The organism is Pseudomonas alliivorans (assembly GCF_017826695.1).
Taxonomy (GTDB): Bacteria; Pseudomonadota; Gammaproteobacteria; order Pseudomonadales; family Pseudomonadaceae; genus Aquipseudomonas; species Aquipseudomonas alliivorans.
The window spans coordinates 230,198-287,244 of sequence record NZ_JAFFZW010000001.1 but is presented as its reverse complement, the minus strand read 5'-3'; the positions used below and the strand labels follow the sequence as shown (position 1 = coordinate 287,244).

The window sequence follows — 57,047 nt, the reverse complement described above, 5'->3', positions numbered from 1 at the left end:
TCATGGCGCATCAGCAGGCCATCAGTGCCGCTCGTCTGCAGATGAAGATCGGCCGCGAGATCGAAGTGCTGATCGACGAAGTCGATGAGCGTGGCGCGATCGGTCGCTGTTTCTTCGACGCCCCTGAAATCGACGGTAACGTGTTCATCGGCCTGGAGGATGACAGCACCGTCAAGCCGGGTGACAAGATCATGTGCCGCGTGACCGATGCCGATGAATACGACCTGTGGGCCGAAATCATCTGACGCGGGCTCCATTTGCCGGAAAAAAGCCCTGCCCTTCAAAACGGCAGGGCTTTTTCGTTGAGTTTTGCGGTCTATGCACAGACCGGACACTGGGAGCCCTGGCCCGATGGAATTCTACATTCCAGACAAGAACGACTACCCGGCTTTGGTAGACCTGTGGGAGCGCTCGGTACGCGCCACTCACGACTTTCTGCCGGACGCCTATATCACGCTGCTGAAGGATCTGCTGCTCCGGCAGTATCTGGACAGCGTGACGCTGTTTTGTACCCGTGACGCACAACTGAACATCACCGGCTTTGCAGGCGTCAATCGGAGCAAACTCGACATGTTGTTCATCGATCCTGAGCACCGCGCAGAAGGGCTGGGCTCACAGTTGCTGACCCATGCGATCTCACAGTTCCGCATCTACGAGCTGGATGTGAACGAACAGAATCCGCAAGCGCTGGGGTTCTATCTCAAGCACGGCTTTGAGGTGGTCAGCCGCTCCGAAGTCGATGGCCTGGGCAGCCCTTATCCGATGCTCAGAATGCAGTTGAGCCGCCGCAATTGACGTGCCTGAAGGCGCAATTGCAATGTTGCCGCGAATAACCCGGCGCAGGCGGTTACAATGGCGCCTTTCTCATCAGTAAACGGCTTCTTTCATGACAGACCCCATCCGCCTCTCCAAACGCCTCATTGATCTGGTCGGCTGCTCCCGCCGGGAGGCTGAACTGTTCATCGAGGGAGGTTGGGTCACCGTGGATGGCGTGGTGGTCGAAGAGCCACAATTCAAGGTCGATACCCAGAAAGTAGAGCTGAGCCCTGATGCCAAGGCTGACGCGCCGGAGCCGGTCACTATCATCTTCCACACGCCGGCCTCGGCCACTGCCGAAAGTGCGCTGCAGATGATCACGCCCGGCACGCTTTGCGAAGAACACAGCTACGGCAAACGCCCCCTCAAGGGCCATTTTTTGCGGCTTGAGGCGATCTCCAGCCTGCAGGCCAACGCCAGCGGCCTGATGGTCTTCAGCCAGGACTGGAAAATCCTTCGCAAACTCACCGACGACCGCAGCAAGATCGAGCAGGAGTATGTCGTGGAGATCTCCGGCGAGATGGCCCCTCATGGACTGAATCGCTTGAACCACGGCCTGACCTACAAGGGCAAGGAGCTGCCGAAGGTCAAAGCCAGCTGGCAGAACGAGAACCGCCTGCGTTTCGCCATGAAAAATCCGCAGCCCGGCGTCATCGCTCAGCTCTGCGAGGCTGTCGGCCTGAAAATCGTCTCCATTCGCCGTATCCGCATTGGCGGCGTGTCCATGGGCAAGCTGCCCGAGGGGCAATGGCGTTACATGACGACCAAGGAAAAGTTCTAACGCCTCTCTCATTACCGGGCGCACGCGCTTGTTCGTGCGCCGTCAAAAGACTTACAGGACTCACCGCTCATGATGAACAACGATGTATTGCGCAGCGTGCGCTACATGCTCGATATCAGCGACAGCAAAATCGTCGAAATCACCGGACTGACTGGTTTTGAGGTCTCCAGGAGCGACGTCATTGCGTTCATGAAGAAAGAGGAAGAAGAAGGCTACCTGGATTGCAGCGACGAGGTCATGGCGCACTTTCTGGACGGCCTGGTCTACTTCAAGCGCGGCAAGGACGAGAGCCGTCCACCTCAGCCTATCGACCTGCCGATCACCAATAACATCGTGCTGAAAAAGCTGCGCGTGGCCTTCGAACTGAAAGAGGACGACATGCACGCGATCCTAAAGTCCGTCGACTTCCCGGTCTCCAAGCCGGAGCTGAGCGCTCTGTTTCGCAAGGTAGGTCATACCAACTACCGCGAATGCGGCGACCAGTTGCTGCGCAACTTCCTTAAAGGCCTGACCCTGCGCGTTCGCGGCTGAGTTGGCGGGCATGACCCATACCGTTTCACCTGTCGGCTACATGCGCTCCTGCTTCAAGGAGAAGTTTGCCATTCCGCGCCAGCCACAGCTGGCACCGGCGGCGCGCGGCGTGCTGGAACTGGTCGCCCCCTTCGATCAGGGTGATGCGGTGCAGGGTCTTGAGCAGGTCAGCCATGTCTGGTTGCTGTTCCTGTTTCATCTGGCGCTGGAAGACAAGCCACGTCTGAAAGTGCGCCCGCCTCGTCTGGGCGGCAACCAGTCGATGGGCGTATTCGCTACCCGCGCGACTCATCGCCCAAATGGCATCGGTCAGTCAGTGGTCAGGCTGGACAAGGTTGAAGCCGGGCGTCTGTGGCTGTCAGGTATTGACCTGCTGGACGGGACGCCGGTGCTGGACATCAAGCCCTATGTACCCTATGCCGACACTGTCGAAAGCGCGACCAACTCCATGGCCAGTGCTGCACCCGAGCTGATTCCAGTGCTCTGGCAGGAGGCTGCGCTGGTTCAGGCGCACGAGCATGCCTTGAGGCTGGGGGAGCCACTGATGGAACTGATCGAGCAGTGCCTGGCTCAGGATCCACGGCCGGCTTATCAGACGCCCACACCTGAGCGTCGCTATGGTGCGCAGTTCTGGGATCTGGATGTTCGCTGGCATTACCCCCAGGCAGGTGTCATCTGCGTGCTGGAAGTGATCCCGGCACAAGATTCCGGCCAATAAAAAACCGCCTCACCCTGCCCAAGGGTGAGGCGGTTTTTTTCAACCCGGCTTACTTCTCGACGAATGCACGCTCGATCAGGTAGTCGCCAGGCTCACGCATGCGTGGCGAAACGGTCAGGCCGAAGTTGTTGAGCACTTCGCTGGTCTCGTCGAGCATGCTTGGACTACCGCACAGCATGGCACGGTCGTCCTGAGGATTGATCGGCGGCAGACCGATGTCGCTGAACAGCTTGCCGCTGCGCATCAGGTCAGTCAGGCGGCCTTCGTTTTCGAACGGCTCGCGTGTCACGGTCGGGTAGTAGATCAGCTTGTCGCGCAGCGCTTCACCGAAGAACTCGTTCTGCGGCAGGTGCTCAGTGATGAACTCACGATAAGCGACTTCGTTCACGTAACGCACGCCGTGGCACAGGATGACCTTTTCGAAACGCTCATAGGTTTCAGGGTCCTGAATGACGCTCATGAACGGCGCCAGGCCGGTCCCGGTGCTGAGCAGATAAAGATGTTTGCCCGGCTTCAGGTCATCCAGTACCAGCGTGCCCGTAGGCTTTTTGCTGATGATGATCTCGTCGCCTTCCTTGAGGTGTTGCAACTGGGAAGTCAGCGGACCGTCCGGCACCTTGATGCTGAAAAACTCCAGATGCTCTTCCCAGTTGGGGCTGGCAATCGAATACGCACGCATGAGCGGACGACCATTTGGCTGCTGCAGGCCGATCATGACGAACTGACCGTTCTCGAAACGCAAACCAGGGTCGCGGGTGCACTTGAAACTGAAGAGGGTGTCGTTCCAGTGATGGACGCTGAGGACACGCTCGTGGTTCATGTTGCTCATGTACGTGGGAACTCCTGAAAATTTCGTGCGCGCATGGGCATTGCGCTATTGCGCGACATTCTAGTGGCAGACACAATATCTGTTAAATGAATTATCAAGATATAGGTTATCGGTTATATAGATATGCGATTCACTCTTCGTCAACTTCAGGTTTTTGTCGCCGTCGCCCAGCAGGAAAGCGTCTCGCGCGCTGCCGTGCTGCTTTCACTCTCCCAGTCGGCCGCCAGCACGTCCATCACAGAACTGGAGCGCCAGTCCAGTTGCCAGCTGTTCGACCGAGCCGGCAAGCGACTGAGCCTCAATGCGACGGGTCGCCAGTTGCTGCCTCAGGCCGTTGCCTTGCTCGATCAGGCCAAGGAAATCGAAGACCTGCTCAACGGCAAGTCAGGCTTCGGCTCGCTGGCTGTTGGTGCGACGCTGACCATCGGCAACTACCTGGCAACGCTGTTGATCGGTGGCTACATGCAGCGCCACCCGGAAAGCCAGGTAAAACTGCATGTTCAGAACACGGCGCACATCGTGCAACAGGTGGCGCACTACGAGATCGACCTTGGCTTGATCGAGGGCGATTGCAGCCACCCCGACATCGAAGTTCAATCCTGGGTCGAAGATGAGCTGGTGGTGTTCTGTGCACCGCAACATCCGCTGGCCAAGCGTGGCCAGGCCACACTGGACGAACTGACACGCGAGGCATGGATTCTGCGCGAACAGGGTTCAGGCACCCGGCTGACGTTCGATCAGGCCATGCGTCATCACCGCAACGGTCTGAACGTGAAGCTGGAACTGGAGCACACGGAAGCGATAAAGCGGGCAGTGGAGTCCGGGCTGGGCATCGGATGCATTTCCAGACTGGCGCTGCGCGATGCGTTTCGTCGCGGCAACCTGGTCGAACTCACCACCCCGGATCTGGACCTGTCCCGGCAGTTCTACTTCATCTGGCACAAACAGAAGTATCAGACGTCCGCCATGCGCGAATTTCTCGACCTCTGCCGGGCATTCACCGCCGGCGTGCAGCGCAGCGACGAAATCGTGCTGCCCAGTCTGTACTGATAAATCGGTCAGACTCAGCCCAACAGGACGATGCCCCACACCAGACCGATCATGGTCAGGGCAATAAACTGCGCAGCGCTGCCCATATCCTTGGCATTCTTGGACAGCGGATGCAGGTCCAGAGAGATCCGATCGATGGCCGCCTCGACAGCGGAGTTGAGCAGCTCGACGATCAACGCCAACAGGCATACCGCTACCAGCAATGCGTGCTCGCCTTTACTGACCGTCAGAAAAAACGACAGAGGAATCAGCACCACATTGAGCAGCACCAATTGACGAAAAGCGGCTTCGCCCTTGAAAGCGGCGGTCAGGCCGTCCAGGGAATAACCTGCGGCGTTGAGGATTCGTTTCAGACCGGTTTGGCCTTTGAAGGGCGACATAGAGAGGCTGCTGTACAGTAAGGATGAGGAAAGCTAAGGGAACACAGGTCAAAAAAGCGTGAACATTTCTGTGACTGCGGTTTAGCTGGCTGAGATGGATTCAAGTTGTTGCAGCAGCAACGCTGCCTGGGTCCGGGTGCGCACGCCCAGCTTGCGAAAGATCGCCGTCACGTGGGCCTTGATGGTGGCCTCAGAGACACTCAGCTCAAACGCGATCTGCTTGTTCAACAGGCCTTCACAGACCATGGTCAACACTCTGAACTGCTGCGGCGTCAAACTGGCAAGCCCGGCACTGGCGGCTTTGGCCTCGTCTGAAACGCTGATGGTTTCGTTGACCTGCGGCGGCCACCAGACATCGCCCTCCAGAACCGTACGCACCGCATGCTGAATGGCCTCAAGCGAACTGGACTTGGGGATGAAACCACTGGCACCGAATTCTCTGGAGCGAACGACAATGGACGCTTCTTCCTGCGCCGACACCATGACAACAGGGATCTGCGGGTATTGACCCCGTAACAGAACGAGGCCGGAAAAGCCGTAGGCACCGGGCATGTTCAGATCAAGCAACACCAGATCCCAGTCCGTCTTCTGCTCCAGATGCGACTCCAGTTGCGCGATGCTTTCTGCCTCGACCAGCCGTGCATCTGGTCCCAGGCCGATGCTCAACGCCTGCCGCAGCGCGCTGCGAAACAGAGGATGATCGTCGGCGATCAGGATGTCGTAGGTCATGTGTTGATCCTGTTTTCATAGTGAGGGCCAGCAACGCGGGCCGCTCAGCAGGGCATCCGAAAATGCCGGCAAATTCACGTTGCCCGATCAGGCAAGTGCAGCACCGAGCCCAGTGAATCGGCGTCCAAGCGGCGCCAAGCATGCCCAGCAACACCATGACGGTCAAGCATGACACGCCCAGGCCCCCACAACGAGATGGCAATCAGCCAATAGCCAAAGGGGCACACGTCTTGCGCACTATATAAAAGCCTTCAAATGAGTGTGGGCCGGGTCATCCGTATCGACTGGTCGCTGGTACTTGGCGCCCAGATAGTGAGCACTGAACACATCCAGATAAGCGTCCAGCACGCCACTCGCGCTGACATCGCCGGCCAATTCCAGGCACAGCGCAGCCACTTCTGCCGTACAGAAATGATCATCGCGCCTGGAGCGACGCAAGCGGTAGCGTGATATCTGCTCGGGCTCCAGGCTCAACACCGGAAACTTCTCCAGATAGGGACTTTTGCGGAACATCTTGCGCGCCTCAGTCCAAGTGGCGTCCAGCAGAATGAACAAAGGCCGCTTGCCATCTTTTTCACGTGATACCTGAGTCACCACCCGCTCCCTGGCAACGAACTCGCCCGGAAACACGATATAAGGCTGCCATTGCGGATCATCCAGCAAGGCCAGCAACTGCTCATCGACGTCGATCCGCGACCAGCCGAACGCGTGCGTTTCATCGATGACATCGGCAATAAGCCAGCCGGTGTTGGTCGGCTTCAAAGGCTCAGTGTCGTACATCAACAGGCACATACCGGATTCGGCGGCGACCCTGGGCCGCCATGCACATAAACAGTAGCTGAAGATGACCCGGCAATCCGGGCAGCGTGGCGCGCGCGAACCCCGGGCGATAAAGGGCTTGGTACTTCGCGCCAGCCGCTCATCGCGCAGGCGGGAGACAGCGTGGCTCATTGAGGCACACGCGTACTGGGGGAATACATCGACACCACGAGAACTCGACAGGAATAAAGTGCGCGCAGTTTATCAGAGCACCGACCGTTCAACCCTAGGCTGTGCGAAGACTCCTGTCTTATACTGCTTCGCCATCCAGACCCGCAGTCGGCAGGTTATCCCGGAACGCACTTTGAAGTCGCTGGTCCAACGGCCAGCTACTTAATCAGGAGAGTTTAATGCTGCGCCTCATCGCCCCTACCCTTACGCTTTTGCTCGTTGCTCCGCTGTGCGCCCAGGCGGCGTCGAAGCAGGAGTTCGAGCTCAGCAAAATGCTGGAAAAAGTCGCGAAGGAAAGCAGCGTCGGTACGCCTCGAGCGATCAACGAAGATATTCTGGATCAGGGCTATACCGTCAATGGCAAGGAACTGATCAACCACCTGAGCGTACGTGAAGGCCAGGCGCAGCAAATGCGCGCCAATCCGGATGCGACGCGCGACCAACTGGGCAACAGCGTCTGTCACAACTATGGCTTTCGTCAGTTGATGACCAAAGGTGCCGTACTCAAATATCAGTTCACCGAGTACAAGACCAATCGCCCGGTCGCGACCCAGACCTTCCAGGCCTCGGACTGCACGGTAAAACCCAAGAAATAAGCCGCTCTGCCCTTCCCGTGCGCCTGCCCCTCAGGCGCACGCCGTTCTCGTTACGAGACATCCAGCAAGCCTCTTCCCTGAATACGGACCGAGAACCGATGGCCTTTCCGAAGGAGCCGGCACATCATCGATTCGACATTCACGCCAGACTGGCGCTATAACCTTCTGACAGCCAATCTGTACTTTTCAGGCACATGGCCGACAAGCGTGACACGCTCATGTGCGCCCATCGTTTCTTGTGAACCAGAGAAACAGACAGAATTCATACGACCCGGTATCGGTCAACTCACCTTTTTGGCCGATCAAGCTGGAGCGGGTCGACGATTCTGCAGGAGGAGACATCTTGAATGCCGTATGTACCTAACGATCTTCTGTCCAGACACTTTCAAAGCAATGGCCTGGACCTGACTGGCAAGATTGAAGAACATATTCATCAGGTCGCCCCGGGCAGCCCCAATCTGGCGCTGTATCGAGACATGATGCTGACCGTCCTGCGCATGGCTCAGGATGACCGCAATCGCTGGAACGCCAAGATAACCCTGCAGACTTTGCGCGAGCTGGACAACGCCTTCCGAGTGCTGGAGCGATTCAAGGGTCGGCGCAAGGTGACAGTGTTCGGCTCGGCCCGAACGCCAATGGAACATCCTCTTTATGCGCAGGCCACGGAGCTGGGTGCAAAACTGGCTCAGTCCGACATGATGGTGATCACCGGAGCGGGCGGCGGCATCATGGCAGCAGCTCATGCGGGTGCAGGCCTCAAGCACAGCCTGGGCTTCAATATCACCCTGCCCTTCGAGCAACATGCCAACGCAACGGTAGAAGGTACGGAAAACCTGCTGCCCTTCCACTTCTTCTTTACCCGCAAGCTGTTCTTCGTCAAGGAAGCCGACGCACTGGTGCTATGCCCTGGCGGTTTCGGCACGCTGGATGAAGCGCTGGAAGTGCTGACGCTGGTTCAAACCGGTAAAAGTCCGCTGGTGCCCATCGTGCTACTGGATACGCCGGGCGGCAGTTTCTGGCAAAGCGCGCTGGACTTCATCAAGACCCAGCTGGAAGACAATCACTACATCCTTCCGGCGGACATGAAGTTGATGCGACTGGTCTACAGCGCCGACGAGGCGGTGGATGAAATCAACCGTTTCTACACCAACTACCACTCCAGTCGCTGGCTGAAGAGCAAGTTCGTGATCCGCATGCATCATGCACTCAGCAAGCAGGCTCTTGCGCACATGCACGAGGCCTTTGCCGACTTGTGTCTCAGCGAGGGTTTTCACCAGCATGGTTATCAGGGCGAAGAACATGACGAGGCTCAGTTCAGCCACTTGACGCGGCTGGCCTTCACGTTCACCGGGCGTAATCAGGGTCGGCTTCGAGAGCTGCTGGATTACATCAACTTACCGGAGAACTGGTTGAAACCTTCAGGTGAACAACAGTCGGCGCACCAACGTGAGCCTTTGAACGCCTGATCTCAATCATCCATGCCTCGGCCGCTCAGCAGGCGGCCGATCATGTCCAGCGGATAGCCTCGGTAACTGAGAAATCGTCCCTGTTGAGCACGTTCACGCGCGTCAGCAGGCATGCGCCCGGCAAACTTGCGCTGCCAGGTTTCCTGAAGTTTTTCCTGCCAGTCAACGCCGCACTCTCTCAGTGCCTGCTCGATATCAGCTCGCTGCAAGCCGCGCTGGCTCAGCTCTTCACGGATGCGCACAGGTCCATAGCCCGAACGAGATCGATACGAGACAAAACTTTCAAGATAACGGGATTCAGAGAGCAGACCTTCCTCGACCAGACGATCAAGAGCGGCTTCAATGTGCTCAGGGGAGGCGCCGCGCTGACGCAGTTTACGCGTCAGCTCGACTCGACCGTGCTCGCGTCGCGCGAGCAGGTCCATTGCAGTTCGCCTGACGGCGACGGGTGTATCAAGCACGGCAGACATGGATATCAGATATCGGCGTCTGCTTCAGCCATATCGTCAGCCACTGCAGGTTCGCGGGAACCAACGGCCTTGGTATCAACGCCCGGCGTCAGCAGCTTGTCGCGAATCTGCTTCTCGAGGGCATTACCGATTTCCGGGTTATCTGCCAGGAACTTGGCCGAGTTGGCCTTGCCCTGACCGATCTTGCTGCCCTGGTAGCTGTACCAGGCACCGGACTTCTCGAGAAATCCGTGCAGTACGGCCAGATCGATGATTTCGCCGTTGAGGTAGATACCCTTGCCGTAAAGAATCTGGAACTCGGCCTGACGGAACGGCGGAGCTACCTTGTTCTTGACGACCTTGACGCGGGTCTCGCTACCGACCACTTCGTCACCTTCTTTCACGGCGCCGGTGCGACGGATGTCCAGACGAACCGAGGCATAGAATTTCAGTGCGTTACCACCGGTGGTGGTTTCCGGGCTACCGAACATCACACCGATCTTCATGCGGATCTGGTTGATGAAGATCACCAGGCAATTGGCGTTCTTGATGTTACCGGTAATCTTGCGCAGCGCCTGCGACATCAGACGTGCCTGCAGACCCACGTGCATATCACCCATCTCGCCTTCGATCTCGGCCTTCGGAACCAGCGCGGCAACGGAGTCGACCACGATCACGTCGATGGCGTTGGAACGTACGAGCATGTCGGTGATTTCCAGCGCCTGTTCACCGGTGTCCGGCTGCGAGACCAGCAGGTCGTCGACGTTGACGCCCAGCTTGCCTGCGTATTCGGGGTCGAGTGCGTGTTCGGCATCGACGAATGCACAGGTCGCACCCATTTTCTGGGCCTGAGCGATGACAGACAGTGTCAGCGTGGTTTTACCGGAAGACTCCGGACCGTAGATTTCAACGATCCGGCCTTTTGGCAGACCACCAATACCCAGTGCGATATCCAGACCGAGCGAGCCGGTGGAAATGGCAGGAATCGCCTGACGATCATGGTCGCCCATGCGCATCACGGCACCTTTACCGAACTGACGCTCGATCTGACCCAAGGCCGCAGCCAAGGCTTTCTTCTTGTTGTCGTCCATTGAAGTCCTCACGTAATCAAATTCAATTAGGGCCTTGATGGCCACAACACCTGTATAAGTAGACAGTATTATTCCACAGGGATCGACGCTCGCCTACCCCTGTTTTGGCATTTCTCCGGATGCAAGCGCGATGAGCCCCTCCAGCGCGGCTTTTACCGTTTGTCGGCGCACCTGCTCACGGTCACCGGCGAACCACCGGCGCTGCGCGATGAGCCTTTCACCGTCACCCCAGCAGATCCAGACCGTACCGACCGGCTTTTCGACCGAGCCACCACGAGGCCCCGCCACGCCGCTGACCGCGACGCCGAATCTGGCACCGCTGTTGCGCTGAGCGCCGCGGGTCATCGCTTCAACGACAGGCTGACTGACCGCGCCGACACTGTCGAACAGGCTTTGCGGAACATCGAGCTGTCGCGTTTTCTGATGGTTGGAATAAGTGACGTAGCCGGCCTCGAACCAGCCGGAACTGCCGTCGACACGTGTAATCGCTTCGGCGATGCCGCCTCCCGTACAGGACTCGGCGGTCGTCACCTGGGCATCAGTCGCTTTCAGAAGCCTGCCAAGCGAAGCGGCAAGCAGGGTTATGTCATCCACAGTACGTTCCCGTTCCAACCGCTGATCTGAAATCCGATCTTTGAACATCGCGGCTGCATAAGAAGCCGCTTGTCCGCTCATGTTCACTGCTTCTCTTTGGAAACAGGCTTTTTGACCGTTTCGACCGTTGTTTCCCTCGGTCTGCGCTTTGCCTCATCCAGAGGAATGAAGCGTCCAGTGACCGAATCCCTTGCTCGTTTAACTGCCATATAAAAGTCCTTTTTCATAGGCCACCACTCACAGACGGTGGTGGTTCGTGAAGTCTATACAGCAATCAGGAAGCTGTGGGCTTGCGGAAACCCAAGGTCACGATTGAGCGTTCACCAAACCGGGACTGCACCCGCGCAACGTGCGTGATAACCTTGCGCCCATCGCAAACACTCGGCAGACATCCCTCGGTAAACGGAGGGATTAAGCGTCGCACCCCGAGGTTTACCCACTCTTCTCAAGAACTTGCCCAAGCCACTGATGAATAAAGCAATTTCCGACCTCTCTTCGCACACCCCCATGATGCAACAGTACTGGAAGCTGAAGAATCAGCATCTGGATCAGCTGATGTTCTATCGCATGGGTGACTTTTACGAAATCTTCTATGAAGACGCCAAAAAGGCCGCCAAGTTGCTGGATATTACGCTGACGGCACGCGGTCAGTCGGCGGGCCAGAGCATCCCCATGTGCGGCATCCCCTACCACGCAGCAGAAGGCTACCTGGCGAAGCTGGTCAAGCTGGGCGAGTCGGTAGTGATCTGTGAGCAGATCGGCGATCCGGCAACCAGCAAAGGGCCGGTCGATCGTCAGGTCGTGCGTATCATCACGCCGGGCACCATCAGCGATGAAGCGCTGCTCGACGAGCGTCGGGACAACCTGATCGCTGCCGTGCTCGGCGACGAGCGCCTTTTCGGCCTCGCTGTGCTGGACATCACCAGCGGCAATTTCAGCGTGCTGGAGATCAAGGGCTGGGAGAACCTGCTGGCCGAGCTCGAACGCATCAACCCGGTCGAACTGCTGATCCCGGATGACTGGCCTCAGGGTCTGCCTGCTGAAAAACGTCGTGGCTCACGTCGTCGCGCGCCATGGGATTTCGAACGCGATTCGGCGCACAAAAGCCTTTGTCAGCAGTTCGCGACTCAGGACCTCAAGGGCTTTGGCTGTGAAATGCTGACGCTGGCGATCGGCGCGGCAGGCTGCCTGTTGAGCTATGCCAAGGAAACCCAGCGCACCGCCTTGCCGCACCTGCGCAGCCTGCGTCACGAGCGACTGGACGATACCGTGATTCTGGACGGCGCCAGCCGCCGCAACCTTGAACTGGATACCAACCTGTCGGGCGGTCGCGACAACACGCTGCAATCGGTCATGGACCGCTGCCAGACCGCCATGGGCACACGCCTGCTGACGCGATGGTTGAACCGTCCGTTGCGCGATCTGACCATCCTTCAGGCCCGTCAGACGTCGATTACCTGCTTTCTTGAACGCTACCGCTTCGAGAGCCTGCAGCCCCAATTGAAAGAAATCGGCGACATCGAGCGGATTCTGGCGCGTATCGGTCTACGCAACGCTCGCCCCCGCGACCTTGCCCGCCTGCGCGACGCGTTGAGCGCCCTGCCCGAATTACAGCAGGCGATGAGCGAGCTGGAAGCGCCGCACCTTCAACAACTGGCCCGCACCGCCAGCACCTACCCTGAGCTGGCCAACCTGTTGCAACGGGCAATCATCGACAACCCGCCGGCTGTGATTCGCGACGGTGGCGTGCTCAAGACCGGTTACGACGCTGAACTGGACGAGCTGCAATCACTGAGCGAGAACGCAGGCCAGTTCCTGATCGATCTGGAAGCGCGCGAAAAGTCTCGAACCGGCCTGGCCAACCTGAAAGTAGGCTACAACCGCGTCCATGGCTACTTCATCGAGCTGCCCAGCAAACAGGCTGAACAGGCGCCCGCCGATTACATCCGCCGACAGACCCTGAAGGGTGCCGAGCGCTTCATCACGCCGGAACTCAAAGCGTTCGAAGACAAGGCGCTGTCGGCCAAAAGTCGCGCGCTGGCTCGAGAGAAAATGCTTTACGAAGCCTTGCTCGAGGACCTGATCGGCCATCTCGCGCCGCTGCAGGACACCGCGGCAGCGTTGGCCGAGCTGGATGTGCTGAGCAACCTCGCCGAACGCGCACTGAACCTCGACCTCAATTGCCCGAGATTTGTGGCCGAGCCCTGCATGCGCATCGAACAAGGTCGTCACCCGGTGGTCGAGCAGGTGTTGTCGACACCCTTCGTGGCCAATGACCTGGCACTGGACGACAGCACACGCATGCTGGTCATCACCGGTCCGAACATGGGCGGTAAATCGACCTACATGCGCCAGACGGCCTTGATTGTCTTGCTCGCCCATATCGGCAGTTTCGTACCTGCAGCTCAATGCGAGCTGTCACTGGTGGACCGGATATTCACGCGGATCGGCTCCAGCGACGACTTGGCGGGCGGGCGCTCGACGTTCATGGTGGAAATGAGCGAGACAGCCAACATCCTGCACAACGCGACCGACCGCAGCCTGGTGCTGATGGACGAAGTCGGCCGCGGGACCAGCACCTTCGATGGCCTCTCCCTCGCTTGGGCTGCGGCAGAATGCCTCGCCCAGTTGCGCGCCTACACCCTGTTCGCCACTCACTATTTCGAGTTGACCGTTCTGCCGGAAAGCGAACCACTGGTCAGCAACGTGCATCTGAATGCTACCGAACACAACGAGCGGATCGTATTCCTGCACCGGGTTCTGCCAGGACCTGCCAGTCAAAGCTACGGCCTGGCAGTCGCACAGTTGGCCGGGGTTCCAGGCAAAGTCATCACCCGCGCCAAAGAGCATTTGAAACGCCTTGAGACTACCAGCCTGCCCCACGAGCAGCCGCGCGCCAAACCGGGAAAACAGGCAGCGCCGATGCAGAGCGATCTGTTCGCCAGTCTGCCGCATCCGGTGCTCGATGAACTGTCGAAGGTCAAGGTTGACGATCTCACACCGCGTCAGGCGCTGGATTTGCTATACACATTGCAAACTCGACTGTGACGTGACCCGTTACATGCTGTTAGAATCCCGCGCGGTCTGGGATGCGCTCAGCTTTTAGCCTGGCTGAGCAGCCGTTCGAGCCGCGTGAAGACGCAGCGAACCAAAGGTGAATGGCAGGCGATGCAGTCAAACTGCTTCAAGGCCTTCATCAACAGCACGTGTTTTCATAGGGTCGGGAACCGTCCCGAACCTGGCAACCCTGTCTGGAAGGGCTCTGCCGCAGCCGCCTGAGGAGAGAATTAGAAATGACCTTCGTCGTCACCGACAACTGCATCAAGTGCAAGTACACCGACTGTGTGGAAGTCTGTCCGGTGGACTGCTTCTACGAGGGCCCGAACTTCCTGGTGATTCACCCGGACGAGTGCATCGACTGCGCGCTGTGTGAGCCTGAATGCCCTGCTCAGGCCATTTTCTCCGAAGACGAGATTCCGGCCGGCATGGAAAACTTCATCGAGCTCAATGCCGAGCTTGCCGAGGTATGGCCGAATATCACAGAGAAGAAAGATGCACTGCCGGATGCAGCAGAGTGGGACGGCAAGAAAGACAAGATTGCAGATCTGGAACGCTAGAGTCCGGACTCCAAAAAAAGGCCCTTTTGAGGGCCTTTTTTTCATCTTGAATTCAATGAAACAACCAAGCTGACTGAACATGAAAAAGGGGCGGTATAACCCGCCCACATTTCTCCCTGATCCCTGTAATCCCTTTTCATCGTCCTGATGAATCGCGTCATGCGAAGTCCTTGACCCTCATCCTTGAGCGTCTGTACCGATCCGTTGGTACGGCTCCGATAGTAAAGATTTGGCGCAGCAGGGCAACCCACCAAGCACGCCAAAATATTTCCGCTCTTGCCTTGAAGACTTTATAAAACCTTAGGGATCAATGGGTTAAAAGATAGAAAACCCGAATATCCGGTAAATCTCACTTACAACCCCTTGATGACTTACAGATCACGTACGCAATGACGTACATGGCGCGTGTCTTGGGAGGCTGTGTCTGGCGATCCGGCTCCAGAGCATCAGGACTTCTTTGGATGATGAAAGCCATATAAAAAGCCGACATGAACAGTCTGCTCAGGTCGGCTCTTGTAACGCGGTTGAAGTTTTTACTGAAAGAGCGACTCGCTCGAAAGACCATTTTTCTCGAGTATTTCACGAAGACGCTTTAGGCCCTCGACCTGAATCTGTCGCACACGCTCACGCGTGAGCCCGATTTCCAGGCCTACATCTTCAAGCGTACTGCTTTCGTGCCCCCGCAGCCCGAAACGGCGTATGACCACTTCACGCTGCTTTTCGGTCAGTTCGCACAGCCACTGATCGATACTCTGCGAAAGATCATCATCCTGCAGAAGCTCGCAAGGGTCTGTAGGACGGTCGTCGGTAAGCGTATCGAGCAACGTCTTGTCCGAATCCGGCCCAAGCGATACGTCAACCGAAGACACCCGCTCATTGAGCCCAAGCATGCGCTTGACCTCGCCTACCGGTTTTTCCAACAGATTGGCGATTTCTTCAGGGGATGGTTCGTGATCGAGCTTTTGAGTCAGCTCCCTTGCCGCACGCAGGTAGACGTTCAGTTCCTTGACGACATGAATCGGCAACCGGATGGTCCGGGTCTGATTCATGATGGCTCGTTCAATCGTCTGACGAATCCACCACGTGGCATAGGTAGAAAAACGAAAACCGCGTTCAGGATCGAATTTTTCGACAGCCCGGATCAAGCCAAGGTTGCCTTCTTCGATCAGATCAAGCAATGACAGTCCACGATTGACATAACGCCTGGCAATTTTCACCACCAGCCGCAGATTGCTTTCAATCATGCGTTTGCGCCCAGCCGGATCTCCACTTTGCGACAATCGCGCAAAGTGTACTTCTTCTTCCGGAGACAACAGCGGAGAGAACCCTATTTCATTGAGATACAACTGGGTAGCGTCGAGCGCCCGAGTGTAATCAATATATTTGTGTTGTTTGAGCGATGACGACGGCTTGGCCTTCGCGCGACCCGAGGCGGCAGTAGACGGCTGCTTCTCGCTCGGCGATTGCTCCAGGACAATGCCGGCTTCCATGAGGAGCACGTCATCATCGATGTCAAACTCCGGCGCTTCGTTGCTAAGAGCCATTGTTATAGTCCTTTGGTGAGTTCGACCTCAAGCTCCAGCGGCGCCTATATCCATGGCAACGCTTGAGCCTGTTCCTTCTGCGTCAGGAACAGGCGGCAACAATCAACGACGTGGCAAGAATTCCAGTGGGTCTACAGGTTTACCTTGTCGGCGAATCTCAAAATGCAGTTTCACCCGGTCAGTTCCTGTTGACCCCATTTCGGCAATCGTCTGCCCAGCCTTGACCTGCTGTCCTTCCCGTACCAAAAGCCTTCGGTTATGACCGTAGGCACTGACGTAGGTATCGCTGTGTTTGATGATGATCAATTCGCCGTAGCCCCGTAATCCACTTCCGGCGTAAACAACTGAACCATCAGACGCTGCCAAAACAGGCTGTCCCAAATCACCGGCGATATCAATTCCTTTATTCAAACTACCGTTTGAAGAAAATTTTCCTATCAATATGCCACTCGAAGGCCAGGTCCAACCGCTGGGAGACTTGCCTGCAGGGCCCGTCGCGGTGGTCGCGGAAGGCGGTATGACCACAGGTACAACCGCAACGGGTTTGGACATTACAGTCGTTTTTACCGATCCCGAATTGCTGGTGGTAGTCGACGTACTGGTGACCGGACGACCTGCTGAAGGTGCCGATGCCACGCTCTGTGTTGAAGAAGAGCGCCCGTCAAAGCGAATCGTCTGACCCGGTTTGATGGTAAATGGCTCGGGTATCTGATTGCGGGCGGCCAGAGCTTTCCAGTCCCAGCCGTAGCGGAATGCAATGGAAAACAGCGTATCGCCGCGTTTGACGACGTACTGACCGGTGGTGACGGTAGGACGCTGGGCAACGGCGTTGCCGTTTCGGTCGACCACACGAACACCACCCGAAGGTGAACTTGAACAGCCGACCAAGAGGACACTGAGCGCAATGCCAATCAACAGACGCTGATAACTTCTCGAAGACCTGAGCTGCTGAATGACTGTGTGACTCACCCGCCACTCCCTTTACTGGTGACTGAATTCAAAGATGCCTATTGTGCCGCAAGAACGGCGGGCAGCCAGTGCTTAAAACGCATCAAAAACGGTGTAATGGAAGATCCGCCCCATGATTCGATGCAATTTTGCCATCGTTCTCATGAACAGACGGTTGTAGACCGATGACAGGCGCCAGAATTCATTCGTGACCTCTGGCGTTTTTCAGGCAAGAGGACCGTTCAACAGCGGCACGAACCGCACGGCTCCCAATACATGTCGGGAAAAACCGTTTTCCTCTCGAATGATCAGCATCAATTGCTGGACTTCACCTGCGCCGACCGGAATGACCAGCCGTCCACCGGGTGCCAGTTGATCAAGCAGCGCCTGCGGTACATCGGTAGCCACTGCCGTGACGATGATGCCGTTGTAAGGCGCCAGGGCTGGCCATCCCTCCCAGCCATCGCCCCAGCGAAAAACCACATTGCGCAGGTTCAGTTCAACCAGACGCTCCTTGGCCCTGTCCTGCAGAACCTTGATGCGCTCAACCGAGAACACCCGTTCCACCAACTGCGCCAGCACTGCGGTCTGATAGCCCGAACCGGTGCCGATCTCCATCACCTTGTCCAGCGGCCCCGCCGCCAGCAGAAGCTCGCTCATGCGGGCAACCATGTAAGGCTGGGAAATGGTCTGGTTATGCCCGATGGGCAATGCGGTGTCTTCATAGGCCCGATGCGCCAGCGCCTCGTCAACGAACAGATGACGTGGCGTCTTGCGAATGACATCCAGCACATGATTGTTCGACACACCTTCTTCGTACAGGCGTTGAATCAACCGCTCGCGAGTACGTTGCGAAGTCATCCCGATCCCGCGACGTAACAGATCATCTTGCTCGCGTGACATCAGTGCAGTCCCTCCAGCCAGGTGTTCAGGCTGCTGAAACCATCCTGATAGGTACGGTCCAGTCGCAGCGGCGTAATGGATACATAGCCCTGCATGACCGCATGAAAGTCGGTTCCGGCACCGCCGTCCTCGGCATCTCCCGCAGCCGCTATCCAGTAGCCGGCACGTCCGCGGGGGTCGACGACCCTGATCGGCGCTGCGGCTCTGGCGCGATGACCAAGCCGGGTCAATTGAATGCCGCGGATGTGCTCCAGAGGCAGGTTCGGTATGTTCACGTTCAATACGGTACGCGGTGGAAGATCGAGTTGCTCGTGTGCCTCGACCAGCAGACGTGCGTAATGCGCAGCCGTGGCGAGGTTGTCAGGCTGGCGCGACAGAAACGAAAACGCGAACGACGGTCGTTGCAGAAAACGGCCTTCCAGCGCTGCGGCGACTGTACCTGAGTACAGCACATCATCGCCCAGGTTGGCGCCTAGATTGATCCCTGAAACCACCATGTCCGGTTCACGCTCCAGCAGACCGTTAAGCCCCAGATGCACGCAATCTGTCGGCGTACCGTTCAGACTGATAAAACCATTGGCCAGCGTCTGCGGATGCAGGGGCCGGTCGAGCGTCAGCGAACTGCTGGCGCCACTCTTGTCTTGATCGGGGGCAATCACCACGCATTCAGTGTAGTCCGCCAGTGCCGCATAGAGCGCCGCAAGACCGGGCGCGCTGACCCCGTCATCGTTTGAAATCAGAATACGCATGGGCTGTCCGTCTGCCCAACCGGCACCAGATCGACAAGCTCGCGCACCAAAACGGTGGCGAAGCATCCAGGCGGAAGGACGAATTCCAGTTGCAGAATGTCAGGCTCGGGATAATGCCACGTCAGCCGCCCAATGGGCAGCCGCAGGATGCGACGTTCGTGTTCCATTCCCGCCCTGATCAGCCAGTCACGCAAGGCCGGATGCTCCGCGGCGACAGCGTTTTCAAGCTCTGCGGTTCTGCCCTGCGCCGGAGAAGGGCCTGCACCCCACTGCGGACCGGTCGGGTGCACGTCCAGAATGGCCAGCCGCGGATCGCTGCATTCCTCGACACCCGCCGGGAAAAAGCTCCGGCTGTCGGTGAACGCCAGAAGATCACCGACCTGAGCATGCTGCCAGCTGCCGTCTGCAACACGTGCGGCGAGCACCTGATTGAACAGGTAGCTGCGCGCCGTTGACAGCAGGCGCGAGCGGACCGCGCGCTGCTCGGGCAAGGCCTGACGGGACGCGTAATCGCGAGCCTCGCCCAGGTTACCGCCCTGATAGCCGAAGCGTTGAGCGCCGAAGTAATTGGGAATCCCGAGTCGGGCAATCGACTCAAGCCGCTGAGTCAACGCGTCCTTGTCAGCCGCCAATTGCGTCAGGCGCAAGGTAAAGCCATTGGCTGCGTGCGCGCCACGCTGAAGTTTGCGTTTGTGGCGGCTCACGGTGAGGATCTTCAGCGTCTCGTCCTGCGCCGCGGACAGATCGGGGTCGGCCTTGCCGGGCAATTGAATACTGAACCATTGTCGAGTGAGTGCCTGACGGTCCTTCAGACCGGCATAGCTGACTGTACGCAACTGAACGCCGGCAGCCCGGGCCAGACGTCGGGCGGCTTCTTCGGTGTTGAGGCCACGCTTCTCGACCCACAGCCACAAATGCTCGCCATCGCCCGAGAGCGGAATATCAAGCACTTCATCGACCTGGAAATCTTCCGCTGTCGCTTTGAGAACCGCACGTCCCAGCGACTCGCCCCAGGCCGTCGGGCCCAGCAGTTCAAGTTCGGTCATGCGCGCAGCAACAACGCGACGGCATGCACAGCGATGCCTTCTTCGCGGCCGGTAAAGCCGAGTTTTTCAGTGGTGGTGGCTTTGACGTTGACCTGATCCAGTTCGACCTGAAGGTCTTCGGCAATCAGCGCGCGCATGGCATCGATGTGGGGTGCCATTTTGGGCGCCTGAGCGACGATGGTGGCATCGACGTTACCGACCTTCCAGCCCTTGCTCTGCACCTGCTTTAGAACGTGACGCAGCAGTACGCGACTGTCCGCGCCCTTGAATTGCGGATCTGTGTCCGGAAAATGCTTGCCGATGTCGCCCAGCGCCGCAGCGCCCAGCAGCGCATCGCTCAGAGCGTGCAGCAAAACGTCGCCATCGGAGTGGGCCAGAAGACCGAAACCGTGCGCAATCCGCACGCCGCCCAAGGTGATGAAGTCGCCTTCAGCGAAACGGTGCACATCATAGCCGTGGCCAATACGCATAAAAAAACGCCCTGAAAAATGTCAGGGCGTGATTCTACCTGCTTTGGCACGGCTTGGGTTTGTCAGCGAAGCTGCACATCCACCTCACCGTGCGTTCAACCCGATCAGTTGTCGAACAACGCGCTGGCGTGATGGCGCAGGTGATCTTCAATGAAGCTGGCGATGAAGAAATAGCTGTGGTCATAACCGGGCTGCATCCGCAGTGTCAGAGGCTGCTGTGCCGCTTTGGCAGCCTGGACCAGCGTCTCGGGCTTGAGCTGATTGACCAGAAAATCATCCCGATCACCCTGATCCACCAGAATCGGCAATTTTTCCGTTGCATCGGCCATCAATACACTGGCGTCCCACTCGCGCCAGCGCGAGCGGTCTTCGCCCAGATAACGGGAAAAGGCCTTCTGCCCCCACGGACAGTCCATCGGATTACTGATCGGTGAAAACGCCGAGATCGACTTGTAGCGACCCGGATTGCGCAGGGCACACACCAGTGCGCCGTGCCCACCCATCGAATGACCGCTGATACTGCGCACCTGCGAAGCCGGAAAATGCGCTTCGATCAGGGCAGGCAGCTCCGTGACCACGTAATCATGCATCTGGTAATGACGGGCGTAGGGCTGTTCGGTTGCGTTGAGATAGAAGCCTGCGCCCAGACCGAAGTCCCAGGCGCCATCCGGATCGCCAGGCACATCAGGGCCGCGTGGACTGGTGTCCGGCGCCACGATGATGATCCCCAGCTCGGCCGCTACCCGCTGGGCCGCTGCTTTCTGCATGAAGTTTTCGTCAGTGCAGGTCAGGCCCGACAACCAGTACAGCACCGGCAGCTTGCCACCCTGCTCGGCCTGAGGCGGAAGGTAGACCGCAAACACCATGTCGCAGCCCAGCACCTGAGAGTGGTGCCTGTATCGCTTGTGCCAGCCGCCGAAGCTTTTCTGACAGGAGATGTTTTCCAGGGTCATGGTCGACTCCCAACGATGGGCAGCAGCGTGATGATCGCCTGCTGCCCATCATCGCTGTTTTAGAAGTGGATGACAGTACGAATGCTTTTGCCTTCGTGCATCAGGTCAAACGCTTTGTTGATATCTTCCAGGCCCATGGTGTGGGTAATGAAAGTATCCAGCGGAATCTCACCGGTTTGTGCCATGTCGACATAGCTTGGCAACTCAGTACGACCTCGCACGCCGCCGAACGCCGAACCGCGCCAGACGCGCCCGGTCACCAACTGGAAAGGACGGGTGGAGATTTCCTGACCGGCACCGGCCACGCCGATGACGACCGACTCGCCCCAGCCCTTGTGGCAGCACTCGAGGGCTGCACGCATCAACTGCACATTGCCGATGCACTCGAAAGAGAAATCCACGCCGCCGTCAGTCATGTCGACGATGACTTCCTGAATCGGGCGATCAAAGTCCTTCGGGTTGACACATTCAGTCGCGCCCAACTGTTTGGCAATCTCGAACTTGGCCGGATTGATGTCGATGGCGATGATTCGCGAAGCCTTGGCTTTCACTGCACCGATCACAGCCGACAGACCGATGCCGCCCAGACCGAAAATGGCCACGGTGTCACCCGGCTTGACCTTGGCAGTGTTGAGTACGGCACCGATACCGGTGGTCACGCCACAACCCAGCAGGCAAACCTTTTCCAGCGGCGCCTGTTTGTCGATTTTGGCGACCGAAATTTCCGGCAATACGGTGTATTCCGAGAAGGTCGAGGTGCCCATGTAATGAAAAATCGGCTCACCCTTGTAGGAGAAGCGCGACGTGCCATCCGGCATCAAACCCTTGCCCTGAGTGGAACGGATCGCCTGGCACAGGTTGGTTTTGCCCGAGCGACAGAATTTGCACTGACGGCATTCAGGCGTGTAAAGCGGGATGACGTGATCACCGACCACAACAGAGGTAACGCCCTCACCCACCGCTTCAACGATAGCCCCGCCTTCATGACCCAGAATCGAAGGGAAAATCCCTTCAGGATCGGCACCGGAAAGCGTGTAGGCATCGGTATGACAAACGCCGGACGCCACGACCCGCAGCAGCACCTCGCCCGCCTTGGGCATGGCGACATCGACTTCCACGATTTCCAGTGGCTTCTTGGCCTCAAAGGCGACAGCAGCACGTGACTTGATCATCAATCTTCTCCGGCGAACTAAAACAAGGTGTGCAGTGTAGTACAGTGCCAATTGGCGAGTAATAGAGCCAAAAGCAAAACATTAATGCTGTGCAGGGATAATCGATGTACACCAATCGCTGGGAAGGCCTCGACGAGTTCGTAGCGGTGGCAGAATGCGGCCAGTTCACTGCCGCTGCGCAACGTCTGGGGGTCTCGTCTTCTCATGTCAGCCGTCAGATCGTCCGGCTTGAAGAACGGCTGCAGACCCGCCTGCTGTACCGCAGCACACGCAAGGTGGCGTTGACCGAAGCCGGTCAGACGTTCCTGCACCATTGCCAGCGCCTGCAGGATGGACGCGAAGAAGCGTTGCGCGCGGTAGGCGACCTGACCAGTGAACCCAAAGGGTTGTTGCGCATGACCTGCGCAGTGGCGTACGGCGAGCGTTTCATCACGCCGCTGGTGACCCGCTTCATGGACGTTTACCCGCATCTACGGGTCGACATCGAACTGAGCAACGAAACACTCGACCTGGTTCACGAAGGCATGGATCTGGCGATCCGGCTGGGGCGTCTGCAGGATTCACGTATGGTCGCCACGCGTCTGGCACCGCGCCAGATGTATCTGTGCGCAGCACCTTCCTACATCGCACGCTATGGCCGCCCTCATAGCCTGTCGGAACTGAGTCGCCATAACTGCCTGATAGGCGGCAGCGATACCTGGTTGCTGCAACAGAACGGACGGGAATTCTCTCAGCGTGTGCAGGGCAACTGGCGCTGCAACAGCGGTCAGGCCGTACTCGACGCTGCATTGCACGGCGTCGGTCTGTGCCAGCTACCCGATTATTACGTGCAGAAACACCTCAAGAGCGGCGCGCTGATTTCGTTGCTGGACATGCATCAGCCGCCCAACACAGCTGTCTGGGCGCTGTACCCACAGCAACGGCACCTTTCGCCGAAGGTGCGCAAACTGGTGGACTATCTGAAGGAAGGTCTGTTGATGCGGGACGAATACCGGCAGTAGCTGGCGAACCTTTCAGCGGCCGAAATCGCTTCGACGCAAACGCAGCCATTCGAGGTCTTCGGGTCGAGTCACCTTGATGTTGTCGGATCGACCTTCGATCAGACGTGGCGCCTGTCCGGCCCACTCGATGGCCGAAGCCTCATCCGTGATGCTGACATCAGATACCAGGCTGTCCGCCAATGCTCGATGGAGCGCTCCAAGGCGGAACATCTGTGGCGTATAGGCTTGCCATATCATACTGCGATCAACCGTTTCAGCCACGCGACCCGTGCTATCGGCACGCTTGAGCGTGTCGCGCGCGGGAACAGCCAGCAGGCCACCGACCGGGTCGTCCGCCAGCTCGCTGAGCAGGTTGTCCAGATCGCTACGGGCCAGGTTCGGACGTGCGGCGTCATGAACCAGCACCCAGTCATCGTCGCTGGCGCCCTGCGCGTGCAGATGCAGCAAGGCGTTAAGTACCGAAGCTGAACGCTCTTTGCCACCATCCACCCGCTGGATTCGGGAATCCAGCGCACAGGGCAATGCGGGCCAGTAAGGGTCGTCCACGGCAAGGCTAATCACCAGACCCTTGAGACGGGGGTGATCCAGAAAACTCAACAGGCTGTGTTCGAGAATGGTCAGGCTGCCCAGCTGCAGGTATTGCTTGGGCCGGTCTGCTGCCATGCGGGCACCAATGCCCGCTGCAGGAATCACTGCCCAGAAGGCAGGAAGGAAATCTTTCATGACGCCTACTTTTATTATTGTGCCAACTGATAGAGGGTTTCGCCGTCCTTGACCATGCCCAACTCATGACGGGCACGCTCCTCGACGGTCTCGAGTCCCTTTTTCAATTCCATGACTTCGGCATCGAGCACACGATTGCGCTCCAGCAAGACCTGGTTTTCGGCATGCTGATCCGCGATCTGCTGGTTCAGGCTGGCCACTTGCGCCAGGCTGCCATTACCCACCCAGAGGCGATATTGCAAACCGGCAAGCAACAGCAGCAGGATGAGGAACAACCAGTTAGGACTGCGCATTGAAATATCAGGTACCCAGTAGAAAAGACGGCAGAGCCACACAACTAACAAATGACTGAGGGCATTGAGCCTGACATAAGCCAGGCTCAATCACTCCAGGTTACAGAGGAGCGTCAGCATCGGCAGCACGGGCGAAACCGGATGAACCGTTTTTCCCGTAGCGCCCTGCGTCTTTTACCATCTATGGATCAACCGCGAAACTCGGCGCGGCCGTTATAAACGGCTTTGCTGCCCAGTTGCTCTTCGATACGCAGCAGCTGGTTGTACTTGGATACGCGATCGGAACGGCACAGCGAACCCGTCTTGATCTGGCCGGCTGACGTGCCCACAGCCAGATCGGCAATGGTCGAATCTTCGGTTTCACCGGAACGGTGCGAGATCACAGCGGTGTAACCGGCAGCCTTGGCCATCTGAATGGCTTCCAGCGTTTCGGTCAGTGTACCGATCTGGTTGAACTTGATCAGGATCGAGTTGGCGATCTTCTTGTCGATGCCTTCTTTCAGGATCTTGGTGTTGGTCACGAACAGGTCGTCGCCCACCAGCTGGATCTTGTCGCCGATCTTGTCGGTGAGGATTTTCCAGCCAGCCCAGTCGGACTCGTCCAGACCGTCTTCGATGGAGATGATCGGGTGCTTGCTGACCAGATCAGCCAGATAGTCGGCGAAACCGGCGGAGTCGTATTCGCCTTCTTCGCTGAGCTTGTACTTGCCGTCCTTGTAGAACTCGCTCGCCGCGCAGTCCAGCGCCAGGGTCACATCGGTGCCCAGCGTATAGCCAGCGTTGGAAACGGCTTCGGCGATGGCGCTGAGCGCTTCTTCATTGGACGCCAGGTTAGGCGCGAAACCACCTTCATCACCGACGGCAGTATTCAGGCCGCGAGCCTTGAGAACAGCCTTGAGGTGATGAAAAATTTCGGTGCCCCAGCGCAGACCTTCAGCGAACGTCTTGGCGCCAACCGGCTGAACCATGAATTCCTGAATGTCGATGTTGTTATCGGCGTGCTCGCCACCGTTGATGATGTTCATCATTGGCACCGGCATCGAGTAGACGCCCGGCGTGCCGTTCAGGTTGGCGATGTGCGCGTACAGCGGCAGATCCTGATCCTGGGCAGCGGCCTTTGCGGCAGCCAGGGATACAGCGAGGATTGCGTTGGCACCCAGGCTTGCCTTGTTCTCGGTCGCGTCCAGCGCAATCATTGCGTGGTCCAGCGCCTTCTGATCTACCGGATCCTTACCCAGCAGCAGGTCGCGGATCGGGCCGTTGATGTTGGCGACAGCTTTCAGAACGCCCTTGCCCATGTAACGGCTCTTGTCGCCATCACGCAGCTCCAGCGCTTCGCGCGAGCCGGTTGAAGCACCGGACGGCGCACAGGCGCTGCCAATGATGCCGTTATCGAGGAGCACATCTGCTTCCACGGTGGGATTGCCACGGGAGTCGAGAACTTCACGACCTTTGATGTCGACGATTTTTGCCATTGTTGTAAACACTCCAAGATTGACGAAAACGACGCAGCTGGAAAACGATATTCGCGATCAGACGCAGAAAACGGCAGGCCTGAATGCGACAACCCCGTCACGAATGACGGGGAACGGCACTTTACCGGAGAACCCTGCTCAAGCGGTCTCTACGATCGGAAAACTTTTCACAAGTTCATCCAGCGACTTGAGTTGCGTCAGGAAAGGCTCCAGCTTGTCCAGGCGCAACGCACAAGGGCCATCGCATTTGGCGTTATCAGGATCAGGGTGAGCTTCCAGGAAGAGACCGGCCAGATTCTGACTGATACCGGCCTTGGCCAGTTCCAGCACCTGAGCCCGGCGTCCGCCAGCGGAATCGGAGCGACCACCCGGCATTTGCAGGGCGTGGGTCACGTCGAAAAGAATCGGGTACTCGAACTGCTTCATGATGCCGAAGCCGAGCATGTCCACCACCAGGTTGTTGTAACCGAAGCTGGAACCGCGCTCGCACAGGATCAACTGATCGTTACCGGCCTCTTCGCACTTGGTCAGGATGTGTTTCATTTCCTGAGGCGCAAGAAACTGGGCTTTCTTGATGTTGATGACTGCACCTGTCTTCGCCATTGCCACCACCAGGTCGGTCTGGCGAGACAGAAAAGCCGGCAACTGGATGATATCGCACACTTCGGCAACGACAGCCGCCTGCTCAGGCTCATGCACATCCGTGATCAACGGCACGTTGAAGGTGCGCTTTATCTCTTCGAATATGCGCATGCCTTCTTCCAGGCCCGGACCACGATAGGATGTGATCGAGGAACGGTTGGCCTTGTCGAAGCTGGCCTTGAACACGTAAGGGATACCGAGCTTTTCGGTAACACGCACATATTCTTCGCAAATCTGCATGGCCATGTCACGAGACTCGAGCACGTTCATGCCACCAAACAGAACCATTGGTTTGTCGTTGGCAATCTCGATGGAGCCTACGCGGATGATTTTCTGAGCCATCTACTGATATTCCTTTCAGACGTTCTTTTGACGTTGAGTCAGTGCGGCCTTGACGAAACCGCTGAACAACGGGTGACCGTCGCGCGGTGTCGAGGTGAACTCCGGGTGGAACTGGCAAGCCACGAACCACGGATGATCAGGCGCCTCGACCACTTCGACCAGCGCACCGTCACCGGAACGACCGGAAATCTTCAGGCCGGCTTCCATCAGTTGCGGCAGCAGGTTGTTGTTCACTTCATAGCGATGGCGATGACGCTCGACAATCACATCGTTCTTGTAGCAGTCGTGAACCAGAGAGCCCGACTCAAGCTGGCATTCCTGGGCACCCAAGCGCATGGTGCCGCCCAGGTCGGAGCTTTCGGTGCGGGTTTCCACAGCGCCGGTGGCATCTTCCCACTCGGTGATCAGACCCACGACAGCGTGTGCGCTGGTGCGGTCGAACTCGGTGGAGTTGGCGTCTTTCCAGCCCAGCACGTTACGGGCGAACTCGATGACCGCCACTTGCATGCCCAGGCAGATACCCAGATACGGAACCTTGTTTTCGCGAGCGAACTGAACAGCTGTGATCTTGCCTTCGACGCCACGCAGACCAAAACCGCCCGGAACCAGGATCGCGTCCACACCTTCGAGCAGACCGGTGCCCTGATTCTCGATGTCTTCGGAATCGATGTAGCGCAGGTTGACCTTGGTGCGGTTGGTGATGCCGGCGTGGCTCATGGCTTCGATCAACGACTTGTAGGCGTCGAGCAGTTCCATGTATTTGCCGACCATCGCAATGGTGACTTCATGTTCGGGGTTGAGTTTGGCATCGACAACCTTGTCCCACTCGGACAGGTCGGCACCGCCACACTGAAGACCGAAACGCTCGACGACGAAATCGTCCAGACCCTGCGAATGCAGGATGCCAGGGATTTTGTAGATGGTGTCGGCGTCTTCCAGCGCAATGACCGCACGCTCTTCAACGTTGGTGAACTGGGCAATCTTGCGACGCGACGACGTGTCGATCGGATGATCGGAGCGGCAGACCAGAACGTCAGGCTGCAGGCCGATGGAACGCAATTCCTTGACGGAGTGCTGGGTCGGCTTCGTCTTGGTTTCACCAGCGGTGGCGATATACGGCACCAGCGTCAGGTGCATCAGCATCGCGCGGCGTGCGCCGACTTCGAAACGCAGCTGGCGAATGGCTTCGAGGAACGGCTGCGACTCGATGTCGCCGACCGTGCCGCCGATTTCGACCAATGCCACGTCGGCATCGCCTGCGCCCTTGATGATGCGGCGCTTGATCTCGTCGGTAATGTGCGGAATGACCTGGATGGTCGCGCCCAGATAATCACCACGGCGCTCTTTGCGCAGGACGTGTTCGTACACACGGCCAGTGGTGAAGTTGTTGTTCTGGGTCATGGTGGTGCGGATGAACCGCTCGTAGTGACCAAGGTCCAGGTCGGTTTCAGCGCCGTCATGAGTGACGAACACCTCACCGTGCTGGAACGGGCTCATGGTGCCTGGGTCCACGTTGATGTAGGGGTCCAGTTTGAGCATGGTGACCTTAAGCCCCCTCGCCTCCAGGATGGCCGCCAATGAAGCCGAGGCAATGCCTTTCCCCAATGAAGAAACAACACCGCCCGTGACGAAGATGTAGCGCGTCATGAAAAACCCTAGAAGTCTGCGTTAAAGCGGTCAGAGCCGCCGGGGAAAGCGAAGGAAGGCCGAAGCCCCCGATTACCGACAAAATTCACGGTGCACTCCCGAAACTGCTGCGTTGAAACCGACCGGCCGAAAGCCTGCCTATTGCGCGCCACATTTAAGAAATCGCCCAGTAAATACTGGTTGGTAACCGGCAACTTGTGTTGTTTCAAAAGAACCAACAGAAGCTGTATCAAGAAGGGAGCGTAGTCTACCTGAAAGGCCCTTTCAGCTCAAACTTTGGTCGCTGGTCGGTGCTTCCCAGCGCAACTGCCAGCTTCCATTGGGCGAAGCGTCCAGTCCAGCCAGTCCTGCCACTGCCAGCAACTGGTCATTGCAGTACAGCAGCGGCAATCTGCCGCGGACGAATCCGGGCACACCGTACTCATTGAACAGACGCTTGAGATCACGATGACCACGCCCTGTCACCTGCACGACTTCGGAGCCTTGACGATAACGCACCTCAAGCGGCCCTTGCGGCGCGTCGCCCTGTATCCAGATTCGCCCGTTGCCGGGAAGGGTCAATGGCTGACGAGGGTCAGGCCAGGCGAGTTCGCCTTTGACGGTGCAAAGCCAGAGCCCAGCCAGCCACCAGACATGCCCCTGGGTGCGATGCAACTCTCCATCGGCCAATCGCCACAGCGGCTGCGCGCCCTGCCCCGCATCTCGCAAGGTGTCCCAGCCCGCCCAATGATCGGTATCAGGCAAACGAGTCAGTGGCGCGAGCCAGTGACGCAGCGCGTTACGTTGCCGAGTCGTGGACAACCCCGTGAGTGGCTGGACAGCCAGTACTGGCAGGCCGAGCCAGGCAAATGGCGTGGTAGCCTGAGCGTCGGCCAGATCCTGCTCGGCAAGCTCCCCCAGAAGCACTTGGGCTTCGCCGAGATGACGGGCCGTACGCGCCATCGCGGAAACCGCCTGCGGCCATCTTGAGGTCAGCAACGGCATGACCTGAGCGCGCAGGAAGTTACGTGAAAACCGGACGTCGTTATTGCTGGGGTCTTCGATCCAGTTCAGGCAGTGTTCGCGGGCATACTCCTCAAGCTCCATTCGTGCACAGTCAAACAGCGGCCTGACCAGATGCCCCTTTCCCAGAACCCGAGACTCAGGCATCGCCGCAAGCCCTCGAACGCCGGCCCCACGCATCAGACGGAACAGCATCGTTTCAGCCTGATCGTCGCGATGCTGCCCCGTCAGCAAAACCTCATCCACCCCCAACTGCCCGGAAAAGGCCGCATAACGGGCCTCGCGGGCTGCCTGCTCGATGCTGGCACCTGGCTCCACGCTCACGTTGATCATCTGCAATGGCACATCGAGCGCCTGACAGACCTGCCGACAATGCTCGGGCCATTCCTCGGCAACTGCCTGCAAGCCGTGATGAACATGAATCGCTTTCAGATCGGGCAGGCGTTCGCGTCTGGCCAGTTCAGCCAGAAGATGCAACAGAACCGTGGAATCGAGACCGCCGGAGAAGCCGACATGCCAGACAGGCGCATTGCGCCAGGGTGCCAGGGCTCCAAGAAGCCTGATGGGGAGATCATGACCGCCAGGGCTTGACCGGGTCATTGATAAGGCCATTCGGCAAGTGCCGTCATAGGCAGCAGACAGCCAGCGCTCGCAGAGCTTACGCAACCCCACTGAAGCGCCAAATCCTGTGGGAGGCGGCTTGCCGTCGATGGCGAAGGATCATTCATTGACACATCGCCTGAACAACCGCATCGCGGGCAAGCCCCTCTATCAAACAACCTGTAAGCCACTGAAGAAACACGATGGTGTGGGCGTTTGATGTGCGACAGCGCTACGTCGAAAACGTGAGCGAGCCTTCCACAGTTTTGTGTTGGCCCTGAGAGGTGCCGCGTCAGGAAACACCGCGACACCTCCCACATCATCTTACAAGCCGTAGCTCATCAGACGATCATAACGGCGGGCCAGCAGCGCGTCGTTGTCGAACTTCTTGAGCATTGCCAACTGGCTGCTCAGCTCCTCACGGATCAAAGCCGAGGCGGCAACCGGATCACGGTGAGCGCCGCCCAATGGCTCGGTGATGACCTTGTCGACGATGCCCAGGCCCTTCAGGCGCTCGGCAGTGATGCCCATGGCTTCGGCAGCGTCCGGCGCTTTCTCGGCCGTCTTCCACAGAATCGATGCGCAGCCTTCCGGCGAAATAACCGCGTAAGTCGAATATTGCAGCATGTTCAATTGGTCGCACACGCCGATGGCCAATGCACCACCCGAACCGCCTTCGCCGATGACCGTGGCGATGATCGGGGTTTTCAGACGCGCCATGACGCGCAGGTTCCAGGCGATCGCTTCGCTCTGGTTACGCTCTTCAGCGTCAATACCAGGGTAAGCGCCTGGTGTGTCGATGAACGTCAGGATCGGCATCTTGAAACGCTCGGCCATTTCCATCAGACGGCAGGCCTTGCGATAGCCTTCAGGCCGCGGCATGCCGAAATTGCGACGCACCTTTTCGCGAACTTCACGGCCTTTCTGATGACCGATAACCATCACAGGCTGACCTTCCAGACGCGCAACGCCGCCCACAATGGCCGCGTCGTCGGAGAAGTGACGATCACCGTGCAGCTCATCGAATTCGGTGAAAATATTCTGGATGTAATCCAGCGTGTAAGGGCGACGGGGATGACGCGCCATGCGTGCAATCTGCCAACTGGTCAGGTTGCCGAAGATACTTTCGGTCAGAGTCCTGCTCTTGTCCTGCAACCGGGAGATCTCGTCGCCGATGTTCAGCGAGTTATCGTTACCCACCAGGCGCAGTTCTTCGATCTTGGCTTGCAAGTCAGCGATAGGCTGTTCGAAATCCAGAAAATTCGGGTTCATAGGCATCCGTCTTGGGTCGACGGCCAAGAGGCCGGCCGGTTGATCCGTCTGCGCCTTTCCCTCGAGGGAACAGACGCGGTCAGGTCGAAATTAAAATTCAGGGCTGGGCGCAGATATAGCCTGCGGCCTTCAGCGATACTGGAGAAAGACGTTCTCACGTCCGAACTGGTCACGCAGAGCCTGAATCAAGCTGTCTGCAGGATCGATTCGCCATGCTTCTCCAAACTGCAGCAACGCTTTGGCATCCTTACCGGTGTAATCCACCGTGATCGGACAGGCACCACGATGGCGCTTGCAAAGATCACCGAGCCAGCGCAGCCGGTCGCCCTTGAGTGCGTCGGCATGCACCGTCACTCGCAGGCTTTCGGCCAGATTGGTCCGTGCATCCTCGATACTCATGACGCGCTTGGCACGTAGCCTCAAGCCGCCGGAGAAGTCATCATTACTTACTTCGCCCTCAACCACCACCATAGCATCGGTCTGCAACAGTGACTGAGCCGAATGGAAGGCTTCGGCAAACAGCGATGCTTCGATACGCGCCGAGCGGTCGTCCAGGGTGATGAACCCCATCTTGTCGCCCTTCTTGTTCTTCATCACTCGCAAGGCAATGATCAGGCCCGCCACGGTCTGCGTATCTCTCGCCGGTTTCAGGTCGATGATGCGCTGGCGGGCGAAGCGACGAATCTCGCCTTCATATTCATCGATCGGGTGCCCGGTCAGATAGAGACCAAGGGTTTCCTTCTCGCCACGCAAGCGATCCTTCAGGCTCAGCTCACGGGTCTTGCGGTGATTGGCGTAGACGTCCGCATCTTCTTCGACGAACAGGCCACCAAACAGGTCCGAGTGACCGCTGTCACGGCTTCGGGCAGTCTGCTCGGCGGCCTGAATGGCTTCTTCGAGAGCCGCGAGCAACACCGAGCGGTTACGGTCGATATTGGCCTGATAGGCCTTGGGTTCCAGCTCGAAATAAGGACCGAGACGATCCAGTGCGCCACTGCGGATCAGGCCATCCAGGGTACGTTTGTTCACGCGTTTGAGATCGACACGGGCGCAGAAATCGAACAGATCCTTGAACGGCCCTTGCAGACGGGCTTCGGTAATCGCCTCGACCGGCCCCTCGCCCACCCCTTTGATCGCGCCCAGACCATACAGAATCCGGCCATCGTCACTGACGGTGAACTTGAACTCGGAAGTGTTCACGTCCGGCGCATCGAGGCGCAGTTTCATGGTGCGCACTTCTTCGATCAAGGTCACGACCTTGTCGGTGTTGTGCATGTCCGCCGACAACACGGCGGCCATGAACGGCGCCGGGTAGTGGGTCTTCAGCCAGGCGGTCTGATACGACACCAGGCCGTACGCGGCTGAGTGGGACTTGTTGAAACCGTAACCGGCGAATTTTTCCACCAGATCGAAAATGTTACCCGCCAGGTCCGGGTCGATATTGTTGGTCTTGCAGCCTTCGATGAAACCGCCGCGCTGCTTGGCCATTTCCTCGGGCTTTTTCTTACCCATCGCACGACGCAGCATGTCTGCACCGCCGAGGGTATAGCCCGCCATGACCTGCGCAATCTGCATCACCTGCTCCTGATACAGGATGATGCCGTAGGTCGGCGCCAATACAGGTTTCAGGCCTTCGTACTGATAGTCGACGTGTGGGTAGGACAGCTCGGCGCGACCGTGTTTACGGTTGATGAAGTCGTCCACCATGCCCGACTGCAGCGGCCCCGGACGGAACAGGGCCACCAGTGCGATGAGGTCTTCCAGACAGTCGGGCTTGAGCTTTTTGATCAGCTCTTTCATGCCCCGCGACTCGAGCTGGAACACGGCCGTTGTCTCGGCGCGTTGCAACAACTGATAGGTCGGCATGTCATCCAGCGGGATGAACGCGATGTCCAGCGGCGCTTCGTTGACCTTGGCGCGGTCGCGGTTGATGGTCTTCAGCGCCCAGTCGATGATGGTCAGGGTCCGCAGACCGAGGAAGTCGAACTTCACCAGACCGGCCGCCTCGACGTCATCCTTGTCGAACTGGGTTACCAGACCGTCGCCGGCTTCGTCGCAATAGATCGGCGAGAAATCCGTCAGTTTGGTGGGCGCGATCACCACGCCCCCGGCGTGCTTGCCCACGTTACGCACGACACCCTCGAGCTTGAGGGCCATTTCCCAGATTTCAGCCGCCTCTTCATCGACCTTGAGAAAGTCACGCAGGATCTCTTCCTGCTCATAGGCCTTCTCAAGGGTCATGCCGACTTCGAACGGGATCATTTTCGACAGGCGATCAGCCAGCCCGTAGGACTTGCCCTGCACCCGCGCCACGTCACGCACCACAGCCTTGGCGGCCATGGAACCGAAGGTGATGATCTGGCTCACGGCATTGCGGCCGTATTTCTCGGCCACATAGTCAATAACCCGGTCGCGACCGTCCATGCAGAAGTCGACGTCGAAGTCGGGCATCGACACCCGTTCCGGGTTCAGGAAGCGTTCGAACAGCAGGTCGTATTCCAGCGGATCGAGGTCAGTAATTTTCTGTACGTAAGCCACCAGCGAACCGGCACCCGATCCACGGCCAGGACCTACCGGCACGCCATTGCTCTTGGCCCACTGAATGAAGTCCATCACGATCAGAAAGTAACCGGGGAACCCCATCTGGATAATGATATCCAGCTCGAAATTCAGCCGGTCGACATAGACCTGGCGCTTGGCTTCGTAATCTTCAGTGGTGTCCTTGGGCAGCAGGACCGCGAGGCGCTCCTCCAAACCGTCGAACGACACTTTGCGGAAATATTCATCGATGGTCATGCCATCGGGAATCGGGAAGTTGGGCAGAAAGTGCGTACCCAGCTTCACGTCGATATTGCAGCGCTTGGCGATTTCGACACTGTTGGTCAGCGCCTCGGGCAGGTCGCTGAACAGCTCGGCCATTTCTTCCGAGCTTTTCAGGTATTGCTGATCACTGTAATTGTGCGAACGCCGAGGGTCATCCAGTGCGCGACCTTCGCCGATGCACACACGGGTTTCATGAGCCTCGAAATCGGTCTGTTTGATGAAACGCACGTCGTTGGTGGCGACCAATGGAGCGCCGTGGCGGTCAGCCAGGGCAACGGCGGCGTGCAGGTGTTCTTCATCGTTGGCGCGGTTGGTGCGCTGCACTTCAATGTAGAAGCGATCCGGAAAGACCGACATCCATTCACGCAACAGTTCGTCTGCCTCGCCCGGATTACCGCCGAGCAATGCCATGCCAATCTCGCCTTCCTTCGCCGCCGACAATGCGATCAGACCATCACTGGCCTGAGCGACCCACTCACGCTGAATCACGATCTGGCCGTTGCGCTGCCCTTCGATGAACCCGCGCGAGATCAGCTCTGTCAGGTTGCGATAGCCCTGGGCGTTCATGACCAGCAGACTGATACGGCTGAGCGCTGCGTCCTGATCACGGCCGGCGAGCCACAGATCGGCACCGCAGATCGGCTTGATGCCAGCGCCCTGGGCTGCTTTATAGAACTTGACCAGCGAGCACATGTTGTTCTGATCGGTCACCGCGACGGCAGGCATGTTCATGCCGGTCAGCGCCTTGATCAGCGGTTTGACCCGGACCAGACCGTCGACCAGAGAGTATTCGGTGTGCAGGCGTAGATGAACGAAAGAAGCCGGCATGGTGATCCTATAGCGCGAAAACTGAAAACGAGGGCGCGATTGTAGCGAGACCTGACTGAAACGTCAGTCCTGCAACAACCCGATCGACGATGAAACCTGCGCCATCATCATGGCCGCTCGCGCCTCATGGGCGGCGCGGACCGGCGCGAAGGAGCGCCTATGAATGGGGGTCGGCCCCAGACGAGCCAAGGCTTCCAGGTGTACCGGCGTCGGGTAGCCCTTGTGGCCGCCCATGCCATAACCCGGATAAATGAGCTCGAACGCGGCCATTTCCCGGTCACGACTGACCTTGGCGAGAATCGAGGCCGCAGCAATGGCAGGCACCTTGGCATCGCCTTGCACCACGGGAGCCGAGGGCACAGACAACTGCGGGCAACGATTGCCGTCAATCAAGGCAAGCCTGGGGGTGATGCTCAAGCCTTCGACTGCACGCTTCATGGCCAGCATCGTGGCATGCAGGATGTTCAGTTCGTCGATTTCTTCGACTTCAGCCCGGGCGATGAACCAGCACAGGGCTTTTTCCTGAATCTCGTCGAACAGCTTTTCCCGGCGGGCCTCGGTCAGTTTTTTGGAGTCATTGAGCCCCAGGATAGGCCTCGTCGGGTCCAGAATCACGGCAGCGGTGACGACTGCGCCGCACAGCGGGCCGCGCCCCACTTCATCGACGCCCGCGACAAGGTCCTCGACCAGCGTGAAATCCAGACCTGTCTGTATCATTGGCTTACTCACAGTGAAGACGTTTGCCCAAGCAGACCCAGCACCGCATCGGCAGCCTGATTGGAGGCATCGCGGCGCAACGTCTGGTGAATCTCGTCGAAGCCCTGAGTCTGTGCCTGACCTTCATCGATCAGCGGCATCAGCGTCTCTGCCAACGCTTCGGGCGTGGCTGCGTCCTGCAGCAGTTCCGGCACCAGAAGGCGCTGAGCCAGCAGGTTGGGCAGCGACACATAGGGGCTTTTGACCAGTCGCTTCAGAACCCAGAAAGTAACCGGCGCCATACGATAGGCAACCACCATCGGTCGCTTGTAAAGCAGCGCCTCAAGCGTCGCCGTACCGGAAGCGATCAAGACCGCATCGCAGGCGGCGAGCGCGACATGCGACCGGCCGTCGAGCAAGGTGATCGGCAGGTCGCGCCCTTGCAGCAGCTCTTCGATCTGAGTCCGCCGCTGGGGACTGGCACAGGGAAGCACGAAACGCATTGTCGGACGCTGGGTCAGAAGGCGCTCGGCGGCATCGAAAAACAACGCGCCCAGACGACCCACTTCACCACCGCGACTGCCCGGCATCAAGGCGACGACAGGCCCGTCACCCATCAGCCCCAGCTCGGTACGAGCGGCTGCACGGTCGGACTCCAGCGGTATGGTGTCGGCAAGCGGATGCCCGACAAACCGGACCGGGACGCCCTTCTCTTCATAGAACCGGGCTTCGAACGGCAGAAGGGTCAGCATCAGATCGCAGCCTTCGCGGATCTTGAGCACACGCTTCTGACGCCATGCCCACACCGAAGGACTGACGTAATGGACAGTCTTGATGCCTGCACGACGCAGCTGAAGTTCGATATTGAGGGTGAAGTCCGGGGCGTCGATACCGATGAATACATCGGGCTTTTCATCAATGAGGGTCTGGACCAGCAGCTTGCGTCTGGCAAGCAGCTCGCGCAATCGACCCAGCACTTCGACGAGCCCCATGACCGACAGGCGTTCCATGGGAAAGTAGGACTGCATGCCCTGTGCTTCCATGAGCGGACCACCGACACCGATGAACTCGGCATCGGGATGTCGCGCCTTGATGGCACGCATCAGACCGGAGCCGAGGATATCGCCGGAAGCCTCACCAGCCACCAGCGCGATACGCAATGGGCGAGCCATGGTTAGCGGGTAATGCCGCGGGTCGAAGCCTGGATCGACTCGAGGAACACCGCCACCTCGGGGAATAACGCGGCAGGCTCGGCAAGATCAGCGACAGCCTGATCAATGGTCAGGCCCTGGCGGTAGACAGTCTTGTAGGCCCTGCGCAAGGCGTGAATCGCCTCTTCGGAGAAACCCCGACGGCGCATGCCTTCGAAGTTCATGCTCCGTGCTTCGGCAGGGTTGCCAAACACCGTCACGAACGCCGGAACGTCCTTGCCGATGGCGGTGCCCATGCCGGAGAAACTGTGCGCGCCGATGTGGCAGAACTGATGCACGAGGGTGAACCCCGAAAGGATCGCCCAGTCATCAACGTGCACATGACCTGCCAGCGCCGTGTTGTTGACCAGAATCACATGATTGCCAATCACACTGTCGTGACCGATGTGCGCGTAAGCCATGATCAGGTTGTGATCACCCAGCGTGGTCTCGGCGCGATCCTGGACAGTACCGCGATGAATGGTGACGCCTTCACGGATCACGTTGTGATCACCGATCACAAGGCGAGTCTCCTCGCCCTTGTACTTGAGGTCGGGTGTATCTTCGCCTACCGATGAGAACTGGTAGATGCGATTGTGCTTGCCGATTCGGGTCGGTCCCTTGAGGACGACATGAGGACCGACCACTGTACCCTCGCCAATTTCCACACCGGGTCCGATGATCGACCAGGGGCCGACCTCCACATTGTCGGCCAGAACGGCCGTCGGATCGATGATTGCGCGAGGGTCAATCAAACTCATAGCTTGCGTTCCGCACAGATGATTTCAGCGGAGCATACCGCTTTACCGTCGACGGTGGCCTTGCATTCGAACTTCCAGATCTGGCGCTTGGAGCTCAGGAAATTGGCTTCCAGAACCAGCTTGTCACCCGGCAGAACCGGCTGACGGAAGCGCAGCTTGTCCGAACCCACAAAATAATAGAGGGTGCCGTCGGAAGGCTTCGCGTTCAACATTTTGAACGCCAGAATCCCCGCCGCCTGTGCCATCGCCTCAATGATCAGTACGCCCGGCATGATCGGATGCTGGGGGAAGTGGCCATTGAAAAAAGGCTCGTTGACGCTGACATTCTTGTAAGCGCGAATAGTCTTGTTCTCGATATCCAGGTCCGTGACGCGATCCACCAACAGGAACGGATAACGATGAGGCAGGTATTCGCGAATTTCTTTGATGTCCATCATTTCGAGGGGAAGCCTGTAGTAAAGATTAGGGGTGCTTCGCGATGGCGCAGCACCCCTCTACATCAAGGAGGCAGTTTATCGACTGTGCACGCTTGATATTAAAAAGGTATCAGCCATCAGATGGAGGATTACCGGCGCTGGTCACGGTCTCGACCATCTTTTCCAGTTTTTGCAGACGCCGGGCCATATCATCGATCTTGCGCAGGCGAGCCGCGCTCTTTCGCCATTCAGCGGCCGGCTGCATTGCAGTGCCCGAAGAATAGGAGCCTGGTTCGGTGATGGAATGGGTCACCATGGTCATGCCCGTGATGAAAACACCATCACATATCTCGATATGGCCCACCAGTCCAACGCCACCGGCCAGCATGCAATGCTTGCCGATCTTCGTGCTTCCGGAGATCCCGACGCAGGCCGCCATGGCCGTGTGATCACCGATCTGAACGTTGTGAGCGATCTGAATCTGGTTATCCAGCTTGACCCCATTACCGATCCGGGTATCCGCCAGCGCACCACGGTCGATGGCGGTATTCACACCAATCTCCACGTCGTCGCCAATGGAAACACCGCCGATCTGGGCGATCTTCTGCCAGACACCTTTTTCATTGGCAAAACCGAAACCTTCTCCGCCCAGCACAGCCCCGGACTGGATCACCACGCGCTTGCCAATGCGAACGTCGTGGTAAAGCGTCACACGAGGAGCCAGCCAGCCGCCCTCACCGATCTCGCAACGCTCACCGATGAAGCAGTGCGCGCCAATCGTGACCTGCGCTGCGATCCGTGCGCCGCTTTCGACAATCGCGAAAGCACCGATACTGGCCGCAGGGTCGACGACAGCGTCGTCGGAGATCACTGCTGTCGGATGAATACCGGCAGCGGCCTTGGGCTTGGGATCGAACAGATGGGAGATCCGGGCATAGGCCAGATAAGGATCAGGCACCAATAGCGCGTTCCCGGCGAAACTTTCGGCATCAGCGGGCTTGAGCAGCACAGCAGCGGCGTGGGTATCGGTCAGGAATTTACGGTATTGGGGATTTGCCAGGAAGCTGATCTGATCAGGGCCGGCCTCTTGTAAAGTGGCCAGCCCATTGATGTCCTTGTCCTTGTCGCCACGTAGCGTGGCGCCCAGGAACTCGGCCAACTGGCCGAGCTTGATGGTCGCGCTCATATTACTTCAGCTGATTCATGCGCTCGATGACCTGGCGAGTAACGTCATACTGAGGTTTGACGTCAATCACCGCACCGCGCTCGAACACCAGGTCGAAGCCACCTTTCTTGATGACTTCTTCAACAGCCTGATCCAGCTTCGGCTTGAGCTGCTTGAGCATTTCACGGTCAGCAACGGCCTTGGCTTCGTTCAGCTCCTTGGACTGGAACTGGAAATCGCGGGCTTTTTGCTTGAACTCGAGCTCAAGACGCTCGCGCTCAGGCTGAGCCATCTTGTCGCCACCGCTTACCAGACGGTCCTGAATACCCTTGGCGCTGCTTTCCAGGCTTTTCAGCTTGGTCAGTTGCGGACCGAATTTCTTCTCGGCATCAACGGCATATTTCTTGGCAGCGTCAGATTCCAGCAGAGCCATCTGATAGTTCAGCACAGCAATTTTCATGTCGGCAAAAGCAGGGCTTGCAACCAGAACGGTGGCCAGCAGTACCAATTGAGTCAACTTACGCACAATACAACTCCTACAGAATTCGTTGCGTTATCAAAGATCAGACGCTTAAAAGGTCTGACCCAGGGAGAATTGGAAAACCTGTGTTTCGGAATCGTCGTCCGGTTTCTTGATCGGCATTGCCAATGCGAAGCTCAGAGGACCCAGCGCTGTGATCCAGGTCACGCCGACACCGACAGAACTGGCCATGCCGGACAGGTCGACATTGTTGCACTCTACACGCTGACCGTTGCGCGTCCTGCTGGAGTCGCAATTGCTGTCGAAGACGTTACCCACATCCCAGAAAACGGAGGTGCGCAGCGAGCGCTGATCCTTGATGAACGGCAGAGGGAACATGACTTCAACGCCGCCCTGAACCAGTACGTTACCGCCGAATGGCAGTGGATCCTGATCCGGGTCAGGTTGCGTGCCAGGGTTGCGACCCGAACTCGGCGTGCTGCGAGGACCCAGGGTGCTGTCCTTGAAACCACGGACCGAGTTGAAGCCACCGGCATAGTAGTTTTCATAGAACGGCAGACCCGACGTCGAACCGTAGCCGTCGCCATAACCCAGCTCGGTGTGCAGGCGCAGCGTGTAGTTGTCGGTGATCGGGTGGAAGTACTGGGCACGGTAGTCAAGCTTGTAGAACGACAGGTCACTGCCCGGCAGTGTGGTTTCGAAGACCAGGCTCTGGGAATGGCCGCGGGTGGGCAGTACACCCTTGTTCAGGGTCGATTCGGACCAGCCGGCAGACGCCTTGAAGTTCAGGAACTTGTCGCCTTCGCGGTTGGTGAAATCGAAGATTTCATCAACGGTGTACGTGCCGGTCTTGATCTCGTCCTGCTGTACGGTCAGGCCATAGGTCAGGCGGGACGTCTCGCTGATCGGATAACCCAGGCTCACACCGGCGCCAAGGCTGTCGACCGCATAGCTAGCCACATCCACGTCGAGATCGTCGTAGTCGGTGGTGCGATAGAAGGCGTTGTAACCCAGGCTGACGCCGTCCGGGGTGTAGTACGGGTCAACATAACTGAAGTTGTAACGGCTCTGGTACTCGGAACGGGTCAGACCGATGCTGACCTTGTTACCTGTACCCAGGAAGTTGTTCTGGCTGATCGAACCACCCAGAATCAGACCGGCACTCTGTGCAAAGCCGACGCTGGCAGTAATCGAACCGGAAGCCTGCTCCTCGACCGCGTAGTTCACGTCCACCTGATCATCGGTGCCCGGTACGGCCGGCGTCTCGACGTTGACTTCCTTGAAGAAGCCCAGCCGATCCAGACGGGTCTTGGACTGGTCGATCAGGTAGGTGGAAGCCCAACCGCCTTCCATCTGACGCATTTCACGGCGCAGCACTTCGTCCGCAGACTTGGTGTTGCCACGGAAGTTGATACGGTTCACATAGGCACGCTTGCCTGGGTCGACCACGAAGGTGATATCGACCGTGTGATCTTCGTTGTTCGGCGTCGGAACACCGTTCACGTTGGCGAAGGTATAGCCTTCGTTACCCAGACGACGGGTGATCAGCTCGGAGGTCGTGGTCATGACCTTGCGCGAGAAGACCTGACCAGGCTGAACCAGCATCAGGGATTTGACCTGATCTTCAGGCACTTTCAGATCACCGCTGAGCTTGACCGACTTGACGCTGTACTTCTCGCCTTCGTTGACGTTCACAGTTATGTAGACGTTTTTCTTGTCAGGCGTGATCGAGACCTGAGTCGAGGCGATATCCATGTTGATATAGCCGCGGTCGAGGTAGTAGGAACGCAGACGTTCCAGGTCGCCGGACAGCTTTTCGCGAGCGTACTTGTCGTCGTTCTTGAAGAAGGACAGCCAGTTGGACGTTTTCAGTTCGAACAGGTCGATCAGGTCCTCGTCGGGGAACACAGTGTTGCCCACAACGTTGATGTGCTGAATGGAGGCAACGGTGCCTTCATTGATATTGATCTTGAGGCCGACGCGGTTGCGCGGCTGCGGCACGACTTCGGCGGCAACCTCGGCAGAGTAGCGACCCTGGGCCACATATTGACGCTGCAGTTCGTTACGCACGCCCTCGAGCGTTGCACGCTGGAAAATTTCGCCTTCAGCCAGACCCGATTGTTTGAGGCCTTTCATGAGGTCTTCGGTGGAGATCGCCTTGTTGCCTTCGATCTCGATGCTTGCAACAGAAGGACGCTCGACAACGGAGATGACGAGCACGTTGCCATCGCGACCCAGCTGGATATCTTGAAAGAAGCCGGTCTTGAACAACGCACGAGTGGCATCGACCAGACGACCGTCATCCGCCTGCTCGCCCACGTTGAGCGGCAGTGCGCCAAAGACACTGCCGGCGGAAACCCGCTGCAGGCCGTTGACACGGATATCGGAGATGGTGAAGGACTCGGCGTGAACTTCAGCGATCATCAGTGCGGCAAGAACCGCAGTTAGCAGCAGACGTTTCATGAAGTCCTTTCTTATTCCAACTGGCAATAAACAAACTGCCGCAAAATGCGGCAGATTCGCAACTCGGCAACGCTTTACAGTCGACCCAGATCGTTGACCAGCGCGAGCAACATTACGCCCACAACCAGACTGATACCGATCTGCGCCCCCCAACCTTGAACCTTTTCCGAAAGGGGACGACCACGCGCCCACTCGATCAGATAAAACAGCAAATGCCCTCCGTCCAGGACGGGAATGGGCAGCAAATTCAGAACCCCGAGGCTTATGCTCAGATAAGCGAGGAAGTTCAGAAAGTCTCCGATACCCGACTGGGCCGAAGCGCCCGCCACTTTAGCAATGGTTATCGGTCCACTCAAGTTTTTTACCGAGAGCTCACCGAACAACATTTTCTTGAGTGAATCCAGCGTCAGCACGCTCATGGTCCAGGTACGCTTCACGCCCTCCCCCATGGCGGCGAACGGACCGTAGCTGACCTCGCGGACCATTTCGGCTGGCCAGTCTACACCTTTGACGCCTGCACCCAGGTAACCCGCTGCAGCCTGACCTTCGCCACGCGCTGCCAGGGTGACAGGAACATCGAGCTGCGCACCATCACGCTCGATACGCAACGAAACCTTTGCACCCGGACGCTCACGCACCCAGTCGACAACCTGCTGCCACTCATTGAGCGGCTGCCCGTCCACCGAAACCAGCCGATCGCCCATTCTCAGACCTGCTGCCTGAGCAGGCCCCTTCGGATCAAGCTCTTCCAGCACAGGCGGCAACGCAGGTCGCCACGGACGAATACCAAGGGATTTGATTGGATCGGGTTCCTCTGCGCCTTTCAGCCAGTTGTTCAGAACCAGTTCGCGTGGAGTATCGGCCGTGGAACCGGGCTCGCGAAGCATGACAGCAACCGTGCCACTTTCACCCAGACGACGGACCAGCTGCAGATTGACGGCTGACCAGCCCGACACAGGCTCACCGTCAATGGAAGTGATTTCCTGCCCCGCTGCCAGGCCTGCGCGCTGAGCGATACTCCCGGCCTCCACCGCACCGATGACAGGACGAACCTGCTGTGTACCCAGCATGGCCAGAACCCAGAAAAAGGCGATGGCCAGAAGGAAGTTGGCAGTCGGACCTGCCGCGACGATGGCGAAACGTTGGTACACCGTCTTGCGATTGAATGACTGATCGGCAAGCTCGGGCGGTACATTGCCTTCGCGCTCGTCGAGCATCTTCACATAGCCGCCCAGAGGAATGGCCGCGACGACATATTCGGTGCCCTGACGGTCATGCCAGCGCACCAGCGGCGTGCCGAAACCTACGGAAAACCGCAGGACTTTGACGCCACAGCGCCGAGCCACCCAGAAGTGACCAAACTCGTGAAAAGTGACCAGCACACCCAGCGCAACCAGGGTGCCGACAATCATGTATAACGCACTCATCGACTTTCTCCGGGTACCGACTCAGCGGCAAGTGTGTTTATCATCGCAGACCTTCGGACCTGCACGTGACGCACCACATCAATCCCTTCACTGATTTTTGGCAGCATCAGCGACCGTGTCGTTCCAGCCACTGGGTGGCAAGCATTCGAGCCCGGCCATCTGCTGCGAATACCGCTTCGAGGTCTTCGACCTGAATGGCCGGCTCGAGATTCAGCACATCCTCGATGATAGCGGCGATCTCCAGGTAACGAATACACCCGTCCAGAAACGCAGCCACCGCCACTTCATTCGCCGCATTGAGCATCGCGGGAGCACTGCCGCCAGCCTCCGCAGCCTGACGAGCCAGTCGCAGGCACGGAAAACGTTCTTCATCGGGCGCCTGAAAGTCCAGCTGGCCGATGCGAAACAGATCCAGCGGTGCTACGCCCGATTCTACACGCGCAGGCCAGGCCAGCGCATTGGCGATTGGCGTGCGCATATCCGGATTGCCAAGCTGGGCGAGCACCGAGCCATCCACATAGTCCACCAGTGAGTGGATCACGCTCTGAGGATGAATCACCACCTCCACCTGGGAAGGACGAGCATCGAACAGCCAGCAGGCCTCTATGAGTTCAAGGCCTTTGTTCATCATGGTGGCGGAGTCGACGGAAATCTTGCGCCCCATGGACCATACCGGGTGGGCACAGGCCTGATCAGGTGTGACATGGTGCAGTTGTTCGAGGGGCGTCTGACGGAATGGGCCGCCCGAGGCCGTCAGCATGATGCGTCTGACGCCGACCGCACCCAGACCACGGGCAAAGTCCGCAGGCAGGCACTGAAAGATCGCATTGTGTTCGCTGTCTATGGGCAGCAGGACCGCTCCGCTGTGACGAACCGCCTGCATGAACAGCGCGCCGGACATGACCAGCGCTTCCTTGTTGGCCAGCAGTACCTTCTTGCCAGCCTCGACGGCCGCCAGTGTCGGGCGAAGACCTGCTGCACCGACGATGGCTGCCATGACCGCATCGACCTGAGGATGAGCCGAAACCTGACAAAGCCCTTCCTCACCGACAAGCACACGGGTATCGAGCCCGGCAGCGGCGAGATCATCCTGCAGCTTGCGTGCAACTGCCTGCTCGGGCACCACGGCAAACTGCGGCGTGTGCCTGACGCACAACGCCAGCAGTTCGCTGATACGAGTGAAACCTGTCAGCGCAAACACCTGGTAGAGCAACGGATGACGCGCTATCACATCCAGCGTGCTCAAACCGATTGAACCGGTCGCTCCCAGAACGGTGATCTGTTGCACACGACTCACATGACACCCCAGTCGGCAGCCCAGAGCAGCACTGCAAACACTGGGATGGCCGCGGTCAGACTGTCGATACGGTCCAGCACGCCGCCGTGACCTGGAAGCAGGTTGCTGCTGTCCTTGACGCCCGACTGACGCTTGAACATGCTCTCGGTCAGGTCACCGATCACCGAAATGAACACCACGACAGCAGCGCCCAGCAGACCGCCAACGAACTGGGCGGCAGTCCAGTCGCGGGAAATACCCACTGCTGCCGTGATACCCAGACTGACCGCCAGACCACCGTAAACGCCCTCCCAGCTTTTACCCGGGCTCACCTTGGGTGCCAGCTTGCGCTTGCCGAATGCCTTGCCCGAGAAATAGGCGCCAATATCGGCCGCCCATACCAGAACCATTACCGCAAGGATCAACCAGTTGCCCAGTGGCCACTGCTTGATCAGCACCAGCCCTTGCCAGGCAGGCAGCAGGATGAGAAGACCGATCACCAGCTTGCAGGCGGCACTGGCCCAATGCTCACTGGAGTCTGGGTAAGTCAGTACCAGAAAGGTGGCTACCGCCCACCAGATGACGGCTGCCACCAGAACCCAGGGCTCAAGCCCGGGCAGCAGGTACATGAGGAAGAGCAGCACAGCCACCACAGCGGCGTAGCCGATGCGCATCGACTGCGCGGCAAAGCCTGCAAGTCGAGCCCACTCCCATGCGCCCAGCACAACCACGAAACCGATGAACAGCGCGAAATACGCACCGGTCAGCAGAAAGAAGCCGCAAAGGGCGATCGGCAACAGAATGAGTGCCGTGATGATCCGTTGTTTCAGCATTAAGCCCGGGCTCCAGCTTCTACCTGCTCGCTCGTTTTACCGAAGCGACGTTGGCGGGAAGCGAAATCAGCCAGCGCAGCGCGCATGGCATCGTGTTTGAAGTCCGGCCAGAACAGGTCGGAGAAGTACAGCTCGGCATACGCCAGCTGCCAAAGCAGAAAGTTGCTGATACGGTGCTCGCCGCCCGTGCGAATGCACAGATCCGGCAGTGGCAGATCGCCCGTCGCCAGGCAGGTCTGCAACAATTCCGGCGTGATGTCTTCCGGCTGCAGATGACCGGCCTGAACTTCACGCGCCAGGCGCTGGGCGGCCTGGGCGATATCCCACTGACCACCATAGTTGGCAGCGATCTGAAGAACAAAGCGGTTATTACCGGCCGTGCGCTGCTCGGCCTCACGCATCGCGGCCTGAAGTTCGGGATGAAAGCGTGAGCGATCGCCGATGATTCGCAGGCTGATGTCGTTTTCGTTCAGGCGCTTGGTCTCACGGCGCAGCGCTGTGAAGAACAGTTCCATCAGGGCACCGACCTCATCGGCCGGGCGCTGCCAGTTTTCACTGGAGAACGCGAACAGTGTCAGCACTTCGACCTTGGCTTCCGCGCAAACCTCGATAACAGCACGCACGGCGTCAACGCCCGCCTTGTGACCGGCGACACCTGGCAACAAGCGTTTCCTTGCCCAGCGATTGTTGCCATCCATGATGATCGCAACGTGGCGCGGCACCGAGGGCGATGCAGCCGGTTTTATCTTTTCCATGAAAGCGTCCGAAACCTTATACAGCCATCAGATCTGCTTCTTTTGCCTTGGTCGCGGCATCGATATCCGCTTCAGCCTTGTCAGTCAGCTTCTGGATATCGGCAGCGGCACGACGCTCTTCGTCTTCGCTGATTTCCTTATCCTTGACCAGTTTTTTCAGGTCACCCAACGCATCGCGGCGAATGTTACGTACGGCAACGCGAGCATCTTCAGCAGCACTGCGCGCCTGTTTGGTGAAGCCCTTGCGGGTCTCCTCGGTCAGGGCCGGCATGGAAATCAGCAGCATCTCACCGAGGTTGGTCGGATTGAGGTTCAGACCCGCGCTCTGGATCGCCTTGTCGACGGCGGCCAGCATGTTGCGCTCGAACGCCACGACCTGCAGGGTACGAGAGTCTTTCACCGTGACGTTGGCGACACCGCTCAACGGAGTGTCAGCACCGTAGTAAGGCACCATCACACTACCCAGAATACTTGGGTGGGCCTTGCCGGTACGAATCTGGCCGAACGCATGGCTCAGGGATTCGAGCGATTTCTGCATGCGCGCCTGAGCATCTTTCTTGATTTCGTTGATCATTGTTGAACTTCCTCGATCAGGGTTCCTTCGGCGCCACCGTGGACAATATTCAGGAGGGCGCCGGGTTTGTTCATGTTGAAGACACGCAACGGCATCTTGTGGTCGCGGCACAGGCAGATTGCGGTGAGATCCATGACGCCCAGCTTGCGATCCAGCACTTCATCATAAGAGAGATGATCGAACTTCTCGGCATTGGGGTCTTTGAACGGATCTGCGGTATAAACCCCATCGACCTTGGTCGCCTTGAGCACCACGTCAGCGTCGATTTCGATAGCACGCAGACAAGCAGCCGAATCTGTCGTGAAGAACGGATTACCCGTACCGGCAGCGAAGATCACCACTTCCTTGGAGCTCAGGTGACGCATGGCCTTGCGGCGATCGTAATGATCCGTCACACCTACCATCGAGATCGCGGACATCACGATAGCGGTAATGTTAGCCCGCTCCAGCGCGTCGCGCATGGCCAGCGCATTCATCACAGTGGCCAGCATGCCCATGTGATCACCGGTGACCCGGTCCATGCCTGCCGCACTCAGTGCGGCACCACGGAACAGGTTACCCCCGCCAATGACCAGCCCGACCTGAACACCAATGCCGACCAGCTGGCCGACCTCCAGCGCCATGCGGTCCAGCACCTTGGGGTCGATGCCGAACTCTTCCGAGCCCATCAGGGCCTCGCCGCTGAGCTTGAGTAGAATGCGTTTATAGCGAGCCTGATAACCACTGCCCTGCTGAGCCATTGCGAATCTCTCCTGCGGCGTTTTCTGAAAAAAAATCTGTGCGGGCTATATGGAGCCTGCGCTTACTCTAGCTTGACGCTCCGTGAGCGTCCGGAGAATGCAGCCTTGTGAGCCGATTCTCAAAGGAAATTATTCCTTTTCTCTTTCGACAAAGAGGCCGCACGCGTGAGCGGGCAGCCTCTTTGGGGCGACGTATGGAAAACCGTCTTACTTCTTGCTTGCAGCTACCTGGGCAGCTACTTCTTCAGCAAAGTTGTCGACTGGCTTCTCGATGCCTTCGCCTACTTTGTAGTAGGTGAACGAAACGATTTCAGCACCGGCTTTCTTGGCCAGTTCGCCGACCTTGATTTCCGGGTTCTTGACGAACGCTTGCTCAACCAGGCTGGCTTCGGCCAGGAACTTGCTGATACGGCCGCTTACCATCTTCTCGGCGATGTCGGCAGGCTTGCCTTTCAGCTTGTCTTCGTTCAGTTGCAGGAAGACGTTCTTCTCGCGCTCGATCGCTTCTGGCGAAACGTCGGAAGGCAGCAGGAACTCAGGGTTGCTGGCAGCAACGTGCATCGCGATGTCTTTGGCCAGTTCAGCGTCGCCGCCTTTCAGGACAACCACAACACCGATCTTGTTACCGTGCAGGTAAGCATTGACCACGTCGCCTTCGATACGAGCCAGACGGCGGATGTTGACGTTCTCACCAACCTTTGCAACCAGAGCGGTACGCTCGACTTCCTGAGCTTCGATCAGCGGAGCTGCGTCGGTCAGTTTGTCAGCGAAAGCTTTTTCGATGCTGCTGGTGACGAAGTTCTTGAAGTCGTCCTGCAGAGCGAGGAAGTCGGTCTGCGAGTTCACTTCGATGATGACAGCGGACTTGTTGTCTTCAGCAACCTTGACAGCAATGGCGCCTTCAGCAGCAACGTTGCCTGCTTTCTTGGCGGCCTTGATCGCGCCGGAAGCACGCATGTCGTCGATTGCCTTTTCGATGTCGCCGCCAGCCTTGGTCAAGGCCTTTTTGCAATCCATCATGCCTTCGCCGGTACGCTCGCGCAGTTCTTTGACCAACGCTGCAGTAATCTCTGCCATTTCAAAATCCTCTTGGATAGGTCTTCAACCATTCCACCCGACTGAACGGGCGTGCAATTCTTGAAAATTCAGGGTGGCAGCGGCGCATGACACTAAATCCATGCTCGCCCACCAACAAATCATTTCCTAGGTGGCAAAAAGGGGGCTAAGCCCCCTTTTCGCGTACTGAGTAAACGCCAGGCGTTTTTACTCAGCCTTCTACAGCTGCTGCAGCTGGAGCTTCTTCGACGAATACGTCGGTGCCGCCAGCAACATTGTTACGACCACGGATTACAGCGTCAGCCATCGAACCCATGTACAGCTGAATGGCGCGGATTGCGTCATCGTTGCCCGGGATGATGTAGTCAACGCCTTCCGGGCTGCTGTTGGTATCGACAACGCCGATGACCGGGATGCCCAGCTTGTTGGCTTCGGTGATCGCGATGCGCTCGTGATCAACGTCGATAACGAACAGAGCGTCTGGCAGACCGCCCATGTCCTTGATACCACCCAGGCTGCGATCCAGTTTTTCCAGATCACGGGTGCGCATCAGGGCTTCTTTCTTGGTCAGCTTGGCGAAAGTACCGTCTTCTGCCTGTACTTCCAGCTCACGCAGACGCTTGATCGACTGACGAATGGTCTTGAAGTTGGTCAGCATGCCGCCCAACCAGCGATGGTCGACGTACGGCGAACCGCAACGTGCTGCTTCTTCGGCAACGATCTTGCCAGCGGAACGCTTGGTGCCGACGAACAGAATCTTGTTTTTGCCCGAAGCCAGGCGCTCAACGAAAGTCAGAGCTTCGTTGAACATCGGCAGGGTTTTTTCAAGGTTGATGATGTGAATCTTGTTACGCGCGCCGAAAATGTATTTACCCATTTTCGGGTTCCAGTAACGGGTTTGGTGACCGAAGTGGACGCCGCACTTCAGCATATCGCGCATGGTGACTTGGGACATGATAGTTCCTTGATAAGTCGGGTTAGGCCTCCACGTATCCCAATGACCAACCAGTGGCATGAGCCAAAGGCACCCAGGTCATCGTGTCGACACGTGTGTGGGTTTAAGCTTTCAGGACGGACCTTGGAAAGCGGCGCATTTTATATCACAAAAGGAAAGAGAACGGAACTCCAATCAAGTGCTTGTTTCGCCAAGGCTTTGCCGCTGTCTCGCGTGCATATAAAGGAAGCGATGATCACTCGCTGCGCGGCGGTCTGGTAGAATCGCGCCTTTGCGCACAGAACGCGCACACGACATGCCGAGAGACCCTGTATGACTATCACCCTGAAAACCCCGGAAGACATCGAAAAGATGCGCATTGCGGGCCGTCTGGCAGCCGAAGTCCTGGAAATGATCGCCCCTCACGTCAAGCCCGGTGTGACCACTGAAGAGCTGGACCGCATCTGCCATGACTACATTGTCAACGAGCAGCAGGCCATCCCCGCGCCACTCAACTACAAAGGCTTTCCCAAGTCGATCTGCACCTCCATCAATCAGGTCGTCTGCCACGGCATTCCAGGCGAAAAGCAGCTCAAGAACGGCGACACACTGAACATCGACGTCACGGTCATCAAGGACGGCTACCACGGTGACACCAGCAGAATGTTTCACGTGGGCACCGTACCGGTATGGGCCGAACGCCTGTCGCAGGTCACCCAGGAGTGCCTGTACAAGGCCATCGAGATTGTTCGCCCGGGCACCAGACTGGGCGACATTGGCGCAGTCATTCAGAAACACGCGGAAAAGAACGGTTTTTCGGTGGTTCGCGAGTTCTGCGGTCACGGTATCGGCAAAGTGTTTCATGAAGAGCCGCAGGTCATGCACTTCGGCGAGGCGGGCACCGGCATCGAACTGCTCGAAGGCATGACCTTCACCATCGAGCCGATGATCAATCAGGGCAAGGCCGACACAAAAATTCTCGGCGACGGCTGGACGGCAATCACCAAGGACCGCAAGCTCTCTGCCCAGTGGGAGCACACGATTCTGGTGACTGCCGATGGATACGAGATTTTCACCCTGCGCAGCGACGACACCATCGCGCACAAATCGCCATGAATGATCGATAGCGCCTTCCAACCGTCCGACACGAGGAAAACCGCTCAATGCCGCAGGTAGATCCTGATTTGTTCGACCGCGGCCAGTTCCAGGCCGAACTGGCACTGAAGGCCAGCCCTATCGCTGCCTTCAAGAAAGCCATCCGCAACGCGCGCGATGTGCTGGACGCACGCTTCCGGTCGGGACGGGACATTCGTCGCCTGATCGAGGATCGCGCCTGGTTCGTGGATAACATCCTGTGTCAGGCATGGGATCAGTTCGACTGGAGCGAGGACGCCGACATCGCGCTTCTGGCGGTCGGTGGCTATGGGCGGGGCGAACTGCACCCCTATTCCGACATCGACCTGCTGATCCTGCTGGACAGTGCAGACCACGAAATCTTTCGCGAGCCCATAGAGCGGTTTCTGACCCTGCTGTGGGACATAGGCCTGGAAGTCGGACAAAGCGTTCGGTCGGTTGACGAATGCGCACAGGAAGGCCTGGCCGACCTGACCGTCATCACCAACCTCATGGAAAGCCGGACCATCGCTGGTCCCGAGCGCCTGCGTCAGCGCATGCTGGAAGTCACCAGCCCGCGTCACATGTGGCCCAGCAAGGACTTCTTCCTGGCCAAACGGGCAGAACAGAAGAGCCGTCATCACAAGTACAACGATACCGAGTACAACCTGGAGCCGAATGTGAAAGGCTCGCCCGGAGGCCTGCGCGATATCCAGACCATCCTCTGGGTGGCGCGGCGCCAATACGGCACCCTGAACCTGCATGCCCTGGCCGGTGAAGGCTTCCTGCTGGAAAGCGAGAACAACCTGCTGGCGTCTTCTCAGGAATTCCTGTGGAAGGTCCGCTATGCGCTGCATATGCTGGCCGGACGTTCCGAAGACCGTCTGCTGTTCGACTATCAGCGCAGTATTGCCAGTCTTCTGGGTTATGAAGACAGCGATGCCAAGCTTGCCATCGAACGCTTCATGCAGAAGTACTACCGTGTGGTCATGAGCATCGCCGAGCTGAGCGATCTGATCATTCAGCACTTCGAAGAAGTCATTCTGTCGGACGACGACAGCGGTACGCCGCAGCCACTCAATTCCCGCTTCCAGCTGCATGACGGCTATATAGAAGCGACACACCCGAACGTGTTCAAGCGCACCCCGTTCGCCATGATCGAAATTTTCGTGCTGATGGCCCAGCATCCGGAAATCAAAGGCGTGCGTGCCGACACCATTCGCCTGCTGCGCGAACATCGACACCTGATCAACGACGATTTCCGTAACGATATTCGCAACACCAGCCTGTTCATCGAGCTGTTCAAGTGCGAAATCGGTATCCACCGCAACCTGCGCCGGATGAACCGATACGGCATTCTCGGTCTGTACCTGCCGGAATTCGGCCACATCGTTGGTCAGATGCAGCACGACCTGTTCCACATCTATACCGTCGATGCGCACACACTGAACCTGATCAAGCACCTGCGCAAACTGCAGTACACCGAGGTGTCGGAGAAATTTCCGCTGGCCAGCAAGATCATGGGCAGGCTGCCAAAGCCGGAACTGATCTATCTGGCAGGGCTGTATCATGACATCGGCAAGGGCCGTGGCGGTGATCACTCCGAACTGGGTGCGGTGGATGCCGAAGCCTTTGGCGTGCGTCACCACCTGCCGAGCTGGGACACCCGCCTGATCGTCTGGCTGGTGAGCCATCACCTGGTGATGTCGACCACCGCGCAGCGCAAGGACCTGTCCGACCCGCAGGTCATCCACGATTTCGCCCAGTTCGTGGGCGATGAGGTTCACCTGGATTACCTGTACGTGCTGACCGTCGCCGACATCAATGCGACCAATCCCACGCTCTGGAACTCGTGGCGCGCCAGCCTGCTGCGCCAGCTGTACACCGAGACCAAGCGTGCGTTGCGCCGTGGCCTTGAAAACCCGGTTGATCGCGAAGAGCAAATCCGCCGCACTCAGATCGCGGCACTGGACATTCTGGTGCGCAACGGCACTGACCCCGATGATGTGGAACAGCTCTGGTCGGCTCTGGGCGATGACTACTTCCTGCGCCACACGGCCGGCGATGTGGCCTGGCACAGCGATGCCATCCTGCAACAGCCTGCCGATGGCGGCCCGCTGGTACTAATCAAGGAAACCACGCAGCGGGAGTTCGAGGGCGGCACGCAGATCTTCATCTATGCGCCGGACCAGCATGACTTCTTCGCCGTGACCGTGGCAGCGATGGATCAGCTAAACCTGAACATTCATGACGCACGCATCATTACCTCCAGCAGCAAGTTCACACTCGACACCTACATCGTGCTGGACAACGAAGGCGGTTCGATCGGCGACAATCCGGTACGCATTCAGGAAATCCGTGAGGGCCTGACCGAAGCTCTGCGCAACCCGGACGACTACCCGACCATCATCAAACGGCGTGTACCAAGGCAGCTCAAGCATTTCGCCTTTGCACCGCAGGTCACGATTCACAACGATGCACAGCGCCCGGTCACGGTGCTCGAACTGCTGGCACCGGATCGCCCGGGCCTGCTGGCGCGCATCGGCAAGATTTTTCTGGAGTTCGACCTGTCGCTGCAGAATGCCAAGATTGCGACACTGGGGGAGCGAGTGGAGGACGTGTTCTTTATCACCGATGCCGATAATCACCCACTGTCCGATCCGCAACTCTGCAGCCGATTGCAGGAGGCGATCATCAAGCAACTGAGTGTCAACGCGCAGCCAAGCGGCGAGATGCGACTCAGTATTTAACCTTCGACGCAGTCCTTGAGAGCCTTTACCTCATGAACAACGCCATGCAACTGCTTCAGCCCTATCCGTTCGAGAAGCTCCGTGCCCTGCTCGGCGGCGTGACGCCCAACCCGGAAAAACGTCCAGTTGCGCTGTCCATTGGTGAGCCCAAGCATCGCTCTCCCGACTTTGTCGCCAAGGCCCTGGCCGACAACCTGGACCAGATGGCGGTCTATCCGACCACACTGGGCATCGCGGCACTGCGCGAAGCGATTGCAGGCTGGTGCACACGCAGGTTCGACCTGCCAGAAGGCTGGATGGACCCGGCGCGCAACGTTCTGCCGGTCAACGGCACCCGCGAGGCGCTGTTTGCCTTCACTCAGACCGTGGTCAACCGGAGCGATGACGGACTGGTCATCAGCCCCAACCCGTTCTATCAGATCTACGAGGGCGCAGCCTTTCTTGCAGGTGCACAGCCCTACTACCTGCCGTGCCTGAGCGAAAACGGCTTCAACCCGGATTTCGATGCGGTAACGCCGGACATCTGGAAACGCTGCCAGATCCTGTTCCTGTGCTCGCCGGGCAACCCGACCGGCGCACTGATTCCGGTAGACACCCTGAAGAAGCTGATCGCCCTGGCCGACGAACACGACTTTGTGATCGCCGCCGACGAGTGCTACAGCGAGCTGTACTTTGACGAGCAGACGCCACCGCCGGGCCTGCTCAGTGCCTGCGCGGAACTGGGCCGCAAGGATTTCAAACGCTGCGTGGTCTTCCACAGCCTGTCCAAGCGCTCCAACCTGCCCGGCCTGCGCTCGGGCTTTGTGGCAGGAGATGCGGACATTCTCAAAGCGTTCCTGCTGTACCGCACCTACCACGGCTGCGCCATGCCGGTTCAAACTCAACTGGCCAGCATTGCAGCCTGGAACGACGAAGAGCACGTTCGTGCGAACCGCGATCTGTACCGTGAGAAGTTCGATGCCGTGCTGGACATCCTATCGCCTGTGCTGGACGTGCAGCGCCCGGACGGCGGCTTCTATCTGTGGCCGAATGTCGGCACCGACGACGCTGCCTTCTGCCGCGATCTGTTCATCGACCAGCATGTGACCGTCGTTCCCGGCTCGTACCTGTCGCGCGAAGTCGATGGCGTCAATCCGGGCGCCGGCAGGGTTCGCCTCGCGCTGGTTGCGCCGCTGGCAGAATGCATCGAGGCTGCCGAACGCATTCGTGATTTTGTGCGCAAATAAGTCCGCCACTGCGCCGCACGCAATGTGCGGCGCAGTATTTAGTTAACACCTGCCCACTCTTTCAACGGCTTATCTTCGCGGTCCATTTATCGCGCATTCCGACAAGGAAGCGCCCCACACGAAGATGACCCTCATGCCCGAATCACAACCCCGAGAAAATCTGCCGCTGCTCTGTTCGATGCGAGACGCGCAGGACTATCAGGCGTCCTACGAGACCGCCATTCGTGAAAACCCGGCCAACGCAGCCATTACACCGACCTACGAATCGGACCCAGGCTATGCCTCGGAAACCAGCGGGCGCGAGCCCCGCATTCTGGTGGCTTTCAACAAGTACTGGGCTCGTGGCCGGACCTTGAAAATCGAATTCCTCAAGAACCCGCCCGCCCCGCTCACTCAGCCGATCATCGACGCCGCCCGCAAGTGGCTGCCGCACGTGAACCTGAAGTTCGAATTCGTGACCAGCGGCCCCAGCGACATTCGTATCGGCCTCAATACCCACTTGAACTGGAGCGAGCTGGGTACTGACGCTCTGCTGGTGGCGCAGGACAAGGCCACCATGGAATTCAATTTCGGGGAGATATTCGAGGCCGATCTGCGGCCCAAGGCCGAACTTGAACGCATTGTCCTGCACGAATTCGGACATGCACTGGGCGCCGTCCATGAGCATCAACATCCGGATGCAAAAATTCCGTGGAACGAGCCGGTCTTGCGTCGCCTGCTGGCCCTGGCAGGCTACAGCGATGAACTGGTGGCCAGGAACTTCCTCGACCAATACGAAGCGGCCGACTTTCACTACTCAGCTTATGACCGGGATTCGATCATGCACTTCGATATTCCGAATGCCCTGACGCTGGGCGATTTCGAAATCATCAATACCGGAAAGACACTGAGTGCCAAAGACATCGAACTCATGCAGTCGATCTACCCTGACCGCAGCAACTCGAAATTTGAAGAGCCGTAACGCAGTTTGAACGTGTATGACTGGCGCGCCACGGGTTGCCCCAAGGCTTACGTGACGCGCCTGTCAAAGAACGCCTAATCCCGAACCCTCAACGTTTCAGCAATCCACCCGACAGCCCAACTGACAGGATCATGGGATCGCATGGGCAACAGCGGTTTTCCTTCCCGCGCCGCCATCCGCCCTTCTATCTCAGCCTGGCTGTGAATCCAGATTGTGTTCTGCTTGAAGCCTTCCGCGCGTTGACGTTCCCTGTAATAACGTTGTCGGATCAGCGCCGCTTCCCTCTTCTTTTCCTGTTCAGACATAACGCACCCGATCTTACATGTGGTACATCATCATTGCTCTTCACCGCTCATCGCTCAAGAGTAAGACGGGTGAAATGTTCTTCACCTAAAGTGGTCGGGCACAGGTTCCAGACAGCCAAAGCGCTCAGTGCGTTGACGTGGCATAATCACCGGCCACATTTCACGGGAGGCAACAGGGAACATCCGGCAACGCCCGTCTCCCTGCACAATTCAATGACTTACACCCTGTTCGGCATCAAAGCCTGCGACACCATGAAAAAAGCACGGACCTGGCTCGACGAGCATTCCGTCAGCTACGATTTTCATGACTACAAGACGCAAGGTATCGACCGCGAGCACCTGACCCAGTGGTGCAACGAGCACGGCTGGCAAGTGGTGCTGAACCGGGCGGGCACGACCTTTCGCAAGCTCGACGATGCGCAGAAAGCCGATATCGATCAGCCCAAGGCCATTGAGTTGATGCTCGCGCAGCCGTCCATGATCAAGCGCCCTGTGCTTGATCTGGGCGACAAGACCCTGATTGGTTTCAAACCCGATTTGTATGCAGCGGCCGTTCAGTAAGCCGGGACGCTACTGACAGCCCTTAGATAAGTTACGAGGTATTCGCATGTCCACTACCCTGTTCAGCCTGGCCTTCGGCGTTGGCACTCAAAACCGTGAAGGCGCGTGGCTGGAAGTGTTCTACGCACAGCCTGTGATCAACCCTTCGGCCGAACTGATTGCAGCCATCGCGCCAGCGCTGGGCTATACCGGCGGCAACCAGGCGATCACGTTCAATGTTGATCAGTCCTACAAGCTGGCCGATGCCGTCAAATCGATCGACGCGACGCAGGCCGCATTGCTCAACCGTCTGGC

Annotated in this window: 56 protein-coding genes (2 of these 56 running past the window's edge); 17 read left to right on the top strand and 39 right to left on the bottom strand. The window is 58.2% G+C overall.

The window, feature by feature from the left end; all coding sequences use genetic code 11:
- The 5 genes from rimO to tsaA all read left to right on the top strand — a co-directional run.
- A protein-coding gene (gene rimO / locus JTJ32_RS01360) for a 30S ribosomal protein S12 methylthiotransferase RimO (protein WP_210040495.1) crosses the window boundary here: on the top strand, window positions 1-245 show its final stretch. 1,099 nt of this gene lie to the left of the window's left edge; 245 of the gene's 1,344 nt are visible here — the last part of the coding sequence; the start codon falls outside the window, past its left edge; it ends in the stop codon at window positions 243-245.
- Between the two features lie 106 nt (window positions 246-351).
- Window positions 352-795, top strand: coding sequence for a GNAT family N-acetyltransferase (locus JTJ32_RS01355; RefSeq protein WP_210040493.1), 444 nt, complete (start codon window positions 352-354; stop codon window positions 793-795).
- Between the two features lie 91 nt (window positions 796-886).
- On the top strand, window positions 887-1,597 hold the full coding sequence (locus JTJ32_RS01350; protein ID WP_210040491.1) for an rRNA pseudouridine synthase: 711 nt from the start codon (window positions 887-889) through the stop codon (window positions 1,595-1,597).
- A 69-nt stretch (window positions 1,598-1,666) separates the two neighbouring features.
- On the top strand, window positions 1,667-2,128 hold the full coding sequence (locus JTJ32_RS01345) for a YehS family protein (RefSeq protein WP_210040489.1): 462 nt from the start codon (window positions 1,667-1,669) through the stop codon (window positions 2,126-2,128).
- A 10-nt stretch (window positions 2,129-2,138) separates the two neighbouring features.
- Window positions 2,139-2,846: a tRNA (N6-threonylcarbamoyladenosine(37)-N6)-methyltransferase TrmO gene (tsaA, locus tag JTJ32_RS01340; RefSeq protein ID WP_210040487.1), complete on the top strand. Its 708-nt coding sequence runs from the start codon at window positions 2,139-2,141 to the stop codon at window positions 2,844-2,846.
- A gap of 49 nt (window positions 2,847-2,895) precedes the next feature.
- Here tsaA and JTJ32_RS01335 read toward each other — a convergent pair whose 3' ends face one another.
- Window positions 2,896-3,675 carry a ferredoxin--NADP reductase gene (locus tag JTJ32_RS01335; protein WP_210040485.1) on the bottom strand — a complete coding sequence of 260 codons (780 nt, stop codon included), beginning with the start codon at window positions 3,673-3,675 and terminating at the stop codon, window positions 2,896-2,898.
- A 123-nt stretch (window positions 3,676-3,798) separates the two neighbouring features.
- On the opposite strand from JTJ32_RS01335, the gene JTJ32_RS01330 reads away from it, so the two are divergent.
- Window positions 3,799-4,725, top strand: coding sequence for a LysR family transcriptional regulator (locus JTJ32_RS01330; RefSeq protein ID WP_210040484.1), 927 nt, complete (start codon window positions 3,799-3,801; stop codon window positions 4,723-4,725).
- Window positions 4,726-4,739: 14 nt separating this feature from the next.
- On the opposite strand, the gene JTJ32_RS01325 is transcribed toward JTJ32_RS01330, so the two are convergent.
- From JTJ32_RS01325 to JTJ32_RS01315, 3 genes are all read right to left on the bottom strand, one after another.
- Complete coding sequence (locus JTJ32_RS01325) at window positions 4,740-5,105, bottom strand: diacylglycerol kinase (protein WP_004879098.1); 366 nt, start codon at window positions 5,103-5,105, stop codon at window positions 4,740-4,742.
- 81 nt (window positions 5,106-5,186) lie between these two features.
- The gene (erdR, locus tag JTJ32_RS01320; RefSeq protein WP_004879097.1) at window positions 5,187-5,834 is read right to left on the bottom strand and encodes a response regulator transcription factor ErdR; all 648 of its coding nucleotides are present in this window, start codon (window positions 5,832-5,834) and stop codon (window positions 5,187-5,189) included.
- Between the two features lie 237 nt (window positions 5,835-6,071).
- The gene (locus tag JTJ32_RS01315; protein ID WP_210040482.1) at window positions 6,072-6,785 is read right to left on the bottom strand and encodes a tRNA-uridine aminocarboxypropyltransferase; all 714 of its coding nucleotides are present in this window, start codon (window positions 6,783-6,785) and stop codon (window positions 6,072-6,074) included.
- A 218-nt stretch (window positions 6,786-7,003) separates the two neighbouring features.
- On the opposite strand from JTJ32_RS01315, the gene JTJ32_RS01310 reads away from it, so the two are divergent.
- Both JTJ32_RS01310 and JTJ32_RS01305 read left to right on the top strand, forming a co-directional pair.
- Window positions 7,004-7,420 (top strand): quorum-sensing-regulated virulence factor family protein, encoded by a 417-nt coding sequence (locus JTJ32_RS01310; protein WP_210040479.1) that lies wholly within the window; start codon window positions 7,004-7,006, stop codon window positions 7,418-7,420.
- Between the two features lie 347 nt (window positions 7,421-7,767).
- Window positions 7,768-8,886, top strand: a complete 1,119-nt coding sequence (locus tag JTJ32_RS01305; RefSeq protein WP_099229737.1) for an LOG family protein — start codon at window positions 7,768-7,770, stop codon at window positions 8,884-8,886.
- Window positions 8,887-8,888: 2 nt separating this feature from the next.
- Here JTJ32_RS01305 and recX read toward each other — a convergent pair whose 3' ends face one another.
- The 3 genes from recX to JTJ32_RS01290 all read right to left on the bottom strand — a co-directional run bounded on the left by recX (window position 8,889) and on the right by JTJ32_RS01290 (window position 11,020).
- The gene (gene recX, locus JTJ32_RS01300) at window positions 8,889-9,356 is read right to left on the bottom strand and encodes a recombination regulator RecX (RefSeq protein ID WP_043305401.1); all 468 of its coding nucleotides are present in this window, start codon (window positions 9,354-9,356) and stop codon (window positions 8,889-8,891) included.
- 5 nt (window positions 9,357-9,361) lie between these two features.
- Entirely contained in the window at window positions 9,362-10,426 is a 1,065-nt protein-coding gene (gene recA, locus JTJ32_RS01295; protein WP_043305400.1) for a recombinase RecA, read from the bottom strand.
- A 93-nt stretch (window positions 10,427-10,519) separates the two neighbouring features.
- On the bottom strand, window positions 10,520-11,020 hold the full coding sequence (locus JTJ32_RS01290) for a CinA family protein (protein WP_456239180.1): 501 nt from the start codon (window positions 11,018-11,020) through the stop codon (window positions 10,520-10,522).
- A 480-nt stretch (window positions 11,021-11,500) separates the two neighbouring features.
- On the opposite strand from JTJ32_RS01290, the gene mutS reads away from it, so the two are divergent.
- A complete protein-coding gene (gene mutS / locus JTJ32_RS01285; RefSeq protein ID WP_210041098.1) occupies window positions 11,501-14,068 on the top strand; it encodes a DNA mismatch repair protein MutS in 2,568 nt (855 codons plus the stop codon).
- 245 nt (window positions 14,069-14,313) lie between these two features.
- Window positions 14,314-14,637 carry a ferredoxin FdxA gene (gene fdxA, locus JTJ32_RS01280; protein WP_043305397.1) on the top strand — a complete coding sequence of 108 codons (324 nt, stop codon included), beginning with the start codon at window positions 14,314-14,316 and terminating at the stop codon, window positions 14,635-14,637.
- A gap of 533 nt (window positions 14,638-15,170) precedes the next feature.
- Here the strand turns inward: fdxA and rpoS are convergent.
- The 8 genes from rpoS to JTJ32_RS01240 all read right to left on the bottom strand — a co-directional run bounded on the left by rpoS (window position 15,171) and on the right by JTJ32_RS01240 (window position 22,422).
- Window positions 15,171-16,181: an RNA polymerase sigma factor RpoS gene (gene rpoS, locus JTJ32_RS01275; protein ID WP_099229733.1), complete on the bottom strand. Its 1,011-nt coding sequence runs from the start codon at window positions 16,179-16,181 to the stop codon at window positions 15,171-15,173.
- A 102-nt stretch (window positions 16,182-16,283) separates the two neighbouring features.
- Window positions 16,284-17,150, bottom strand: coding sequence for a peptidoglycan DD-metalloendopeptidase family protein (locus JTJ32_RS01270; RefSeq protein ID WP_099229731.1), 867 nt, complete (start codon window positions 17,148-17,150; stop codon window positions 16,284-16,286).
- Between the two features lie 204 nt (window positions 17,151-17,354).
- A complete protein-coding gene (locus JTJ32_RS01265; protein ID WP_004879071.1) occupies window positions 17,355-17,990 on the bottom strand; it encodes a protein-L-isoaspartate(D-aspartate) O-methyltransferase in 636 nt (211 codons plus the stop codon).
- Between the two features lie 41 nt (window positions 17,991-18,031).
- Window positions 18,032-18,781 (bottom strand): 5'/3'-nucleotidase SurE, encoded by a 750-nt coding sequence (gene surE / locus JTJ32_RS01260; RefSeq protein WP_210040477.1) that lies wholly within the window; start codon window positions 18,779-18,781, stop codon window positions 18,032-18,034.
- Entirely contained in the window at window positions 18,769-19,827 is a 1,059-nt protein-coding gene (gene truD / locus JTJ32_RS01255; protein WP_099229727.1) for a tRNA pseudouridine(13) synthase TruD, read from the bottom strand. Before truD ends, surE begins: the two co-directional genes overlap by 13 nt.
- On the bottom strand, window positions 19,824-20,297 hold the full coding sequence (gene ispF / locus JTJ32_RS01250; RefSeq protein ID WP_210040475.1) for a 2-C-methyl-D-erythritol 2,4-cyclodiphosphate synthase: 474 nt from the start codon (window positions 20,295-20,297) through the stop codon (window positions 19,824-19,826). The genes truD and ispF overlap by 4 nt, the downstream gene beginning before the upstream one ends.
- Before the next feature lie 104 nt (window positions 20,298-20,401).
- Window positions 20,402-21,250 (bottom strand): S-formylglutathione hydrolase, encoded by an 849-nt coding sequence (gene fghA, locus JTJ32_RS01245; protein WP_210040474.1) that lies wholly within the window; start codon window positions 21,248-21,250, stop codon window positions 20,402-20,404.
- 59 nt (window positions 21,251-21,309) lie between these two features.
- On the bottom strand, window positions 21,310-22,422 hold the full coding sequence (locus JTJ32_RS01240) for an S-(hydroxymethyl)glutathione dehydrogenase/class III alcohol dehydrogenase (RefSeq protein WP_099229721.1): 1,113 nt from the start codon (window positions 22,420-22,422) through the stop codon (window positions 21,310-21,312).
- Window positions 22,423-22,526: 104 nt separating this feature from the next.
- Here JTJ32_RS01240 and JTJ32_RS01235 point away from each other — a divergent pair, with 104 nt between their 5' ends.
- Window positions 22,527-23,423 carry a LysR family transcriptional regulator gene (locus JTJ32_RS01235; RefSeq protein WP_099229719.1) on the top strand — a complete coding sequence of 299 codons (897 nt, stop codon included), beginning with the start codon at window positions 22,527-22,529 and terminating at the stop codon, window positions 23,421-23,423.
- Window positions 23,424-23,435: 12 nt separating this feature from the next.
- Here the strand turns inward: JTJ32_RS01235 and ispD are convergent, their stop codons facing one another.
- From ispD to rpsB, 23 genes are all read right to left on the bottom strand, one after another.
- Window positions 23,436-24,146 carry a 2-C-methyl-D-erythritol 4-phosphate cytidylyltransferase gene (gene ispD / locus JTJ32_RS01230; protein ID WP_210040472.1) on the bottom strand — a complete coding sequence of 237 codons (711 nt, stop codon included), beginning with the start codon at window positions 24,144-24,146 and terminating at the stop codon, window positions 23,436-23,438.
- Between the two features lie 14 nt (window positions 24,147-24,160).
- Entirely contained in the window at window positions 24,161-24,439 is a 279-nt protein-coding gene (gene ftsB / locus JTJ32_RS01225) for a cell division protein FtsB (protein WP_004879054.1), read from the bottom strand.
- A gap of 188 nt (window positions 24,440-24,627) precedes the next feature.
- Window positions 24,628-25,914, bottom strand: coding sequence for a phosphopyruvate hydratase (eno, locus tag JTJ32_RS01220; protein ID WP_024686189.1), 1,287 nt, complete (start codon window positions 25,912-25,914; stop codon window positions 24,628-24,630).
- Between the two features lie 138 nt (window positions 25,915-26,052).
- The gene (gene kdsA / locus JTJ32_RS01215; RefSeq protein ID WP_099229715.1) at window positions 26,053-26,898 is read right to left on the bottom strand and encodes a 3-deoxy-8-phosphooctulonate synthase; all 846 of its coding nucleotides are present in this window, start codon (window positions 26,896-26,898) and stop codon (window positions 26,053-26,055) included.
- Window positions 26,899-26,913: 15 nt separating this feature from the next.
- Window positions 26,914-28,545 (bottom strand): CTP synthase, encoded by a 1,632-nt coding sequence (locus tag JTJ32_RS01210; protein WP_099229713.1) that lies wholly within the window; start codon window positions 28,543-28,545, stop codon window positions 26,914-26,916.
- 264 nt (window positions 28,546-28,809) lie between these two features.
- Window positions 28,810-30,147, bottom strand: coding sequence for a tRNA lysidine(34) synthetase TilS (gene tilS, locus JTJ32_RS01205; RefSeq protein WP_210040470.1), 1,338 nt, complete (start codon window positions 30,145-30,147; stop codon window positions 28,810-28,812).
- A 324-nt stretch (window positions 30,148-30,471) separates the two neighbouring features.
- Window positions 30,472-31,419: an acetyl-CoA carboxylase carboxyltransferase subunit alpha gene (locus tag JTJ32_RS01200; protein WP_099229711.1), complete on the bottom strand. Its 948-nt coding sequence runs from the start codon at window positions 31,417-31,419 to the stop codon at window positions 30,472-30,474.
- A gap of 129 nt (window positions 31,420-31,548) precedes the next feature.
- Window positions 31,549-35,070: a DNA polymerase III subunit alpha gene (gene dnaE, locus JTJ32_RS01195; protein WP_210040468.1), complete on the bottom strand. Its 3,522-nt coding sequence runs from the start codon at window positions 35,068-35,070 to the stop codon at window positions 31,549-31,551.
- Window positions 35,071-35,133: 63 nt separating this feature from the next.
- Window positions 35,134-35,784 carry a ribonuclease HII gene (rnhB, locus tag JTJ32_RS01190; RefSeq protein ID WP_184320126.1) on the bottom strand — a complete coding sequence of 217 codons (651 nt, stop codon included), beginning with the start codon at window positions 35,782-35,784 and terminating at the stop codon, window positions 35,134-35,136.
- A gap of 11 nt (window positions 35,785-35,795) precedes the next feature.
- Window positions 35,796-36,938: a lipid-A-disaccharide synthase gene (gene lpxB / locus JTJ32_RS01185; protein WP_210040465.1), complete on the bottom strand. Its 1,143-nt coding sequence runs from the start codon at window positions 36,936-36,938 to the stop codon at window positions 35,796-35,798.
- Window positions 36,939-36,940: 2 nt separating this feature from the next.
- Window positions 36,941-37,717, bottom strand: coding sequence for an acyl-ACP--UDP-N-acetylglucosamine O-acyltransferase (lpxA, locus tag JTJ32_RS01180; RefSeq protein ID WP_004879036.1), 777 nt, complete (start codon window positions 37,715-37,717; stop codon window positions 36,941-36,943).
- The gene (gene fabZ / locus JTJ32_RS01175; RefSeq protein ID WP_099229707.1) at window positions 37,714-38,154 is read right to left on the bottom strand and encodes a 3-hydroxyacyl-ACP dehydratase FabZ; all 441 of its coding nucleotides are present in this window, start codon (window positions 38,152-38,154) and stop codon (window positions 37,714-37,716) included. Before fabZ ends, lpxA begins: the two co-directional genes overlap by 4 nt.
- 109 nt (window positions 38,155-38,263) lie before the next feature.
- The gene (gene lpxD, locus JTJ32_RS01170; protein WP_210040464.1) at window positions 38,264-39,319 is read right to left on the bottom strand and encodes a UDP-3-O-(3-hydroxymyristoyl)glucosamine N-acyltransferase; all 1,056 of its coding nucleotides are present in this window, start codon (window positions 39,317-39,319) and stop codon (window positions 38,264-38,266) included.
- A gap of 1 nt (window position 39,320) precedes the next feature.
- The gene (locus JTJ32_RS01165) at window positions 39,321-39,824 is read right to left on the bottom strand and encodes an OmpH/Skp family outer membrane protein (protein WP_002554721.1); all 504 of its coding nucleotides are present in this window, start codon (window positions 39,822-39,824) and stop codon (window positions 39,321-39,323) included.
- A 45-nt stretch (window positions 39,825-39,869) separates the two neighbouring features.
- Window positions 39,870-42,242, bottom strand: coding sequence for an outer membrane protein assembly factor BamA (gene bamA, locus JTJ32_RS01160; RefSeq protein WP_099229705.1), 2,373 nt, complete (start codon window positions 42,240-42,242; stop codon window positions 39,870-39,872).
- Between the two features lie 74 nt (window positions 42,243-42,316).
- Entirely contained in the window at window positions 42,317-43,669 is a 1,353-nt protein-coding gene (rseP, locus tag JTJ32_RS01155) for a sigma E protease regulator RseP (protein WP_184318960.1), read from the bottom strand.
- A 106-nt stretch (window positions 43,670-43,775) separates the two neighbouring features.
- The gene (ispC, locus tag JTJ32_RS01150; RefSeq protein ID WP_210040462.1) at window positions 43,776-44,966 is read right to left on the bottom strand and encodes a 1-deoxy-D-xylulose-5-phosphate reductoisomerase; all 1,191 of its coding nucleotides are present in this window, start codon (window positions 44,964-44,966) and stop codon (window positions 43,776-43,778) included.
- A complete protein-coding gene (locus JTJ32_RS01145) occupies window positions 44,963-45,778 on the bottom strand; it encodes a phosphatidate cytidylyltransferase (protein ID WP_210040460.1) in 816 nt (271 codons plus the stop codon). Before JTJ32_RS01145 ends, ispC begins: the two co-directional genes overlap by 4 nt.
- On the bottom strand, window positions 45,778-46,533 hold the full coding sequence (uppS, locus tag JTJ32_RS01140) for a polyprenyl diphosphate synthase (RefSeq protein WP_099229701.1): 756 nt from the start codon (window positions 46,531-46,533) through the stop codon (window positions 45,778-45,780). The genes JTJ32_RS01145 and uppS overlap by 1 nt, the downstream gene beginning before the upstream one ends.
- 16 nt (window positions 46,534-46,549) lie before the next feature.
- Window positions 46,550-47,107 (bottom strand): ribosome recycling factor, encoded by a 558-nt coding sequence (gene frr / locus JTJ32_RS01135; RefSeq protein WP_073164004.1) that lies wholly within the window; start codon window positions 47,105-47,107, stop codon window positions 46,550-46,552.
- A complete protein-coding gene (gene pyrH / locus JTJ32_RS01130; RefSeq protein WP_073164001.1) occupies window positions 47,104-47,847 on the bottom strand; it encodes a UMP kinase in 744 nt (247 codons plus the stop codon). The genes frr and pyrH overlap by 4 nt, the downstream gene beginning before the upstream one ends.
- A gap of 207 nt (window positions 47,848-48,054) precedes the next feature.
- Complete coding sequence (gene tsf, locus JTJ32_RS01125) at window positions 48,055-48,924, bottom strand: translation elongation factor Ts (RefSeq protein WP_099229700.1); 870 nt, start codon at window positions 48,922-48,924, stop codon at window positions 48,055-48,057.
- A 190-nt stretch (window positions 48,925-49,114) separates the two neighbouring features.
- Complete coding sequence (gene rpsB / locus JTJ32_RS01120) at window positions 49,115-49,858, bottom strand: 30S ribosomal protein S2 (RefSeq protein WP_004879016.1); 744 nt, start codon at window positions 49,856-49,858, stop codon at window positions 49,115-49,117.
- A 312-nt stretch (window positions 49,859-50,170) separates the two neighbouring features.
- Between rpsB and map the strand changes: the two genes are divergently transcribed.
- The 4 genes from map (at window position 50,171) to JTJ32_RS01100 (ending at window position 55,887) form a co-directional block, all read left to right on the top strand.
- Window positions 50,171-50,953: a type I methionyl aminopeptidase gene (gene map / locus JTJ32_RS01115; protein ID WP_099229699.1), complete on the top strand. Its 783-nt coding sequence runs from the start codon at window positions 50,171-50,173 to the stop codon at window positions 50,951-50,953.
- A 47-nt stretch (window positions 50,954-51,000) separates the two neighbouring features.
- Window positions 51,001-53,700, top strand: coding sequence for a [protein-PII] uridylyltransferase (locus JTJ32_RS01110; RefSeq protein WP_210040458.1), 2,700 nt, complete (start codon window positions 51,001-51,003; stop codon window positions 53,698-53,700).
- A 32-nt stretch (window positions 53,701-53,732) separates the two neighbouring features.
- Window positions 53,733-54,926 (top strand): succinyldiaminopimelate transaminase, encoded by a 1,194-nt coding sequence (dapC, locus tag JTJ32_RS01105; protein WP_210040456.1) that lies wholly within the window; start codon window positions 53,733-53,735, stop codon window positions 54,924-54,926.
- Between the two features lie 133 nt (window positions 54,927-55,059).
- Window positions 55,060-55,887, top strand: coding sequence for a matrixin family metalloprotease (locus JTJ32_RS01100; protein WP_210040454.1), 828 nt, complete (start codon window positions 55,060-55,062; stop codon window positions 55,885-55,887).
- Window positions 55,888-55,961: 74 nt separating this feature from the next.
- On the opposite strand, the gene JTJ32_RS01095 is transcribed toward JTJ32_RS01100, so the two are convergent.
- The gene (locus JTJ32_RS01095; protein ID WP_004879005.1) at window positions 55,962-56,192 is read right to left on the bottom strand and encodes a hypothetical protein; all 231 of its coding nucleotides are present in this window, start codon (window positions 56,190-56,192) and stop codon (window positions 55,962-55,964) included.
- A gap of 213 nt (window positions 56,193-56,405) precedes the next feature.
- Between JTJ32_RS01095 and JTJ32_RS01090 the strand changes: the two genes are divergently transcribed.
- The gene (locus JTJ32_RS01090; RefSeq protein ID WP_029241717.1) at window positions 56,406-56,753 is read left to right on the top strand and encodes an ArsC family reductase; all 348 of its coding nucleotides are present in this window, start codon (window positions 56,406-56,408) and stop codon (window positions 56,751-56,753) included.
- Window positions 56,754-56,799: 46 nt separating this feature from the next.
- Window positions 56,800-57,047, top strand: the beginning of a protein-coding gene (gene dapD / locus JTJ32_RS01085; protein ID WP_210040452.1) for a 2,3,4,5-tetrahydropyridine-2,6-dicarboxylate N-succinyltransferase. Its footprint extends 787 nt past the window's final position; the window shows 248 of its 1,035 coding nt (coding positions 1-248); its start codon is at window positions 56,800-56,802; its stop codon lies beyond the right edge, outside the window.

Bases quoted from the DNA above. Each gene is read 5' to 3' on its own strand.
- JTJ32_RS01355 (WP_210040493.1), top strand. From the start codon at position 352: ATGGAATTCTACATTCCAGACAAGAACGACTACCCGGCTTTGGTAGAC.
- JTJ32_RS01350 (WP_210040491.1), top strand. From the start codon at position 887: ATGACAGACCCCATCCGCCTCTCCAAACGCCTCATTGATCTGGTCGGC.
- JTJ32_RS01345 (WP_210040489.1), top strand. From the start codon at position 1,667: ATGATGAACAACGATGTATTGCGCAGCGTGCGCTACATGCTCGATATC.
- tsaA (WP_210040487.1), top strand. From the start codon at position 2,139: ATGACCCATACCGTTTCACCTGTCGGCTACATGCGCTCCTGCTTCAAG.
- JTJ32_RS01335 (WP_210040485.1), bottom strand. From the start codon at position 3,675: ATGAGCAACATGAACCACGAGCGTGTCCTCAGCGTCCATCACTGGAAC.
- JTJ32_RS01330 (WP_210040484.1), top strand. From the start codon at position 3,799: ATGCGATTCACTCTTCGTCAACTTCAGGTTTTTGTCGCCGTCGCCCAG.
- JTJ32_RS01325 (WP_004879098.1), bottom strand. From the start codon at position 5,105: ATGTCGCCCTTCAAAGGCCAAACCGGTCTGAAACGAATCCTCAACGCC.
- erdR (WP_004879097.1), bottom strand. From the start codon at position 5,834: ATGACCTACGACATCCTGATCGCCGACGATCATCCTCTGTTTCGCAGC.
- JTJ32_RS01315 (WP_210040482.1), bottom strand. From the start codon at position 6,785: ATGAGCCACGCTGTCTCCCGCCTGCGCGATGAGCGGCTGGCGCGAAGT.
- JTJ32_RS01310 (WP_210040479.1), top strand. From the start codon at position 7,004: ATGCTGCGCCTCATCGCCCCTACCCTTACGCTTTTGCTCGTTGCTCCG.
- JTJ32_RS01305 (WP_099229737.1), top strand. From the start codon at position 7,768: ATGCCGTATGTACCTAACGATCTTCTGTCCAGACACTTTCAAAGCAAT.
- recX (WP_043305401.1), bottom strand. From the start codon at position 9,356: ATGTCTGCCGTGCTTGATACACCCGTCGCCGTCAGGCGAACTGCAATG.
- recA (WP_043305400.1), bottom strand. From the start codon at position 10,426: ATGGACGACAACAAGAAGAAAGCCTTGGCTGCGGCCTTGGGTCAGATC.
- fdxA (WP_043305397.1), top strand. From the start codon at position 14,314: ATGACCTTCGTCGTCACCGACAACTGCATCAAGTGCAAGTACACCGAC.
- rpoS (WP_099229733.1), bottom strand. From the start codon at position 16,181: ATGGCTCTTAGCAACGAAGCGCCGGAGTTTGACATCGATGATGACGTG.
- JTJ32_RS01265 (WP_004879071.1), bottom strand. From the start codon at position 17,990: ATGACTTCGCAACGTACTCGCGAGCGGTTGATTCAACGCCTGTACGAA.
- surE (WP_210040477.1), bottom strand. From the start codon at position 18,781: ATGCGTATTCTGATTTCAAACGATGACGGGGTCAGCGCGCCCGGTCTT.
- truD (WP_099229727.1), bottom strand. From the start codon at position 19,827: ATGACCGAACTTGAACTGCTGGGCCCGACGGCCTGGGGCGAGTCGCTG.
- ispF (WP_210040475.1), bottom strand. From the start codon at position 20,297: ATGCGTATTGGCCACGGCTATGATGTGCACCGTTTCGCTGAAGGCGAC.
- fghA (WP_210040474.1), bottom strand. From the start codon at position 21,250: ATGACCCTGGAAAACATCTCCTGTCAGAAAAGCTTCGGCGGCTGGCAC.
- JTJ32_RS01240 (WP_099229721.1), bottom strand. From the start codon at position 22,422: ATGATCAAGTCACGTGCTGCTGTCGCCTTTGAGGCCAAGAAGCCACTG.
- JTJ32_RS01235 (WP_099229719.1), top strand. From the start codon at position 22,527: ATGTACACCAATCGCTGGGAAGGCCTCGACGAGTTCGTAGCGGTGGCA.
- ispD (WP_210040472.1), bottom strand. From the start codon at position 24,146: ATGAAAGATTTCCTTCCTGCCTTCTGGGCAGTGATTCCTGCAGCGGGC.
- ftsB (WP_004879054.1), bottom strand. From the start codon at position 24,439: ATGCGCAGTCCTAACTGGTTGTTCCTCATCCTGCTGCTGTTGCTTGCC.
- eno (WP_024686189.1), bottom strand. From the start codon at position 25,914: ATGGCAAAAATCGTCGACATCAAAGGTCGTGAAGTTCTCGACTCCCGT.
- kdsA (WP_099229715.1), bottom strand. From the start codon at position 26,898: ATGGCTCAGAAAATCATCCGCGTAGGCTCCATCGAGATTGCCAACGAC.
- JTJ32_RS01210 (WP_099229713.1), bottom strand. From the start codon at position 28,545: ATGACGCGCTACATCTTCGTCACGGGCGGTGTTGTTTCTTCATTGGGG.
- tilS (WP_210040470.1), bottom strand. From the start codon at position 30,147: ATGACCCGGTCAAGCCCTGGCGGTCATGATCTCCCCATCAGGCTTCTT.
- JTJ32_RS01200 (WP_099229711.1), bottom strand. From the start codon at position 31,419: ATGAACCCGAATTTTCTGGATTTCGAACAGCCTATCGCTGACTTGCAA.
- dnaE (WP_210040468.1), bottom strand. From the start codon at position 35,070: ATGCCGGCTTCTTTCGTTCATCTACGCCTGCACACCGAATACTCTCTG.
- lpxB (WP_210040465.1), bottom strand. From the start codon at position 36,938: ATGGCTCGCCCATTGCGTATCGCGCTGGTGGCTGGTGAGGCTTCCGGC.
- lpxA (WP_004879036.1), bottom strand. From the start codon at position 37,717: ATGAGTTTGATTGACCCTCGCGCAATCATCGATCCGACGGCCGTTCTG.
- fabZ (WP_099229707.1), bottom strand. From the start codon at position 38,154: ATGATGGACATCAAAGAAATTCGCGAATACCTGCCTCATCGTTATCCG.
- lpxD (WP_210040464.1), bottom strand. From the start codon at position 39,319: ATGAGCGCGACCATCAAGCTCGGCCAGTTGGCCGAGTTCCTGGGCGCC.
- bamA (WP_099229705.1), bottom strand. From the start codon at position 42,242: ATGAAACGTCTGCTGCTAACTGCGGTTCTTGCCGCACTGATGATCGCT.
- rseP (WP_184318960.1), bottom strand. From the start codon at position 43,669: ATGAGTGCGTTATACATGATTGTCGGCACCCTGGTTGCGCTGGGTGTG.
- JTJ32_RS01145 (WP_210040460.1), bottom strand. From the start codon at position 45,778: ATGCTGAAACAACGGATCATCACGGCACTCATTCTGTTGCCGATCGCC.
- uppS (WP_099229701.1), bottom strand. From the start codon at position 46,533: ATGGAAAAGATAAAACCGGCTGCATCGCCCTCGGTGCCGCGCCACGTT.
- frr (WP_073164004.1), bottom strand. From the start codon at position 47,107: ATGATCAACGAAATCAAGAAAGATGCTCAGGCGCGCATGCAGAAATCG.
- pyrH (WP_073164001.1), bottom strand. From the start codon at position 47,847: ATGGCTCAGCAGGGCAGTGGTTATCAGGCTCGCTATAAACGCATTCTA.
- tsf (WP_099229700.1), bottom strand. From the start codon at position 48,924: ATGGCAGAGATTACTGCAGCGTTGGTCAAAGAACTGCGCGAGCGTACC.
- rpsB (WP_004879016.1), bottom strand. From the start codon at position 49,858: ATGTCCCAAGTCACCATGCGCGATATGCTGAAGTGCGGCGTCCACTTC.
- map (WP_099229699.1), top strand. From the start codon at position 50,171: ATGACTATCACCCTGAAAACCCCGGAAGACATCGAAAAGATGCGCATT.
- JTJ32_RS01110 (WP_210040458.1), top strand. From the start codon at position 51,001: ATGCCGCAGGTAGATCCTGATTTGTTCGACCGCGGCCAGTTCCAGGCC.
- dapC (WP_210040456.1), top strand. From the start codon at position 53,733: ATGAACAACGCCATGCAACTGCTTCAGCCCTATCCGTTCGAGAAGCTC.
- JTJ32_RS01100 (WP_210040454.1), top strand. From the start codon at position 55,060: ATGCCCGAATCACAACCCCGAGAAAATCTGCCGCTGCTCTGTTCGATG.
- JTJ32_RS01095 (WP_004879005.1), bottom strand. From the start codon at position 56,192: ATGTCTGAACAGGAAAAGAAGAGGGAAGCGGCGCTGATCCGACAACGT.
- JTJ32_RS01090 (WP_029241717.1), top strand. From the start codon at position 56,406: ATGACTTACACCCTGTTCGGCATCAAAGCCTGCGACACCATGAAAAAA.